Source organism: Bacteroides sp. ET489, from assembly GCF_030518095.1.
GTDB classification, from domain to species: domain Bacteria; phylum Bacteroidota; class Bacteroidia; order Bacteroidales; family Bacteroidaceae; genus Bacteroides; species Bacteroides ndongoniae.
Map to the genome: position 1 here is coordinate 1 of NZ_JAULLJ010000020.1, position 57671 is coordinate 57671.

Consider the following 57671-nt stretch of genomic DNA (forward strand, 5'->3'; position numbering starts at 1 on the left):
CTACCTACTTTAGCCGCGTAACATCGGTAATTAATCAGCGTAATAAGTATTGCCAATAAAGTCCACGAGTATTGCAAGTAACTCTCACGAGTATTGCAAGTGTGGCTCGCGAGCCGTACAAGTGTCGCTCATGAGCCGTGCAAGTGTGGTTCACGGACTTGTTTTGCAAGCCTTGCAAAACAAAAAAGCCGGACTGGGAAACTCTTCCCGTCCGACCCTTCTATTCATTTTCAATGTCCTCAGTCAGACATCATTTGGCATAAAACGTATTAAACGAATGGCCTTGTAGACTTACAGTCAGGTACTTGCCACCCAACTGAACTGTCAGCTGACGGGCATCATCGTTGAAATTGGCAGCTACAACCAGATATTTGTTATCCGGCGTAAGCAACAGCATGGCAGGCAGCCCATCCTCACCTTTTTCTCTATAAGCCAACACCTTAGTACCTGCAACAACTTTGTTGCTGAAGTGTTTCACGGCATAGTATTCGGGAGTATAAGTAGCGGCTCCTGTCTTCGAATCCACCCGAATCAAAGCATTCTGTTTCCATCCCCAGGCACTGGTACCTTCGTCGCACAGGATGGCATTCCAGATGGTATATTCTTCGCAACCATTCCCCAGATAGTGATTTATCAGATGGAAAGTATGCTCGGCAGCTTTCCAGTCGAACGTACCCGAACCACATTCACTTTCGGTCTGCATGTATTTATAGTCGGGATACTTCTTACGGATTTCGGGCAAAATCTGTCCGCCCCACCACTGGAAACCGATTCCCTCAACAGCATCTTTCATACGGGGATCGGACAAGACACGGTCGACCAGCTCGATACGATTCGTATTCAGCGTACCCAGGTAAAGTTGTACATCGGGCAACTGTTTCTTCAGCGTAGGTGCCAGATACTCTACATTGAAACGGATGATGCCTTCGGGTGTCCAGGCACAAGCAGGATAGATGGAATAAGCCCACGGCTCGTTCTGGAACATGACCCGATTGACAGGAACCCCCAGTTCACGATAGGCCGACACAAACTTGCAGAAGTAATTGGCATAGGTTTGCAAATAACGTGGATCCTGGATAAAGTAGTCGTTCTCGGTAACCTGCTTGGGATAGAAACGCTTGTCTACATTCTCCACTCCTTCGTAAAGGGCTATTTCGGCTTCGGCAGGCAGACGGTTGACCTTGGCATTGCTCTTGACGGAATAATAATGGTTCACCTTCATCCAGGAAGGAGGCGACCAGGGAGAAATCCAGAACGTCAGGTCGGGATTTACCTTCAAGGCACGCTTCACGTAAGGGATAAGCGTCTGACGGTCGCGGTCGATGTTGAAGTATTTCAACGTAAAGTCGCCCGGCACTTCGTCACAACTGTACCAGTCGCGTGCATAGTCGTTGGCATTCATGGGGATACGTCCCATCGTAAACTTCAACTCACCACCGGGAGCAAAAATCCGATTCAACACTTCTTCCTGGCCTTCCAACGGCAGCATGTTCAAAGCATCCCAGCCCAGTTCGTTAAAACAGGTCCCCCACTTCTGGAAGGTCTGTATGCAATCCGTGCCATCCGTTTTCAGCAAAGGAGCCTCCTCACACTTGGCCTGGAGTTTCACTTTCGCTTCCTTCCAGACGTTTCCTTCGGTACTGCTAATCCACACCATGGATTGAGCGTACATACCCGACAGGCTGAATAAAAGCCCACCGAGCAAAAAGATTTTTTTCAGATTCATGGTTCTCTATTTAAAGTTAGTATTCCTATTTTACCGCAAATGGATTTCCTGTCTTTTGCGACCGATGAAATCCTTGAAACGTTTTATCAGCTTCTGGTATTTCTTCTCTCCGGCTGCATTTCTGTTTTCCTGCGGATCGAGCCTGTAGTCAAACAGCGCCTCGTCCACTACACGGCTTTGTGATTTGTCGTACCACTCGGCATAACTGAATTCCGGCGTTACTACATTCACTCCTTTTCCCCACTGAATAAAAGCACAATCACGATGTTTTGCTTCAGGATTCTTCAGCACCGGCAGAAAGCTGCGCCCCTGCAGATGTTCGGGCAACGTGATGCCGCAAACCTCGCACAAAGAAGGATAGATATCTACAAACTCCACAATGCTACGGCTCTGTCCTGATGCTGCGTCCGGACAACGAACCATCAGCGGAGCATGAGTAGCTTGCTGAAGCAACGTATGCTTTCCCCAAAAGTCATGTTCGCCCAAGTGCCAGCCATGATCGCCCAGCAACACCACAACCGTATTATCGGCCAGTCCCAACCGCTCCAGTTCATCCAATACCAGTCCGATTTGTGCATCGACAAAACTGACACAAGCATAATAGGCATGACAGGCCTCGCGATGGAAGTCCTCGGCCGAAGTATCGGTCACCCGTGTATACTGGAATATCTCCCTGGAACCTTGCACCTGCTCGGACAAGCCCTCGGGACGGTAGCGGTTATCGGCAATCTTGATGTCCTCCCTCCGATACAGATCCCAGTATTTCTTTGGAGCGATGAACGGCAAATGAGGCTTACGGAATCCGACAGCCAGGAAAAACGGACGGTCCATCTCTTTCAGACGATTCAACTCGGCCACCGCTTTACGGGCTATCTGATTGTCTTCGTAGCAACTGTCGGGCACATCGGCCGCTTCGCAATAGGGGCCACGATGACTTTGCGGATGAAGTTCGGCTTCGGGAATTTCCGTCTTCCATACATTCCACTTGTTGTACAAAGCCCAGTCGCCACTGGCCGGACTCACAATCCAAGGCGATTCGCTCCAGCTGTCTGTCCGATCATCGAAATGATGGAACACCTTGCCAAGGGAAAGCGTATAATACCCGGCATTCTTAAACGCCAACGGCAAAGTGACCACGCCGGGCAGATCTTTCTCCGAACGGGTTTCAGCATCCACAAAACGACCCTCGACAATATCGGGATATACTCCCGTCAGCAAACTGGAGCGGGAAGCTCCGCTCACCGGTACGTTGCAATAAGCCTTCTGGAAGACTACCGACTGCTCTGCCAACTTGTCAAGATGAGGTGTAATGGCCACATCGCTACCATAGCATCCCAACTCCGGACGCAAATCATCTACCACGATGAACAGCACATTTTGTTTTTCCTGAGCCTGCAAGGCAGATACGGACAGACACGAAGCAGCCAGCAAGACTGCCCGGGAGGGTTTACGATAGAAGAAGGAAGGATAGAACATAATACCAAAGTTTTGATTTTTAAGAAAACGGCATGCAGCCAGCTTTAGTTGTCCAAACTACGCTTGCGCCACAATGCCTCTAAATAATAATAATCGGCATACGAAAGAGGTACATCCACTTCGCTCTCGTGAGGAGCAGAACCGGTGGAATGCAAAAGCAGGAAGCCATAGTTTGCCCCGTATTCCGACTGATAAGATCGGTTCAGACTATCAATTATCTTATCGGCTGCTGCCTTATACTTCTTGCCTTTCTCCATATCGGCATACTCCGAAAGTTCGTACAAGCCTGAAGCTATGATCGCAGCAGCCGAAGCATCACGAGGGACATCCGGAATGCCGGGAGCTTTCATATCCCAGTAAGGCACACCGTCTTCGGGCATATTGGACCAAGACAATATGAAATCGGCAATAGCCTCGGCCTGGCGTAAATAAGCAGCCTCTTTCGTAAAGCGGTAGCACAGAGTATATCCATACAGTCCCCAACCCTGTCCACGACTCCAGAACGAATCATCCGAATAGCCCTGATAGGTGCACTTCATACGGGCTGCACCTGTAGCCGGATCATAATCCACCACATGATAGGAAGAATAATCACTACGGAAATGGTTCTTCATCGTTGTATTGGCATGGTTCACGGCCACTCTCCAGTAAAGAGAATCACCTGTCAGCTGAGTAGCGCTGAACAGCATTTCCAGATTCATCATATTATCTATAATGACTGGATACTTCCAACGATCCCGGTTGAAGTCCCAGGAACGAATACACTTCACACGATCATCGTAACGCGAAACCAAAGTCTTGGCAGCCTGTATCACCACATCCTTATAAGAACGTTCTCCTGTCCACTGATAAGCCTTTCCAAAACTGTTATTCACCATAAAGCCCAGATCGTGCGTACCCTTATAACGCTTCACTTCTTCCAGTGGCCAGGTGAAACTGATGGCCTGCTGACGCCAATAATCGTTGTTCGTATAAGCATAAACATGCCACAAACTGCCCGGAAAGAACCCTGAGCACCAGTCGTAAGGCGATACCAATGCCAACGATCCATCCTTGGCAATACTACGCGGAATCACTTTCCTTTTACAGATATTATCTTTCTGTTTCTTTGCCTTGTTGGTCGCAGCAATAGCAAAATCCAACTGCCGGCAAGCAAAAGCAAAAGCATTATCCACGGACGAAGGAACCGCATACAACAAATTAAAACGGTCTTTCCAGTCAATTATCCGATGTGTGTCATATACCTTCAAGTACCCTCTACGGTTGGTGTCAAGATATACGGCTGCCCGATAAAGGTCCTGATACAACTTTTGTTGCGTACAATCCCATCCATCGTCTTGTCGATAAGGCCATTCACTTACATCTTTTCCGGCAAATTGTGCCAGATAATCCATCGCATCGTAAAGGCTACGTCCGTCCGACGACTCAAGGCCATCAATCTGCAATCCCCGATGCTTGGCCATCAGACAGATATCAATCAAATAATGCAGATTACGCTGTGAAGCATCAAAAGAGTGTTTACAGTCCAGTTCATAAGGTTGTTTCCCCGACGGCTCTATCTGCTTGAAAATACGTTTGACAGGAATTGATTCTATCACTTTATCAGCCACTTCCTTTTTACCTATATATAAGGCATAAGCTATGACTTGCGCATCGTAAGCCGTTCCCCGATGGCCGGCCCATGCCTTCGCATCCACTTCTTGTGAAGAGGCTTGCATACCGTCCAGTAAATCAGCGAACCAGGCTTTCAACCTCTTAGCATCTTTGGAAGTCAGCTGGCTGGAAGCTTCGAGCAACTGTACAGCATCCAGCATTTCAATGAACGGATAGGTTTCGAGTACATCAAAATTGTCCGGAGTCATCCGGGTATTCTTATCCAGGAAATTCGTCCGTATCAGCTCAACAGCCTTTTGAGCATAAATTTCTTCCTCACTAAAAAAGTATGCCAAAGCCAATGTTGTGATTCGATCGGAAATCATATCCACCCGCTTACATGAAGATTCACATTCAACTCCGGATAACGGTTGTTGTGTATCCACAGTGTCGGCTCCGATCTTTAAATATCCATCCGCTTGCGTTTTCAGTTCCTGCAGCGAAGCGGCATAATAAGCATCCTGCACCGACTGCTTGACATCCGTCAGATGATTTCTATCCCAAACAGACTGTGCATGCAATGAAAGTGAACAGCAGGAAATAACAAAAACACGTAATATCGATCTCAAATTCATAGCCCCATCCTATTAATAATTAATCCTATTAGCAAATTTTCTCTCCTTGGCCCATGTATCTTCCGATACTTTTAACCAATTGCCCAATTCTGTTTTTAAAAACTCAGCCTGTTTTTCAGGAATCTCTTCCAGTGTCAGCGAAGTCTGCTGATAAGGATCTTTTATATTATCGAACAACAGATAATTGCCATCCTTTTGTACCACATAAGAATAACGGTCGGTACGCACTCCTTTCTCTTTCAGCATAAAGTAGAAAGAAGACTGAGGCTTCTGGACGCTACCAAAATCACCGGTAAGAATGCCCTGAGAATAATTTTTCCCTTTCACCGTATCAGGAAGTCGGTCAGCCAGTCCCAGCATGCCCAACAAAGTTGGCATAATATCCTGTGCTCCTATCATCAAATCATTTATTTGCGGTTTCAGTTGCGCCGGGTAACGCATTATGAATGGAATCAGCAAAGCCTCATCATAGATCACACCTTTGGCCATTCTGCCATGGCTTCCCATCATTTCTCCATGATCGGCAGCAAATATCACCAATGTATTATCAGTCAGTCCCTCCTCATCCAAAGCATTCAGAACCCGGCCAATCTCATCATCGATGCATTTAACCAATGAAAAATAAACCTTGGCTTCCAGTGATAACCTCTCCAAATTTTTCGCTTGTTTGCCTTCGCCATACTCTACATTGGGACGAAGCAACAATTCCTTAGAACCTAAGTCCTTATAATATTTATTAAAGACCTCTTCCCGGCAATCGCTTACACTGGAATAGGGTGTATGAGGAGGATTCAAACTCCAAAACAGGCTGAAAGGTTTAGACGAATCCCGTTCCCCTTCACGGTTTTTTAAATACTTAATTACAACATCAGCCTCAACTTCCGAAGTAAAACGGTGATAAAAATAAGCCTCTCCATCCTTCTTCCCTCCGACCAATTTCGGACGGTTGGAATAGGCCACCGCATTGAAATGATTATCCCTCAACTGCTGGAACCAGAACTTATTACTTTTACGACCTCTTCCTTCCGGAATGTAAGTATCATAATTATAGGTATAATGTCCTCCTGGCTCTTCTGTAGTACCTACATAATTTCCTTTTTTATCGAATAAAGGTTCGGTACGGTGCCAATGCGTTTTGCCTACGTAAGCGGTCTCATATCCCGATGCTGCCAGCACGTCTGTAAAACAAACAATACTGTCTGGAATGCCTTGCTTTTTCCCTTTAAAACAATTTGTATCTACCCCATTTTTCTCAGGGAACATTCCTGTCATTAACATGGCACGATGAGGACTGCTTAAAGGGCAAGTACTACAGGCACGACTAAAGACAACGCCCTGTTTAGCCAATCGATCCAAATTGGGCGTATGAACAGGATCACCCACGGTACTCAAAACATTACGATATGCCGGATCGCTCCATAAACTCAATGCATTCAACCGATATTGGTCTGCAAATATGTACACCAGGTTTGGTCGTTGTTCCTGTCCGAATGCCTGCGTAAATACTCCAACAGCAAATGTAAAAGGAAGTCCCCATTTTATTTTATCAAAACAAAACTCCATATTCTTCTATTTATTAAAAAACATCCATAGTTTTATTTCATCACTTTTGTAAATTGGCAGCTAAGTTAAACTTTTTCCCGTCAATCATTACTGTAACCTCTACACCATCCTCCTGAAAATGTTTGTTCGAAAAAGATGCATATATTTTCGGGGCGTTATCAGCGTTCTTCACCGGATAAATAACAGAGATATAGCGCACTGCATCTTTCCCTTTCTTTTCAACATCCAGCGTAACAGCTTTACGAGGTACCCGCTTCCGATAGGCAGTAGAACGCCATCCTTCCACTTCGTTCATCACGGCTTTTTGCTCAGGAAAGCACTGTAACTTTACATTGCTGTCCCCTTCGTAAGACGTTGTAATCGCAAAATCTGCTTTATCTATAGAAACTTCTCCTTCAGCCAAATGATAGTTCAGATTCACTGTGCCAGTGGCTGTACCCACCGCTTCATCTACAATCACAAAAAACTTCTGATCGACAAAAAAGACCGTCCGCCGATGTTTCAGGTCGGCATAACTTGGATTCTCTGTCACCAGAATCTGCACATCGCCTTCCGGCTTCCAAAGTTTTGTAACCGACTGCGTTGTTTCCAGATTCTTGCCATCAAGTGTCAGTGTATTGTGCGAAGCTGTCCGTCGGAACCAGTTTCGAAGCTTCATCACTTCACCATGTCCGGCATAGATATACGAACCACTGTCCGGAAAAAGATTACGACCATTCACCCAAAGTTCGAAAGTGCCATTATCGGGCTGGCAATGCCATTCTCCCTTGGGTCCGGCTTTTACAACCATTACCGTAGCATCTTGTTTCCAACCTGTTCTAAACGTAAAGAAGCCTGATTCCTTTGCCGCATGAGACAAGTAAGGTAAAGGAGTTCCTTCACGCCCTTCGGTTGCATAAAAACGAATCCATTCGCAATCGGGAAATAGCTGAAGCCATTCTTTATAGTTTCGGATTTCTCCAGAACGTTCACCCAACTTGGCATCACTGAAACAAGGGTTTGTATAATCAGGGAAACAAATATTCGAATAGAACTCAATCATATTTTTTATTGTCTGTGCATATTCTTCCGGAAACTCCTGGCGGAATCCGTTTACATCGGCCATGCGAAGTGCTTTACAAAAGATATTAATGGCCGCCAGATGATAATGAGGATCCAGTTCAAACTGTCCTCCATCGGCATATACCTGTTTCTTTATTTCCCGGTTCAGCACCTCAATACCGCTCTTTCTCCACTTCTCCGCATCTTTCAGCTCCGGAAAAAAGGTACCTGCATATACCATACGCTGTGCTTCAAACAATAAGTGATTGCCTTGTTTGGTGTAATGCTTCAATATATGAGCGGCATGACGATGATAATTCACCAGAAATTCTGTCAGGAACTCCGGAGTAAAGAACTTCGACGAATTAAAAAACAAAAACTGAGGTATCTGATCCTGTATGCGGTGACTGACTTCCAGCGGTCGCCAGGCATAACGCATATTCTCTTTATCTCCTTTCAGATTACCTTCAATGACTTGCTGAAAATCATCATCGTTTATTTCAATTAAAGGATTCTTTTTAATCCAGTCCATATATTGAAACACCCATTCACGAGCATATTTCTCATCTCCAGATACCCGATATACCTTTCCCATAGGTGTAAACCACTTGTGACGATGCAATTGCCAGCGCAATTCATTATCTTTCACCGGCCAATACTGCCAATCTATATCTTTGCCATAATTGAAAGAAGGCTGATATCCTTCGTGTACAAAAAAGGTATGCTCCAATGCATCATCGGCCCATTGCCAGTCTCTTTTCGAGGCTTTGATATGTTCTAAGTCCAAATCAGGATAAACTATTCCGGAACGGTTTCTGTAATAATCCAGCAAAAGCTCAGCGGCCTCTTTCCATTGTTGTCTTCCACAGGCATCTTTCACTTTCTCCAATCCGGGATAATCCAAATTCAGCAAATCAAAAACTTCCGTCCGCAATGTTTGCGCCTGGATTAGGGCAGAAAACAGACTAAAGCAGACAACTAAAATAAATCTCAAAGTTTTCATGGTATCAATCCTCACTACAAATTTGCAAATCTGATAAAAAATAAGGTTACACAGACTTCCACACCATTTTTCAATTCATGTCCATCTGTGTAACCTACTTTAAACAATCTTATTACCTGTCCAGACAATTATTACCAACCCGGATTCTGTCCCAAATTGGGATTCTTGAACCGTTCTGTATTAGCAATCGGATAGAAATATAAATTGTCTGTTATGGTACGTGATTCCAATAAGAATTTGGTATATTCAAAGTCATCACCATTCTTCACTACCTTAACGCCATAAATATCAGCTGTCTCGTCCAGATCCTTCCAACGACGAACATCCCAAAAGCGATGACCTTCGAAAGCCAACTCTACACGACGTTCATTCTTCAGACGCTTTACGAAATCTGCTTCACTCATTCCGCTCGGCAGTTCGGGCATATTTACATCTGCACGGGCACGCACCTGATTGACAGCTTCACGCGCACTCAAAGGAAGTTCACCATCCTTATAATCCGGATTATGGAAAGCATTCACCATTGCTTCTGCATAGTTCAGCAATACTTCAGCATAACGGAACAGAATCCAGTTATGGTTTTTAGCAGTCACTTTGCTACCAGACTCAAAACTGATGGAATTATTGACGTACTTCTGCAAATAATAACCTGTTATTGTAGCATTTTCAATCGGAAGTCCGTTAGCTCCTCCTTCCCAGATTTCAACATTGTTAACCGGCCACTTCATATTATTGTAAACGATAGTCATTCCCATACGAGGGTCACGGTTCGCATAAGGATTGGCTTTCATGGCAGGATTGCTCCAATCAAAAGCTGAGCCGTCTGTCATTTCATAAGCATCCACCAAATTCTGAGTAGGACAAGTGGAAGTGCTACCGCCTTCTACTCCCATCGGGAAGTTAGCCTTCTCAAAATCTCCGTTCTCACCAGTGGCACGAGCTAAAATAACTTCGGCAACTTTGTTATTGGTATCATTGAACAAATCGGAATAATTCACCAGTTTATAGCCCAGCTCGGAAGAAGAGCCAATGATTTCATAAGCAGCCTTGGCTGCTTTTTTCCAGTTCTCCGCATTGTCACTGCTATACAACGGACTTGCCATATAGAGCAACATACGTGCTTTTAAAGCCAATGCCGTACCTTTGGTAACGCGACCAGTCTCTGCATCCGGAAAACTCTTGTAATCCACCGGCAAATAGTTAGCTAAATCAGAACATTCGTCCACAATGAACTGTGCAATCGTCTCAAAGGTAGCGGGAGTAACCTGATTAGCTTCTTCCTGTGTCAATACTTCTGTAACAAAAGGAACATTATGATAGCGTCTGATCAACTCAAAATAGAAATAAGCACGCAGGAACCGTACTTCGTACTTGTAATTGTTAAAGCACTTCATCATATTCTCATATTCATCGGAATATTTCCAGTCATCGAAAGTCAGATTAGCTGTCTCTGCCAGATACAAATTGGCAGCCCGAATGCCTGTGTAATAATTGCTCCACTGATCATCAACCGTATTGTTCGCAGACCAAGTACCGTTCACAAACCGTTGAATGTTGGAAGAATCGTATATATGAATAGCATCATCTGTCGCAGCATCGAGCATAGCTCCGTCTATCGAACAGAAATCGGCTTTCAAATATCCATAAATGTTCGTCACCAACTGTTTTACACGAGTATAACTATCCAGAACATCCTCTTTGGTATAGTTATCGGACTCATCACAATCCATAAAGTCGCATCCAGTAAGCGTAAACAACGACAGAAGCAATGCAAGTCCTTTTATTTTAATATTCTTCATCTTAATCACGTTTTATTAAAACTTCAAATTAAAACCAAACGCATATTGTCTCATTGTAGGATGAGCAACGCCAATAGACTCTGGATCGGCAATATCAATTCCATCCACACAGAACAGATCGTGTCCACGACCAAAGATCTTTATACCTTTTACAAAAGCAATGTTCTTCAGCCATTTTTCCGGCAACTGATAATATACTTCCAACGTTCTCAATTTCAAGAACGAAGCATCGGCTACCCACAAAGAATTGGTATTATAGTTATTATCAGATCCTTGCGTAGTCAGACGGGGCAATGTTCCATTCGGATTGCTCTCGCTCCAACGGTTGTCCCAATAATATTGAGATATGGTATTGTTCGATACCAACGGGCGATATACACTCTTCGTATCCAATATTTTACTATAATTGGCAGCTCCTTGGAAATAAGCAGTAAAACCTAATCCCTTATACTCCGCACCCACATTAAATCCGTAATAGATTTCCGGACAAGTTTCATTATATCCTAAAGCCACTTGGTCGTATTGGTCAATACGCTTGTCACCATTCTGATCTTTAAATTTCAAATCACCGGGACGAACATCTGACAAATATTGTTTAACATCACGCTGATCAATTTCTTCCTGGCTTTGATAAATACCTTCCACTTCATAACCGAAAATCTGTCCAACTGAATGACCGGTACGTTTTAAATAATCATACGGACGGTATTCTTCATTCATCTCAATAATTTCATTACGGGCAAATGAGAACTGTCCACCGATTTGATAAGTAAAATCTCCGATATGATCGGTCCAGTTAGCAGCTACATCCACTCCGTAACTGTTGATAATACCATCATTCCGTTTAGGAACAGTCATACCAAATACCGATGAAATCGCTCCACTACCGTCAACCAAAATATCGGTACGATGATCATAATATCCGTCAACGGTCAAAGACAATTTATTCCAAGCCATCAAATCAACACCCACGTTCAGCTTATGAGACTTTTCATAAGTCAACCCGTCCACCGCAATGCGATATTCTTTCATTCCAGACTGGCTGGCAGGAGTATCTTTGAAATAATAGCTGTTTCCACTGCCAAAATAATATTTATACAGATTAGCATCAAAATCTGCACGTCCTGCTATACCATAAGATGCTCTCAGCTTCAACAAATTCAGATTATCCGATTTCAACCAATCTTCTTCTGAAAGTATCCATCCTGCTCCGATCGAAGGAAATATTCCCCAACGGTTACCCGGTTCCAAAACACTTGATGCAGAACCAGACAAGGCAAAATCTAAAATATAACGATTTTTATAAGTATAGTGACCTTGAGCTACTACATCCATAAACGCATATTTATTATTTTGATCACGTCCCGTTTTCTTATCCATGGAATACAACAATACAGCATTCAATTTATGTTCTCCCCAATTACGGTCATAATTGACCTGAGTATTAAAGTTAAAATGCGTATCCATTGTCTGAAGATAAGTGCTAAACTCATAATCAGTTTCTTCACGCAACTTTGTATAAGTATCTGCTGCGCCATCCCATCCTTTTACTGCCGACTGATAGGCATACGTACGTACATTTCCTTCACGATAGAATCCATAACTGTCATAACCAACATTTACAGTGGCTGACAAACCTGGCAATAAGAAATTCAAATCCTGGTTAATACTCATATCTGCATATAAGGTACGCCCCTGTGTACGTAAATATCCGGAACCTGCAATGTTTGCGATCGGGTTATTGGAATACACAGTTGTTCCCCCCCATATATCCTGCGAAGTTTTAATAGGGAAAGCACCAGAAGGGACCTGATACAACGCTCCGAACACATCGGAGATATCACTTTGAGGACGATTGTTCTCAGAGAAAACTCCCAGCAAGTTCAACTTCACTTTCGTCGTATTGCTCACCTTGATATCCAGATTGGTACGAATATTCATTTTAGAGTATTTCAACTGTGTAGAGTATCCGTCGTTCTCCTCAGTAGGCTGATAAATACCCAAATTATTCAGGTAATTCAACTGTACATAATACTGCACCCTTTCACCACCTCCACTAATCGAGAAATTCACATTGTTGCCATAAGCATGATCGCGCAATGCTTCATCCCACCAATTCACATTGGGATAGAATTCCGGATACGTCTGTTCACGGAAGGCATCCAGTTCACGCTGGCTGTAACGAGGAGACAGTCCATCATTCTTCATGCCTTCGTTCAGCGCTTGCGCATACGTATATCCATCTACAAAATCAGGCAAACGATTAGGAGTAGAGAAATTAAACTCATATCCAAAATTAATTACCGGAGCATGAACTGCACCACGTTTGGTCTTAATATATACTACTCCATTGGCTCCACGAATACCGTAAAGTGCCAACGATGCAGCATCTTTCAGAACTGTAACCGATTCGATTTCTTGGACGGTCAAAGAAGATATTTCCCGCTCAAATCCATCTACCAGAATCAACGGCGTACTGCTGTTGCTGGTTCCTACTCCACGTATATATAAGGTAGCGCCATCGTCCCAGGCGTATCCTCCGTTTTGAAGGACTTGCAATCCTGGAATTAGTCCATACAATGAATTCGACGGGTCAATACTGGTCTTATGCGAAATCTGTTCGGATGTAGCCATTGCCCCTGCGACAGTCGATTCCTTCATATTGAAAGAAATACCTCGTCCATATTGTTGAATGCTGTCTGTTACTTGTGCCGTTGCTACGCATGGCAACAGTAAAAAAGCAGCGATAAATTTCATACTTCTTTTCATAAGTACATTCTTGTTACTTTGTTCATTGAATCATCTTTTGTTATTCCCATCCAGGGTTCTGCACAAGGCCATACCCCTTGTTCACCTCGTTGCTAGGGAAAGCACTCAAATACCATTTAGGAGAGAAACCACCGGGTTTCTGCCAAGCTCGTTCTGCCAATTGCGGGAAAGAGAAATCGTATTCTAAAGTATTCTTATTACGATAGACATTGATACCATGTAGATGCTTTGTAAAGTCTGCTTCACGTTTCCAGCGAATCAGATCGAAGAAACGTACTTCTTCCCAAGCAAACTCACAAGCGCGTTCACGAAGCACAGCCTCACGAAATTCTGTCTTTTCGTCTTGCTCACCTTTCAGGACCAGTCCCGGCAGTCCGACACGAGCTCGTACTGCATTGACATACTGATAAGCCTCACTTGTACGTCCACATTCGTTCAAAGCTTCGGCGTACGACAAGTAAACCTCTGCCAGACGCAAATATGGCCATTGAATAATACGTCCCTTATACTCATTCTTACGGTCAAGAGCAAATTTACGACCAGCTATACCAGTAGCCAAAGACTTGGTATCCAAAGAAGCAGCACTACTGTTCCAATGTTTGCCGGCAGGATAATTATTGGGATCATCGCCTTTCTTCTGGAAAACTTCAGCTTTTGTACCCTGGAAGTCATCACCATCCAGCAAAATAGTCTCACTCAAACGAGGATCACGATTTATGAAAGGATTCTTACGGTGTTCCGGGTTATCCCAATCAAAATCAGTACCATCGGCCATAGGGAACATATCAAAACTTTCCTTGGTCGGGCACCAGCCACCCCAACGCATGGACTGTAATAAAAAAGAAAGATTGCTAGTCTTATAATGTCTGCGGACCGAAACCAGAGATTCGGTAGTACCACGTGTATAGTAAGCATCCTGGAATGCCTGACGGTACGTACCCGATGTATTCTTATCGACTAAACGATAGAATCCTTCACTAGCCATTGCATCAAAAAACTCCTTACCGGCTGCAGCGGCTGCTTCCCAGCGTTTCTGGTCATATCCGCCAAACCAAGTCATCAGTTGCGTAGAAGCTTCTCCCTGATAATAAGGAGAATCGGAATTAAATAACGGACTGGCAACAAACAACAACGTGCGAAGTTTCAAACCCATAGCCGATGCACGCGTCAGACGGCCACTCCAGTTGCTCAAGTCATCACCGGTCAGTGCCCAAGGTAATTCCTTACAAGCAATAGACTCATCCAACAATTTTACAATAAAATCAACTGTTTCCTGTAGGGTGGCACGAGCCGGCAAATTGGTTTCTTCGACATCGATGGCATGATCGACAATAGGCAAAGCACCAAAATGACGCAACATTTCCGAATACTGCAAAGCTATAATAATCTTGGCTTCAGCCTTCAGACGCAGTTTCTCACTTTCCGACATGTCAGGAACCCGATCTACATTCTTTATCAGAATCCACGCATTGCGAATGCCCTGCCAGGAATAGCGGCCCTGAAACTTATATTTAGTCGCACCTTTCGCTGCACCAGTCTTATCCTCGGATGCCGCATTGTACACACCGCTATAATAAAGTTCTTCCGGACCACCATAACCAATACAAGACTGGCCAAGGTCTGTCAAATTTTCAAGTACACCAACCCACATGGCTGTCGTTGTATTCCACCCGGTCGGGAATCCGTAAGGCATCGTATAATAACTATACCATAATACCTGTTTTGCATATTCTGCAGTAGAGAAAATGGTATCAACCGTGATGTCTCCACCTGGCGCCTTCTGAAGGAACTTTTCGCCTAAAGCAAAATCTTCACATGAAGATAAGGACACCAATAAAGACAACACCAATAGATGAATATGTTTTTTTATCCTTTTCATGATTATTCGTTTTTAGTATTTAGAAACCAACTTTCAAACCCAGATTCACTACCATTACCAGCGGATACATGATGTTACCATTTGCATCCGATTCCGGATCTACGATCTTAAGTTTATCAAAAGTCAACAAGTTATAACCTGTAGCATAAACACGTAAGTTACCTACATGTAATTTCTTCAGAACTTTCTCTGAGAAGTTATATCCAATTTCCACGTTTTTCAGACGGATATAAGAAGCATCACGCAACCACAAGTCTGAATCCAAATAATTATTGGTCTTATTTACAAACGTGATAGCAGGTGCCTTAGCCGAGTTTCCTTTTTCCGGAGTCCAGGCATCCGTTACCTGATATTTCAACAAGGAGCGTGAATTGGTTGAACCAAACGGTTCACGAAACACATCTGTCAATAAACGTGAAGTCTTTGTTGCTCCAGCCCATGTCATACTAAAATCAAATCCTTTATAAGAGAAGCCCAGATTAAGACCTCCAGTCAATAACGGATAAATAGGATATCCGATGGCTGCTTTATCATTTTGGTCAATTTTGCCATCACCATTCAGATCTTTATATTTCACATCACCGGGCAACGGAGTGTAACCGGAACCATGATCTGGTATTCCACCTTCCTTGCCTTTCAAGTTCTCGTAATTGGCTACATCTTCTTCCGAGAAGAAACCGTCGTATTTATATCCAAAGTTCTGCCCTACCGGACGACCTGTCTGACGCATATATTCATAAGGATAATTCACTTCATCCTTAAAGACCACCTTATTCTTTGCATAAGAAATATTGAAACCTATATTATAGCCAAAATCATTAATTTGATCTCTCCAGCTCAAAGCAACTTCGAAACCTTTGTTATCTACCTTACCCAAATTGGCCGTAGGTAATGTTACTGCCAAATAAGTAGGTAATACCTGACGGGTAATCAGAATGTCTTTACGGTGTTCGATAAAGTAATCAAAATTCAGTTTCAACTTGCTGCCAACAAAGTAAGCATCCAAACCGTAGTTCTGCTTGGCAGCTGTTTCCCATGTTACATAAGGATTACCGAGCTTGGACTCTTTAGCTCCTTGCAACAAGATCTGGGAAGTATTACCAAAATAGAAACTTCCCTGCCCGGTTGTATATGAATCCGGCAAATAAAGGAAACGGGAATTATCGCTGGTACGGTCATTTCCTACGATACCGTAAGAAGCACGTATCTTAAGATAGTCAAGAACCGGTTTCAAAGGTTTCATGAAATTCTCTTCTGTCAGAATCCAACCCAGAGAGAAAGCGGGGAACAAGCCAAAACGGTTTCCTGGAGCAAAATTCTCCGAACCATTATAACCGATATTCACATCTGCCATATAACGGTTGTTCCAGTCATAGGCAACACGTCCTACAAAACCAATATAGCTTCGGGGAATAGAGGCAAACTGTGAAGGTCCGCTTACATAGTAAGTCATGCTTTGATTATACATAGCCAGTGCAGACACATGATGCTTATCGAAATCACGCTTATAATTCAGAGCGAACTCCAAGTACCAGTCTCTTGCCTTACCCGGACTTTCCGAATAGCTCAAATTAGATTTATCTCCCACTCGGCGGAAATTATTGGTTCCGTCTTCATTGGCAACCACTTCATAATGCGGATACGAACAACTAAATACCTTAGTTAAAGTCATTGTATTATTATAGGAAGCTTTTACATGTGCTTTCAGTCCTTTGGTCAGGAAATCCAATTTCTGTTCCAACTGGAAGTCAAAGTTCAGTGTATTGCCATTACGCGTGTTATATCCTTTACCATAATAAGGAAACAAAGCATCGCGTACAGTACCCGGCAAGTTATGAGTTTTAGAGTCAATCCATAACCATTTTCCGTCTACTACACCAGCACCCGACATAGGCGGTGCCCAATAAATATCACGGAACAGATAACCGATATCACTACCATCATAATTAGGTTGATTTTTATTGTTCACTCGGCCACCCAAGTTAATACGCATCAAAGTAGTTTTGGTCAAATCAAAATCCAAATTCATACGATAGTTATAACGGGTATATTTGAAATTGCCGTCATACTCGTCTTCGAACGATTTGAAAAGACCATCCTGAGTAAATACACCGATAGATGCAAAATAACGCACTCTCTCCGAACCACCGGAAATAGAGAAGTTGTGTTGACTCTGCAAGGCAGCCTTTTTAATCAGCAAGTCTGTCCAATCAGTATCGGGGTAAGCCAACGGATTGCTATGAGTGCGATAAGCCTCAATGGCTTCATCTGTAAATGCCAATTGATCTTCTGCTACTCCGTCACGGCGTTGTGCATTGACATACGTTGTCGCATACTCGTAACTGTTTGCAAATTCAGGCAAACGGGTAGGCATCTGAACTGCAAAGGAAGTAGAAAAATTCATTCTCGGCTTACCTTCTGTTCCGCGTTTTGTAGTCACCAATACTACACCATTCGCACCACGTACACCAAACACTGCAGTAGACGATGCATCTTTCAAGATAGTGATATCTTCTACTTCATTGGGGTCGATCTGGTTAAAAGAACGTTCCACACCATCCACCAATACCAACGGAGCAGACAAATCGGTAGAAAGAGAACCTACACCACGTATAAAGATAGTAGGATCATCAGCTCCCGGCTGACCAGTGCTCTGAATCGATGAAAGACCAGGCATTTTACCGGTCAAGGCATTGGAAAGACTGGAAACAGGAGTTTTCAACAGTTCTTTAGAATTAACAGATGCCATAGCACCAGTAACCGTAACTTTCTTTTGGGCACCATAAGCAATGATCTGCACTTCCTGGAGTTCCTGGATACCTTCATTCAGTTTGATGTTCAGTTTAGGCTCACCTTTGTAAACAATGGTTTTGTCTTCGTAGCCCACATAAGAAATCACAAGAGTAGCTCCAACAGGGACTTCTAACGTAAAGTGACCATCTACATCCGTAATAACACCATTCGTGGTGCCTTTCACCAACACACTGGCTCCAATTACCGGACCAAAATTATCCGTCACTGTACCTGTCACCGTTTTGCGATTCTGTTGCGTGATAGCAACTGCTGTTCCTTCCGGCACAAGATTCTCTGAAGAAAAAGCTGTCTGCCCGAACAGTAAGGAGGCAGTCAACAGCCATACCTGCTTTTGAGGTATCTTCATTGGAGTGAAGAAGTTTTTCATCTCAATTAAATTTAAGTTAATAAATAATTTTAAATTCAGTACTATCGTTAATGAAAGTTGCACAAATGTAGACCTTTGTTTTCAGTAATCCGCCCTACATATATTCTAAAAAACGGTAAAAAACATACAAATACCTAACAACGCAAAAGACGTACAAAAAGCACCCTTTTAAGTACAATTTTACCCCATAGACACGTTACCTGATTTTCGGATTTCGATTTGGCTTGCAATCTTTTCCTCGCCTTATTAAGGTCCGTTTCGGTTCTACAAGTATGAGAATAACATTCTCATAACTATGAGAATAGTTTTCTCATAAGCATGAGAATGGTCTTCTCATACCTATGAGAAACTAACGGAATAAAAGAATGCGTGCAGAAACTCAGTTAACCCGATTCTGAATCCTAATTTATAGAGTTATCAGAGATTAAATGCAGCTCACATTCCACGGGCTGACCATGTTGGCAGAAGACAGTAAGCAGGGTATTCCCTTCCTGATGTTTCACAGAGAGTTTTTCGTTCTTGCAACTCAAATTCCAAACACCCTTCAACAGAATCTGTTTAACTATAACCCGACTTGGTTCCTTCGTTGTATAAGTCTTAGTACTTATATTCAGGTTAGGATCGCACACACTGATTCGGATACCTTCATTTACGCGCCGATACATTATCATCGTCTCTGCCGGTAAACGTAAAAGCAACTCGTCATCCGACAAGCTGACGGAATCGAACGCTGCGTAGGCGGTAATTACAGTCTGTGCATCGCGCACAGCATGAACCGTATTATTGCACAAAAGTACGGTATAAGTATTCTGCGCAGATATATTCTTCAAATCTTGCTCATTCGGCTGTATCCAAATCATATACTCATAACTTTCACCCTGAGGAGATTTACCATGATCAATCCAGGCCGAAGCAAACTCTCCATAGGTTACCTCTTTCGTTTTTTCATGGCGCGACTCCTGTCTGGCTATCTGTGCTCTGACTTTTCCATGTTTCACATAGTAATAATTTCCGTAAGCATCCTTCAGACAAACTGGATTCAGGGTATCTCCCATCATTTCCAATGACATACCGATTTCTGCCATCTCATTATCTCCTAATCGGATGCTCATACCGTTTCGGAATACACTTTGAAACAGTGTCGTTTCTGTCGGATAATTCTTATTGCTGTTACGAATGCCTGTTCCGAGGCATATCAACCTGTCGTTAAAACAAAAGACTGACTTACGGGCTACGAAATCGGGTGTAAAGTTCCGATAGTTCCTTTCCATCAGTTTCATGGCAAACATGCCGTTCGTACCTTCCAATGAAGAACTTCCTGAAAAATTCTCTTTGGAATGTGCCATCATTGTTCCCGTCAAGGGGTTTTCCAACAAGTCGAATGGCAAATGAATCGTAGTGGTTCCCGGTAAACGGTTCCAATCCCAGCCATTCTCCTCATATCCGCTCAACCGCCGCGAAGGTTGGCCCATAATCTGAACCGATCCGTAACTCTGATAGCGTCCGTATCTGTTATCGTTCTTATATATTTCCGATCCCCATACATCCGTATTATATCCCTTCAAAGTTACCATCCAGTCCTTACGCCTGAAAATGCCGGCCGAACCGTAATTATACACCCAAAAACCTTCGGGAGCTTTAGCCGGCCTGATGCCCTGCTCTTTGAAATAGCGTGCTTCAGGTGTATCTTTTTCACAAAGCCGAAGATAATCGGCAGCCAAATGATGATCGAACTCACGGCCTTCGCCGGACAAATCACCTGAAAGAGCCAGATAAGCAAAAGCCGCAACATCTTCCTCACCCATTGAAAAACCAAAAGGATGACGCCCGCTGAGGCCTATCCCCCATTCATATTTGTTACTATAATTACGCATGGCAATAAAAGCCGATTTTAAAACCTGCCGGGCATCAACCGTCAGTTCGTAGTCCGTATGAGTGGTGAGCGAAACAAACTGTCCAACCGTCGCCAGTACTCCCGTTGTATAGGCCGGATAAAAACCACCATGATGAAAAGTCGTTCCATCCATCTTGATACCGCCTATGGTTCCCGGCGTATATTGCAACGATGTAGACAGCCAACGCGAGAGTCCTTTCAATGCCCGTACCCGCTCTCTTTCATCTACAAACATCAAAGCTGACACGATTTTAGGCATCAGCAAGGTATGCCAGCTGTCCAGCAGTTCATCCCGTCCGTACTGGCAAGGCTTACGCGTTTCCTGCAAAGCAGACCAAAACACTAAGGCTGAAAGAATCTGGTCCTTGTCCCGATTCTGCCAAATAACCTCCCGCATCAGCCATGCTGTTTTATAAATATCGCGAACCTGATATCCATAATGATGGTTAGTCCCCATGCCGCTTCCAAAAGCAAAGCCCTGATCAATAGCATATTTCCAAACCAGAAAATAATACTCAGCAGCCTGAGAAGAAGCATTATAATACGCATCATAAGCAAAGCCAGACAACATGGTTTCCAAGTCATTCCACGAAATCTCACCTTTTTCCCGATTCAACTCGTCGGGTGCAACAAGCGGAGCCCCCACAAACCCCGAACCCGAAGGGCGGATAGCGACCTGCTGAAATACAGAATATGCGTCAGAAACAGCTTTATCCATATCACCTTTTGAAGAACAAAGCATTTCCGTCAATCTGGATTCTATCGTCTTAAGCTCTGTTTGCTCCTGCAAAGTCAATGCAGAAGATAAAGGAATATCATATTCATATTGTTCCCATTGCCAGACACGACACCAATGCCATAAATCCCTAAAATCAAAAGAATTGTTGTAAGGCATCTGCATATCCGGAGTAGTCCGGTCATTGGTTTCAGTTTCAGGGAAGAGAAGGCGGTCTAAAAAGACACGCCCTTTCCGCTGAGGAGCAACTAACCTACAGCCTGCAATATCCTTTCCTTCTTTACTACCTGCCATATGCTGAAAACCAATCCAGCAAGCACGCCAACCGGAGGAAGCCAGCCGGAACCCGAACTGATAAACAATCTTATTATCCGAAGAAAGAAATTCGAAACGGATAGAATCCTGTTGAGGAACTTCATTGTACATCCACAACGTAATGCCATATCGTTGTTTTACTTTTGACGTCAGTTCCAAAGGAGACTCTAACGGTATATACAATGCCGAACCGGGTTTATAATTCCACTCCAGGCACTTTGTTCCTTCTTTATAATAAAGAGAAGTCAACGCCAAATTGCCATTCCCGTCACACCGGAAACCAGCAGGTATTCCATCCTCAAATCCCATCACTTGTGCCGACAGATAACGAGCGACTGAGAATAACAACAAAAAACATAAGCACAATCTACGTATTATCATAGTATCTTGATTTTAAATGATCCGAATTATTTTTCCATATCTCGTTTCCGCTTCAAGGCTTCCAGAAAATAATAATCTGCATAAACCAACGGAACATCCACTTCACTTCCATGCGGAATACTGCCGACCGAATGCATCAGTAAAAATCCTCCATTCATACCTAAAGGCGAGCGATATGCCGGAGATGATAAAGATTTCAGTATCAAATCGGCCGTTTTCCGATATTGCTCTTTACGAGTATAACCGCTCAGCTCATAAAGAACCGAAGCAGTGATAGCCGCAGCAGAAACATCACGTGGTTCATGAGGGATGTTTATTGCATCATAATCCCAATAAGGAACCAAATCGTTCGGCATATTGGAATGAGTAAAAATGAAATCACACACTTTCTCGGCTTGTTTCAGATAAGCAAGATTCTGTGTATAACGATAACACATTGTATAGCCGTATATGGCCCATGCCTGTCCACGAGCCCATGCCGACTCGTCAGAGTATCCTTGAGCTGTACATCGGCTGCGTACTTCTCCTGTCTCTCCATCGTAATCGACTACATGAAATGAGCTTCCATCACTGCGAAAATGATTTTGCAACGTTTTGTCTGCATGAGATACCGCTATACGGTAGTATGTCGAATCGCCAGACATGCGAGTAGCTTCGAACAACAATTCCAGATTCATCATATTGTCAATGATAACAGGACATTTCCACCCCCTTTTCGCTTGCCAACCCGAATGCACATTCCACGACTGGATAACTCCTGCTGCAGGGCGAAAACGAGTCGACAAGGACTGTGCAGCTGAGACAATAATCGATTTATATTGTTCTTCCCCTCCTAACCGGATACCATTCAAATAACTGCAACCAATGATAAACCCTACATCGTGAGTCGACTTGTTATATTGCACTTTTTCCAATAACGCAGTGTATCTCTCTGCCAGACTTTTCCAATGTTCGTCACCCGTCAATCCATAAAGATACCACAGACTGCCGGCATAAAACCCTGCTGTCCAATCCCATCCGGCAGTTGAAGCATACACCATCGTCCCGTCAGACTTTATCGTACGAGGAATGTGATTCTCTCCTCTATCCGTCAGTTCATTTAGTTGCATAGCATACTGTTCGGTTGCAAATATCACATTTTCTGCAACAAATCCAACAGGATGATTATCCGCGATACAACTTAGAATAATCCAGCACAGTATTCCAGTACACAATCCTATTTTTATTGGCTTTTTCATAGACACATAACTTTATATTTTTCAAACGGTCAACAAAGACATTACAAATGTAACCAAAAACACATTATATGATGTAGCCTAATATTCATGATAAGGGAAAAAGCATACGTTATCTGATAAAATCGGAGAATGTACAAAAATGACAGGCAAAACGTATAAAAGAAGACCATTTTTACCTAGAAAAAACATCTCCTCTTTAATTAAAAAAACTATCTTTGCTTCTTATAAAACCGAAATACAATGAAAAAAGAATTTCTGCTGACCTTTTATCTTTTATTTCTATACCTTTTTCAGTGCTTTTCACAAAGCATACCTTTTCACCACCTGACAACCGACAATGGGCTATCACACAATTCTGTAGTATCCATCTATCAGGACGAACGCGATTTTATGTGGTTCGCAACAGCTAATGGACTCAGCCTATATAATGGAAAAGACTTCAAAATCTATCAAAAAGAGAAGGACAATCCTAACAGTATCCAGTACAACGACATTTATCAGATATTGGGTGACCGGAAAGGACACTTGTATATCCTAACAAATAGAGGAGCCTCAGAATATGACATATCTGAAGATAAGTTCACCCATCTGACAACTCAAGACGTAGCTGCAGGATTCTTTACCGACTCCTTATACATAGCTACTTCTTACGAAATATTCAAATACAATGGTAGCAAACTTCGCCCCGTATATAAGTTAAACAATCAACGGAACATACGTCGGTTACTTGTATCCAACGATTCCATCTTCATCGGAACTAATCGCGGACTTTATCTGCTTACCCCCTCCAAAGAATTGCAAACACTCATACCCAACGGACACATTAGTGACATCTTCAAAGACAGTAAAGGCTGTTATTGGGTGGCAGCACGTTCAGGTGAGGGTGCATTCCGCATACAAGGGAAACAGATAACCCATTTCGTACACGACCCCAATAATCCCGCCAGCATTAGTTCCAACTTCGTTCACCGTTTTTGCGAAGACCCGCAAGGAAATATCTGGATAGGCACCTTTAACGGTTTGGACAAATATAACCCAGTAAACGAACAGTTCCGACATTATGAGAAACAACAGACTCCGAAAAGTCTGTCCTATTCATCTATCTGGAGTTTGTATTGCGACCGTCAAGGCAATATTTGGGTAGGAACCTATTTTGGAGGTGTGAACTACTTCAATCCCAAGCAACAAGTATTTCGCGAATATCAACCCTCTCCTATTGAAGAAGAAGGGTTAAGTTCTAGTATAGTTAGCCGTATTACCGAAGACAATCGAGGTAACCTTTGGATAGGAACAGAAGGAGGCGGAGTGAACTTCTACAACAAGCAGACACAAACATACAAATGGTATACACTTGAAAAGCCTGAAAACGGAACTATAAAAAACAACATAAAAGCCCTCTACTACGATCCGCAACAGGAAGTATTGTGGATGGGTATACACATGGGAGGACTTTACAAACTTGACATCAGAACAAATAAAGGTACACGTTATCTGAAACACACCCACAACCTGCCTTCCAATAATGTTGAATCTATACTCCCTTATCAAGGCAAACTTCTGGTTGCCACTGATAATGGAATCATTTTCTTCGATCCAACCACAGAAAAATGCGAACGTTTTTTCAAAAACGATGAAATGTACGAAAAAACGCGCTATAGCAAAGGACTTGTACTGGATAGTCGGGGCATTTTATGGATTATCAGAAACAATAGTGGAGTATGTTCCTACAATCCAGCGACCAATAAACTGTCTACTTACAAAGTAAGCCACGCCATTGAGCATAGCCTTAGTAGTAATAGTGTCAACTCAATCTATGAAGACAGCCAGCACCGGCTTTGGTTCTGTACCAACGAGAACGGATTAGACTTATATCATGCAGAAACAGATAATTTTGAGAATCTCGATGCTAGCCATAACGGACTCTCCAGTAACATTGTCTATAACATTTGTGAACTCGATAGCAACAGGCTGTTGGTTACTACCGACAAAGGTTTGTCCATCCTAAACTATAAGGAAAAAACATTCAAAAACTACAATCAGCTACCTTTAAGCTGCCTCAACGAAAATGCCCTCTACAAAACCCGGGAAGGAGAAATCATCATCGGTGGAACTCAAGGAGCCATCTCATTCCACAAACAGGATCTGAAACAAGAATCGCGTTCGTACAATATTCTGCCCTACCGGCTATTTGTTAATGGTAGAGAAGTAAAAGTAGGAGACAAAAGTAAAATACTAAAACAGGATATCAGCTTCACCAAAGAAATTACGCTCAGAGCCGGACAAAACATTTTCAGTATAGAATATACTACTACCGACTTTCTGCCTTTCAACAAAGCCAACATCATCTACCGTTTGGAAGGATTCTCGCGAAGCTGGAACGACCTGAAACAGAATACTATTACTTATTCCAATCTGTCACCCGGCAAGTATACTCTGATTGTAAAAGCCGAAAATACCGACGAGACATTGGTTCCCCCCAGTCGGCTGACTATCCGGGTACTTCCTCCGTTTTATCTAACGGTTTGGGCTTATGTGCTTTACTTTATCATTCTGGTTTTGGCTGTATGGTACCTGAACCGAGTCTACAAAAGCCGTATCAGAATGCAGGAAATGCTGAAATATGAAAAGAAACATGCTGACGATATCGAACAGATGAACCAGTTTAAACTGCGTTTCTTCACCAATATTTCGCATGAATTCCGCACTCCTCTATCGCTCATCATCGGGCAAATGGAAATGTTGCTCTCACGCCAGCTTTCGCCCGAAATTTATAACAAGCTGTTAGGTACCTACAAAAGCTGCCTGCAACTGAAAGGCTTGGTAACCGAGCTACTTGACTTCCGCAAGCAGGAACAAGGCTATATGAACATCAAAGTAAGCGAGTACAACATTGTAGACTTCGTATACGAGCATTATCTGCTCTTTGCCGACTATGCCAAACTGCGCAACATCACCTTCACGTTTGAAAAGAGCCATGATGACATACCGATGTGGTATGACGCAAAGCAGATGCAGAAGGTAATGAATAATCTGATATCCAATGCCTTCAAGTACACACCAGATGGAGGACGCATTTCTATCTCTGTCCGGAAAAGAGGCAATGAGGTCATTATCGAAGTAACTGACAACGGACAAGGAATCGCTCCCAAAGACATCGAAAGAATATTCGACCGTTTTTATCAGGCCGATCATATCAACTCTATGTCACAAGCAGGAAGCGGTATCGGGCTGTCACTGACCAAAGGTATTGTCGAACTTCATCATGGTACTATCGAAGTTTTCAGTAAAGAAGGAGAAGGCTCTACTTTCTGCATTCATCTGAAAACAGGAAACGAACACTTCACTCCCGAACAAATTTGTACTCAGCAAAACTGTCAGGATGCCTCGACAGGTATCGACCTGAAAGAATACAACCAGTACAAAGCCTACTTGGACAAACAGGAGATAGCTATGCAGGACAATGAAAACCCGAAAGAAAAATACAAAATCCTGATCGTAGAAGACAATGACTCGTTACGCGAAATGCTGGTAGGAATCTTCGAATCGTTCTATACGGTAGTCACTGCCACCAACGGAAAGGAAGGGCTGGAAAAAGTACGGACCGAGCAGCCCAATATCGTACTAAGCGACATAGTTATGCCCCAAATGTCTGGAACAGAACTATGCCATGCCATCAAAAAAGACTTTGACCTCTGCCACATTCCGGTAGTGCTGCTCACAGCTAAAACAGCTATCGAATATAATATGGAGGGGCTGAAAATGGGAGCCGACGACTACGTAACCAAACCATTCAACATCAACCTGCTGTTGTCGCGTTGCAACAATCTGGTAAACAGCCGTATCATGCTGCAAGAGAAGTTCAGCAAACAACCCCAGACCGACATGCAGATACTGGCAACCAATACCCTCGATAAAAAATTCCTGGACCAGGCAATGGCCATCATTGAAGAAGAGATAGACAATGCCGACTTCAACGTAGACCAACTGGCTACCCGAATGGGCATTGCACGTACCAAGCTGTTTACTAAATTGAAAGCCGTCACCGGGCAGACTCCTAACGACCTGATTATCACTATCCGTCTGAAACGAGCAGCCTACATGCTGAAAAACAATCCGGAACTGAACATCTCGGAGATTGCTGACCGTACGGGTTTCAACATTCCCAAATACTTCAGCAAATGTTTCAAGGAGAAATACCATATCAACCCGACCGCTTATCGGAAAGGGACAGACGCTTCTTCACCCGAAGACGCAAAAGAGGATGAAGAAAATGATAAAGAGTAATAAATGAAACATAAATCAAAAGAACAAATATCTATGAAAAAAATTCATTCGGCCATTATCGCATCCTTATCAGCGATATCACTTGTTCAAGCACAGGAAAAGCCCAATATAATAGTCTTTCTGGTTGACGACATGGGAGTTATGGATACTTCCGTTCCTTTTATAACAGATTCCAAAGGGAATGTTCTTCCACAACCTTTGAATGAATGGTACCGTACTCCAAATATGGAGCGTCTCGCCAATCAGGGAGTACGTTTTTCTACCTTCTATGCACAAAGTGTAAGTTCTCCCTCGCGTACCTCCATTATGACCGGACAAAATGCAGCCCGCCACAGAACCACAAACTGGATAAATGCAGAAAGTAACAACAGAGACCAGTTCGGCCCGTACGAATGGAACTGGAAAGGACTAAAATCTACTGACGTAACCTATCCTTCAGTACTTAAAGCCGCAGGATACAAAACGATTCACGTAGGCAAGGCACATTTCGGATGCAACGACAGTTTTGCTGCTGACCCGTGTCATATCGGTTTTGATGTAAACATAGCCGGTTCTGCAATAGGACACCCAGGCAGTTATCACGGAGAGAATGGCTATGGCTGGATTAAAGGACAAAGAGCCAGAGCGGTTCCCGACCTGAAACAGTATCACGGAACCAATACCTTCCTTTCCGATGCGCTTACCCTTGAAGCTTTGAAAGAAGTAAAAAAGGCTGTGGACGAAGGCAAACCATTCTACTTAAATCTTGCCCATTATGCGGTTCACTCCCCCTTTGAAACCGATGAGCGTTTCATTAACCATTATCCCCAAGGAGAGAAAAATGACAAAGCCCGTGCGTTCGCTACTCTTATCGAGGGAATGGACAAGTCTTTAGGGGACTTAATGAACAAACTGGAAGAGATGGGAATAGCCGAAAATACATTTATCATATTTCTTGGAGACAACGGAGGCGACGCACCTCTTGGCGATGCTGCTGATTATGGATCTTCCGCACCTCTAAAAGGGAAAAAAGGATCGGAATACGAAGGAGGTGTCCGAGTTCCCTTTATTGCAGCCTGGGCCAAACCCGATCCGTCCAACAAGTTTCAGAAACAGTTTCCAATAGCACAAAATTATGTGCAGACACAGTTTGGCACAGTAATGGACATATATCCTACCGTACTTTCAATAGCAGGAGTTGACACTCCACAAAATCTGACTTTGGACGGAAGCAATATGAAGAAGCTAATGGCAGGAAAAAAAGACAGAAGCAGGAGAGATGATGTACTGACCCACTTTCCACACCAGCACCGTGGCAGTTATTTCACAACCTATCGCAAAGGAGAGTGGAAGATTATCTATTATTACAACCCTGAAAAGGATGGTATTCCTTCTTATAAACTGTTCAATCTGAAAGAAGATCCATACGAAACGACCGACCTGGCGCCTGTCAATCCCCAGAAACTTAAAGAAATGAGTCGTTTGATGATAGAAAGATTGCAGCTTGAGGATGCATTATATCCTGTTAACAAAGACGGTAAGACACTATATCCGGTAGAATTCAAACCACAACCATCCGAACAGCAATAGTTCTAACCTCTCATTTAGACATATTCACTAACCTAATAATTGCATCAATCATGAAAAAAAACATGGTATTACGTACATGGAGCACACTGTTTCTGCTCTTACTTATTACAACAGCATCGCATGCGTACACCGAAAGGAACCTCCTTCAAAACGCAGTAAGTAAAGAACAGCTGAAAGAAATACTTGTCATGGACGCCGCATGGGTGCCCTACCCTGCCTATGCCGACCGTGAAGGATGGAACGCCATGCTTTCTGATAAAGACAAACAGGCATTGATCCGAGCCGGAGAAAAAATGCTGAACTACCGATGGCAGGTAGTACGAGCTACAGACTATCTGGAATATGAACGCAGTGGGGAAAGAAACATCATGCAAAACCCATACGAAGCTAACAGAAAAGCCATCAGCACACTGATGATGGCCGAACTGGCTGAAGGAAAAGGCCGCTTTGTAGACCAACTTATCAATGGAGTGTTCTTCAGTTGCGAAATGACTTCTTGGGTACTGTCAGCCCACCTGACACGTCAAAGTACGAAGCGCTCGTTGCCCGACTGGCGTGAACAGGTCATCGATCTGGGCTCAGGAAACTACGGTTCTCTGTTGGCATGGGTGCATTACTTCTTCCATGATACATTCGACAAAGTCGATCCGGCAATTTCTCTACGCATACGCCATAGCATTCAGGAAAGAATAATGGATCCTTTTATGCAGAACGACCGCGAATGGTGGATGGCTTTCCACTGGAAACCGGGAGAAATCATCAACAACTGGAACCCCTGGTGCAACTCCAACGTATTGCAATGTTTCCTCTTGCTCGAAAACGACCGTAACAAACTTACGGAAGCCGTATGGCGCACCATGCAGTCTGTTGACAAATTTATCAATTTCGTAAAATCGGACGGCGCCTGCGAGGAAGGACCTTCATACTGGGGACATGCAGCCGGAAAGATGTACGATTATCTGCAAATCCTTTCAAACGGAACCAATGGGAAACTATCACTATTCAATAATCCGATGATACGCCGCATGGGCGAGTATATCAGCCGCTCGTATGTAGGAAACGGATGGGTTGTCAACTTTGCCGATGCCTCTGCAAAAGGTGGTGGCGACGCACCGTTGATATACCGCTACGGAAAGGCTGTCGGCAGCGAAGAGATGATACATTTTGCAGCATATCTCCTGCAAGGGAAACGTCCTACCATCCAATTGGGTAGCGATATTTTCCGAACATTGGAATGTGCGTTATTCAATAAGGAGCTTGAGCAGACTGCCCCCGAGCACAATATTCCGGCTTGCACATGGTATCCTGAAACCGAATTCTGCTACTTTACCAACAACAACGGATGGTTTCTTGCCACGAAAGGAGGTTTCAACAACGAAAGCCATAACCACAACGATGTGGGAACCTTTTCGTTATACATAAATACATTGCCTATGCTGATAGACGCCGGCGTAGGAACATATACACGCCAGACTTTCAGCAGCGAACGCTATTCCATCTGGACCATGCAGAGCAACTATCATAACTTGCCTGTCATAAACGGAGTTCCGCAACGCTACGGACAGGAATATAAAGCCACCAACGTAGTATGCCGTGAAAAGCAACGCTACTTTTCGGCCGATATCTCAACAGCTTACCCTGAAGAAGCAGCCGTAAAGAACTGGATTCGCTCGTACAAACTTGGTAACAATGAACTTACCATTACAGATAAATTCTCACTGAAAGAGGCGAAAGCGGCCAATCAGGTCAACTTCCTGTCCTGGGGCAAGATTGATATAAGCAAGGCAGGAAAAGTGACCATCGAAGTAAAAGGGCAAAAGGTTACACTCGAATATCCATCAAACTTCAAGGCTACACTCGAAACCATTGAATTGCCCGACCCACGTCTTTCGAAAGTATGGGGAGAACAGATTTACCGCATTGTGCTGACCGACACACAACAGAAACTGAACGGTAGTTACAAATTCGTTATAAAATAACATTTCATACTACTTGCAGAAAGCCTTAAAAGTTAACTGCATAAAAAAGAAATGGGCAAATATCCCAATTATAAAAAAGGATATTTGCCCATATTCGTCAATGCTTCGTCTATTTCTTCCAAGGCGCCAGATAGAGTAACCCATCTATATTTCCGCCTCACTACATGACTCTTCCGTATCAGAATTCGCTCGTAAAATGGAACTTGATGTGCTTGAAGTCCATTTGAGCCATCTGCAATACGTAACCCGAATCGGCCAGGAACACGTCGCGGCCTTCGCGGTCCTTGGCCATGTACTGGTATTTGCGCTTCTTGAAGGCATCCAGTTCGGCCGGATCGTCGCTTTCAATCCAGCAGGCTTTGTACAGACTGACGGGCTCCCAACGGCACTTGGCATTGTATTCGTTCTCCAAACGGTATTGGATCACCTCGAACTGCAACTGTCCTACCGTACCGATAATCTTGCGGCCGTTGAACTGATTGACAAACAACTGTGCCACACCTTCGTCCATCAGTTGGTCGATACCCTTGGCCAGCTGTTTCTGCTTCATGGGGTCAGCATTCTCGATGTATTTGAACATTTCGGGCGAGAAGCTGGGCAAACCGCGGAAGTGGAGCAATTCGCCTTCGGTCAGCGTATCACCAATCTTAAAGGTTCCGTTATCGGGCAAACCGATGATATCACCTGCCCAAGCTTCGTCAATGGTCGTTTTACGCTGTGCCATAAACTGTGTAGGACTGGAAAAACGCATTGTCTTGCCATGACGCACGTGATAGTAAGGAGCGTTGCGGACAAACTTGCCCGAACAGATCTTACAGAAAGCCACACACGAACGATGGTTCGGGTCGATATTGGCCGTAATCTTAAAGATGAAACCGGTGAACTTGGGTTCTTCGGGCATCACGATGCGTTCTTCGGCCTTCACAGGACGGGGACTGGGAGCTATCTCCACAAACGTATCGAGCAACTCTTCCACACCGAAGTTGTTCAGAGCCGAACCAAAGAATACAGGAGCCAGTTCGCCCTTCAGATAGTCTTCTACCTGAAACTCGGGATAAACGCCGTCTATCAGCTCCAGTTCGCTGCGCAACTTGTCGGCAAGGTTCTGTCCGATCCGGTTGTCCAATTCTTCGGTATGGATGTCAACTTCCACCTTTTCGGTTACGACCTGCTTACTGGGTTGGAAGAGGTTGAGCTTCTGTTCGTAAATGTTGTAAACGCCCTTGAAGCGGGGACCACTCTCAATGGGCCACGTCAGCGGACGCACGTGAATATGGAGTTCTTCCTCCAGTTCGTCAAGAAGGTCGAAAGGATCTTTGGCTTCGCGGTCCATCTTGTTGACGAAGATGATGACCGGCGTGTTCCTCATACGGCACACTTCCATCAGCTTGCGTGTCTGCGTTTCCACACCTTTGGCACCGTCCACCACGATGATAACGCTGTCTACCGCCGTCAGCGTGCGGTAAGTGTCTTCGGCAAAGTCCTGGTGGCCCGGTGTATCAAGGATGTTGATTTTATAGTCGTGATAGTCGAACTCCATCACCGAAGTAGTCACAGAGATACCACGCTGTTTCTCGATATCCATCCAGTCGGAAGTAGCCGTTTTCTTGATTTTGTTACTCTTCACGGCTCCTGCCACTTGTATCTGTCCGCCGAAAAGCAGCAACTTCTCGGTCAACGATGTCTTACCGGCATCGGGGTGTGCAATGATTGCAAATGTACGTCGTCTTTCTATTTCCTGATTACTTGCCATATATCTGAATTACTTTTCTGATTCTTCTAACAATTTTCCGATGCACTCGGCAAGCGACGCTTCCCAATGGGGAATCTCAATGCCGAATGTTTTCTTGATCTTCGTCTTGTCGAGCACCGAATAGGCCGGACGGGGTGCCTTGGCCGGATATTCATCGGTATGCAAAGGACCGACCTTGCAAGTGGTGATGCCTGCCAGGCGATGAATGGCTACGGTAAAATCGTACCACGAGCAAACGCCTTCGTTGCTGAAATGATAGATGCCGGGAACGATTCCCTGACGGATAGCGGCGAAAATGGCACGAGCCAAATCGCGGGCATAGGTCGGAGTACCAATCTGGTCGAACACAACTCCGAGCGACTCACGTTCACGACCCAGGCGGATCATAGTCTTTACGAAATTGTTGCCATAGATGGAGTACAGCCATGCCGTACGGATAATCATGGTACGGCTGCATTTCCGCATAGCTTCCTCCTCGCCTGCCAACTTCGTTATACCATATACCGAATTGGGGCAAGGCTGCATTTCTTCCGTATAGGGGATGTGCCCCGTACCGTCGAACACATAGTCGGTCGACACCTGTATCAATGCTGCTCCACGAGCTTCGGCAGCTTCGGCCAAGTAGCCGGAAGCCAGATGATTGAGTTTATCGCACAGTTCGCGATTGTCTTCAGCCTTATCCACGGCCGTATAAGCGGCACAATTCACAATCACGTCGATTGCATGATCGCTTACAAAGGCACGCACAGCCTGCTCGTCGCAGATGTCCAGTTCCTGCACGTCGGTAAAGAAATAGGTATATTGTTGGTTTTCGGCGGACAAAACCCGCATCTCATTGCCAAGCTGACCGTTGGCACCGGTTATTAAAATATTCATTTAAAAAATTGATACTTAAAAATATAATGTTACGATGAACAATTTTCGTCTTTGAGCAGAAGCCTTCTCCGGAAATCCTGTCACAGGTCTTCCAGTTCACCTTTCCGCTCCTTGGCATAATAGGCCGCCAGCATGGAAAGAAAACTGCTGATGGCTTCGATGGCACGTGCTGTTCCCTGAGTGATTTCCCGTTTCTGAAGTTTAAGCAGCAATACGCCGTACAGGGCTTCGAAACAGGTTTCCAGTTCGGGTTCGTCGGTCTTTCCGTTTTTTTGACGCAACTCCACGATGAAAGGCAACGCCTTGAAGTAAGCTGCGTTGTAGAACGGATATTTGGTAGACGACAACAGGGCGGCATGCAGGTCGGTCAGGTTCAGTATCACATTGCGGTTGATCTGCAGATGCCCCTTCTTCGTCACTCCTTCGGCACGCATCATCTCAATAAGGTTGCCATACCATTCCTTCAGCGCGGCACGTTCTTCTTCGGGATAACGCGAAACGATGTTGCTGCACATACGGTCGATGTCGCACCCGTTGGCACGTATCAGATCTTCCACTTGCCACATATAAATAAGGTATTCGGCAATGTTTTCTTCTTTCAGTTTCTGTGCTACCTTCATACCACTCTTCCTGATTAATCTTCCAAATCTGCTTCTTTCGTCAATACAAAGATTCTCCCATCAACGTAAATACCAGTCCCACGACCGATACTATCACCACTATGCTTCCAATGATACGGTTCAGCATCCAGATGCCTCGCAAGTTGAAGCGAGTCCGCACTTTATTGACAAAATAGGTGATACCGAACCACCACGAAAGGGCACCCAATGCAATGGCCAGATAGCCCGTAACAGCCTCGAACAGCAGCACGCCGGGGCTAATGAAAGCAAAACGGGCGAAAAGTCCGACAAACAGCAATATGATGAGCGGATTGGAGAGTGTAACGAAAAAAGCCGTAATAAAGTTGTGAAAATAAGTGCCTTTGCTGCCCGAAACCGGACGGATGGACTGCACCGGATTGCTCCGGAAAGTATAGACACCGAATGCCAGCAGCAGAATGCTGCCAAAAAGTTGCAGATAAAAGATGTTTTTATTCACATAGTCGAATACGAAACTCATTCCGTATCCCGTCAGCAACGCATAGAATATATCGCTAAGCGACGCGCCTATACCTGTCACGAAACCATACCAGCGTCCCTTGTTCAGCGTACGCTGTATGCAAAGCACCCCTACAGGACCCAACGGTGCCGACACGATGACACCTATAATAAAGCCCTTCCACAATATGTCCAATATGGTTTCAATCTGAATCATGGGTGCAAAGATAGTGCAAACCAAGGGAAGTACAAAGCGAAAAACGAGTTTTTGACTCTTGTGCATCCACATGCATGCCCTATAACAAAAGCGGACGATGCAAGCAAATGGTATATGAAACAAAAACAACACTTGCACGGCTCGTGAGCCACACTTGTACGGCTCGCGAGAGACACAAGCACGGCTCGCGAGAAACACAAGCAATACTCGTGGGCGTTGCAAGCAATACTCGGCGGGATTACAAATAAAACCCGTGGGGTTTGTCAGCAAAACCAGTCGGCATTGCTTGTGAAACCTGCCTGCATTGCTTGTGAAACCCGACGGCATTGCTTCCGATACCAGACAGCATTGCTTGTTACGCCAGCTAACTACCGATGTTACACGGATAAAGAGGGACGTTGAGAATGAAAAATGAATAATTAAAAATGAATAGTGAAAGGGATACATTTCAAACTTCAAACCCTCATCCCTCAACTTTAAACCTTAAACCCTCCAATTTGCCTTCACGCTTTCACCCGGCTTTCAGCATACTGGTTTTCAGCACAATACGGTGAAACATATGGTTTCACGGAAGATTCACCTTTTAGTTTCACCACTTCCGAATCTGCCCATTTTCCTTGGCTCCACCCCGCGAAAAACAAATTCATTAATCATCTGATAAACAGAAAGATGCGGTGAAGGATGTAACGTACGTGCAAGTATCGATGTAACGTACATGCAAGTGAAGCAGCTTTTACGCTACCCTAAAAACCAAAATGAAACATACCACACCTCCGAAGTAAAAGCTAAAAACAAGGTTTTTGCTTTGTACTTCACTCGGTTTGCACTATCTTTGCATACGAAAAAGGACAAAGGGAGCCATAATCCCCGAAACAACTTGATAATAAAGAATTTTATCATCAATATAGCGCTATAATAATTATGATTTCTTTCTACAGAACTCCTCAAAAAAGCGTGATTGCCGTAGAATGCGAACACGCCATTTCGCAGGCAGAAAGCGAAAAGCTCTGCTGGCTTTTTGGAGAAGCCACCCCCGAAAGTGAAGAAAACCTGAAAGGATATTTCGTAGGCCCGCGCCGCGAAATGATTACTCCCTGGAGTACAAATGCCGTAGAGATCACTCAGAACATGGGCCTCAACGGCATTCTGCGCATAGAAGAGTACTTCCCCGTAGCCGACGAAAACGCCGACCACGACCCTATGCTGCAACGCATGTACAAAGGACTCGACCAACAAGTATTCACCACTAACCGCAAACCCGAACCTATCGTCCACATCGAAGATCTCGAAGCCTACAACGAGCAGGAAGGTCTGGCCCTCTCGAAAGAAGAGATGGACTATCTGAAAAAAGTGGAGAAAGACCTCGGACGTCCGCTGACCGACTCCGAAGTATTCGGCTTCGCCCAAATCAACTCCGAACACTGCCGTCACAAAATCTTCGGCGGTACGTTCATCATCGACGGCGTAGAGCAGGAATCCTCTCTCTTCCAGATGATTAAGAAGACAACACAGGAAAATCCCAACAAAATCATATCGGCTTACAAAGACAACGTAGCCTTTGCCGAAGGTCCCGTTATCGAGCAGTTCGCACCCGCCGATCACTCGAAACCCGACTACTTCCAGGTGAAGGACATCAAGAGTGTCATCTCGCTGAAAGCCGAAACACACAACTTCCCCACCACTGTAGAGCCCTTCAATGGTGCATCAACCGGTACGGGTGGTGAAATCCGCGACCGTATGGGTGGCGGTAAAGGCTCCTGGCCCATCGCAGGTACAGCAGTCTACATGACCTCCTACCCCCGTTCGGAAGAAGGACGCGAGTGGGAAGAAATCCTGCCCGTGCGCAAATGGTTGTATCAGACACCCGAGCAGATTCTGATCAAGGCATCCAACGGTGCCAGCGACTTCGGTAACAAGTTCGGTCAGCCGCTTATCTGCGGTTCGGTGCTGACCTTCGAACATAAAGAAAAAGAAGAAGTCTACGGCTACGACAAAGTGATCATGTTGGCCGGTGGCGTAGGCTACGGCACGCAGCGCGACTGCCTGAAAGGCAAACCCGAAGCAGGCAACAAGGTCGTAGTGATGGGTGGCGACAACTACCGCATCGGTTTAGGCGGCGGCTCCGTATCGTCTGTAGACACAGGCCGATACAGCAGCGGCATCGAGTTGAACGCCGTACAGCGCGCCAACGCCGAAATGCAGAAACGTGCCTACAACGTAGTACGCGCCCTTTGCGAAGAAGATGTCAACCCTGTTGTCTCCATCCACGACCACGGTTCAGCCGGACACGTGAACTGTCTCTCCGAATTGGTAGAAGAATGTGGTGGACACATCGACATGAGCAAACTTCCCATCGGCGACAAGACCCTCTCGGCCAAAGAAATCATTGCCAACGAGAGTCAGGAGCGTATGGGATTGCTTATCAAGGAAGAAGCCATCGAACACGTACGTAAGATTGCCGAACGCGAACGCGCCCCGATGTACGTCGTAGGCGAAACAACCGGCGACCACCGCTTCTGCTTCGAGCAAGCTGACGGCGTGCGCCCCTTCGACCTGGCCGTTGACCAAATGTTCGGTTCTTCACCCAAAACATACATGGTAGACAAAACCGTAGAGCGTCATTACGAAATGCCGACTTACGAACTACCCAAACTGCATGAATACCTGGCCAACGTACTCCAACTGGAGGCTGTAGCCTGCAAAGACTGGTTGACCAACAAGGTAGACCGTTCCGTAACAGGTAAGATTGCCCGCCAGCAATGCGTAGGCGAACTTCAGCTGCCGCTGAGCGACTGTGGTGTGGTAGCCCTCGACTATCGTGGTCAGGCAGGTATCGCCACTTCGCTGGGTCATGCTCCGCAAGCCGCATTGGCCAACCCGGCTGCCGGCTCTGTACTCTCTGTCAGCGAGGCATTGACCAACCTCGTATGGGCACCGCTGGCCGAAGGTCTGGATAGCGTATCGCTCTCCGCCAACTGGATGTGGCCTTGCCGCTCACAAGAAGGTGAAGACGCACGCCTCTACACGGCAGTCAAAGCATTGAGCGACTTCTGCTGCGCTCTGCAGATCAATGTGCCTACCGGTAAGGACTCGTTGTCCATGACACAGAAATACCCCGACGGAAGCAAAGTCATTGCTCCGGGTACGGTCATCGTATCGGCTGGCGGTGAAGTGAGCGACGTGAAGAAAGTGGTTTCGCCCGTATTGGTGAACGACCATAAGACCACACTCTACCACATCGACTTCAGCTTCGACACCCTGAAACTGGGTGGTTCGGCTTTCGCACAGTCACTGGGCAAAGTCGGCGACGACGTACCTACCGTACAGAATCCCGAATACTTCCGCGACGCCTTCCTCGCCGTTCAGGAATTGGTGAACAAAGGCCTCATCCTGGCCGGACACGACATCTCGGCAGGCGGTCTCATCACCACGCTGCTCGAAATGTGCTTCTCCAACGTAGAAGGCGGTATGGAAATCAGCCTCGACAAGATTAAGGAAAACGACCTCATCAAGATATTGTTTGCCGAAAACCCGGGTATCGTTATTCAGGTAGCCGACAAGCACAAGGACGAAGTGAAGAAGATACTCGAAGACGCAGGTGTAGGCTTCGTGAAGATTGGTAAGCCGACCGATGAGCGTCACATCCTCGTCGAAAAAGACGGTGCCACTTATCAGTTCGGCATCGACTACATGCGCGACGTATGGTACTCTACTTCTTACCTGCTCGACCGTCGTCAATCAATGAACGGTTGCGCCAAGAAGCGTTTCGAGAACTACAAGATGCAGCCTATGGATCTGGCCTTCATGCCCGAATTCACTGGCAAGCTCTCGCAATACGGCATCAGCCCCGACCGTCGTACACCGAGCGGCATCCGTGCAGCCATCATCCGCGAAAAGGGTACGAACGGCGAACGCGAAATGGCCTACTCACTCTATCTGGCCGGCTTCGACGTGAAGGACGTAACCATGACCGACCTTGTAAGCGGACGCGAAACGCTGGAAGATGTCAATATGATTGTCTTCTGCGGCGGATTCTCCAACTCCGACGTACTTGGTTCAGCCAAAGGTTGGGCGGGCGCCTTCCTCTTCAACCCCAAGGCAAAAGAAGCGCTTGACAAGTTCTATGCCCGCGAAGATACTCTCTCACTGGGTGTATGTAACGGTTGCCAGCTGATGATGGAACTGAACCTCATCAACCCCACCGACGAGAAACGTGGACGCATGCTTCACAACGACTCGCATAAGTTCGAAAGCCGCTTCCTGGGTGTGACTATCCCGACCAACCGCAGCGTAATGTTCGGTTCGTTGAGTGGCAGCAAGCTGGGCATCTGGGTGGCTCACGGCGAAGGCAAGTTCTCCCTGCCTTACGACGAAGACCACTACAATATCGTGGCCAAATACACCTACGACGAATATCCCGGCAATCCTAACGGTTCCGACTACTCAGTAGCAGGTATTGCCAGCCCCGACGGCCGCCATTTGGCTATCATGCCTCACCTGGAGCGTGCCATCTTCCCATGGCAGAACGCTTACTACCCAGCCGACCGTTTGGGCAGCGACCAGGTAACACCGTGGATAGAAGCCTTCGTCAACGCACGCAAGTGGGTAGAAGAAAAGATGAATAATAAATAAAATCATTTTACCTCCCTCTTTCTAGAGGACACCATACGGATTGTACGCAGTGTCACGAGGATATTCCTCAATTATTCAGTGACTTCACGTACAATCCGTATTTATTTTATCCGTAAGATATGCCACCTCCTTTTTGCTTATCTCAAATAAAAATCCTATTTTTGTAATCTTAATACAAGGGCACATTCTCTGTTAGTGCCAATAAAAACCGACAATCATGTTGAAAAAGGTTCTTTCTTTCATATTCCTCCTGTTTCCACTGCTTTGCATAGCTCAGACTTACAAATACATTGGAGTAGAAAACGGACTAAGCAACAGACAAGTATATGCTATCCAAAAGGATAAAAAGGGATACATGTGGTTTCTTACACACGACGGAATAGACCGTTTCAACGGAAAAGACTTCAAGCCCTACAAACTGATGGACGGAGAAGAAGAGGTAAGCTCTATCCTGAACTTGAACTGGCTTTGTATCGACAAGAAAGGAACATTGTGGGAAATAGGCAAACAAGGGCGTGTCTTCCGTTACGATGACGTACACGACACATTTCAACTGGTCTACAAACTTCCTAAAAGTGCTTTTGTCAAAGAAATCCATTCCCCTGTCAGTTATGGCTTTGTAGATGACAACTGTGTTGTCTGGCTTTGCACTTCCGACCTCATCTACCTGTTCCATTCGGATACAAGCAAGGTTACCACCATTCAAAACGAAATAAACGGAAACATCACAGGAATCGAACAAATAGATTCGACACATTACTTTATAGGAACTGACATCGGCATTCATTATGCCCAACTTCAGAACAATACTCTAAAGGTGTCGCCTTGCGAACAGCTGGACAACCTCACACTCCAAATCAACGAGTTATACTACCACCGTCCTTCACACAAGGTCTTCATCGGTACCTTTCAGCGCGGAGTCTATGTCTACGAACTGGACAACCACCGGATACGCCCTCTTCAGGCCGGCCTGATGGACATCACCATCAACTGCATCCAAGCTCTGAACGATAACGAAATACTGATAGCTACCGACGGAGCCGGAATTTACAAAAGCAACGTCCATACCTACGAATCGGAACCATATATCGTAGCCGACTACAACAGTAACAATGGTATGAATGGCAACAACATCAGCGATATCTACATCGACAACGAACAACGTATCTGGATGGCCAATTATCCCATAGGAATCACCGTACGTAACAACCGCTATGCTTCCTATCAATGGATCAAACACTCCATCGGCAACCGTCAGTCGCTCGTCAACGATCAGGTAAATGCCATCATCGAAGATCATGATGGCGACTTGTGGTTTGCTACCAACAACGGTATCAGCCTTTATGAAGTGAAGAACGGAAAATGGACTTCATATCTCAGTATGTTCGACCAGGAACTCCATAGCAAGAACCATGCTTTCCTCTCTCTGTGCGAGGTAGCTCCCGGCATCATCTGGGCAGGCGGATACAGTTCCGGTATCTACGAAATCAACAAGCACAACAACAGCGTAAACTTCTTTACTCCTTCTTTGTTCGGCAACCTGAATATCCGTCCCGACAAATACATCCGTTCCATTACACTGGATTCGGAAGGTAAAGTGTGGTCGGGTGGTTATTACAACCTGAAAGAGATAGATTATAAGAAGAAGGAGATACGCTATTTCGACGATCTGACAGGAGTCACTACCATTCTTGAAAAAGACAAGAAACACATGTGGATAGGAACGACAAACGGACTTTACTTGCTTGACAAAGAAAGTGGAAAGCCGCAATCCATCTCCATGCCTATTGAGTCTTATTACATTTATTCTCTTTATCAGGCCGGCGACAGCCTGCTGTATATCGGAACAAACAATGCCGGTCTGTTGATCTACGACATCCGGACAAGCAAGTTCGAACGCTACTATACAGAAAACAGCGCACTGATATCCAACAACATTTACGATATTCTGTCCGACGGACAGGATAACATATTTCTTAGTACGGAAAGCGGATTAAGTAACTTCAGCACCGTCGATAAAACTTTCCACAACTGGACCAAGGAACAAGGTCTGAAGTCTGACCACTTCAACGCATCCTCGGGAACGTTGCGCAAAAACGGAAATTTCATTTTCGGAAGCACGGACGGTGCCATCGAATTCAGCAAAGACATTGTGCTTCCCAGTGATTACAAGTTTAAAATGGTACTTAGCGACCTGCGTGTGCTATACCAGACGGTTTATCCCAACGACGAGGACTCTCCTCTGAAGACCGACATCAACGAAACAGAAACCCTCAGGCTGAAGTACGATCAGAATACATTCTCCATGCAGGTATCGTCCATCAATTATGATTACCCTTCGCTGATTCTTTATTCCTGGAAACTGGAAGGCTTTTACGATGCCTGGAGCCGCCCCAGCCGGGAAAGTAGCATCCGCTTCACCAATCTGAATCCGGGAGAATACACCTTGCGCATACGAGCCATCTCGAATGAAAACCGCAATGTAATTCTGGAAGAACGCAGCATGCAGATCATCATAGAAAAACCAATATGGCTGAGCGGATGGGCTATCGCCTTTTACATCATCCTGTTGCTAAGCATTGTCGCTACCGGCATGCGTATTTTAATGATGAAAAAGCAAAGGAAAGTTTCGGACGAGAAAATTCGTTTCTTCATCAATACGGCACACGACATCCGTACCCCGTTAACCCTGATAAAAGCCCCATTGGAAGAAGTGGAAGAACGCGAACAACTGAGCGAAAAAGGAAAAAGCAACCTGAACACCGCTTTGCGGAATGTGAATGCCTTATTGCGTCTGACTACCAACCTGCTCAATTTTGAACGGGCAGATACATACTCCAGCAACCTGCACGTAGCCGAATATGAGCTGAATACTTATATTGAAGAAACTATTCATGTGTTCAAGGCATATGCCGATGTCAAACGGATTGCCCTGACTTATGAAAAGAATTTCCAGTACCTCAACGTCTGGTTGGATAAGGATAAAATGGATTCCATCCTGAAAAATATCATATCGAATGCCCTTAAATACACACCAGAAGGAGGTAGCGTACAAATCTGCGCTACCGACAACAACGACTCGTGGAGCATCGAAGTAAAAGATACCGGAATCGGTATACCGGCATCCGAACAGAAGAAACTGTTTAAAATGCACTTCCGTGGAAGCAATGCCGTCAACTCAAAAATAACAGGAAGCGGCATCGGATTGCTACTGGTATGGAAACTGGTCAACATACACAAGGGAAAACTCAGCTTCAGCAGTACCGAAAACAAAGGCTCGTCCATCAAAGTCACGTTCCCGAAAGACAAAAGGAAGTACCGAAAGGCACTTGCTCATCCGGAACAGAACGATGGAAATGCCGGACATAATATAACTGTCCAGACTGCACAGGTCCGTATGCCAGCAGAAAAACAATCAAACCCCAACCAACAGTCGGAAGACCTGCCTAAACTGCTGATAGTAGAAGACAACGACGAACTGAGAACTTATCTGCAAAACAGCTTGTCCGACGAATATCGTATTCAGGTGTGCAACAATGGCAAGGAAGCCCTTGGCATGGCAAAAGAAATAATGCCAAGTCTGGTCATCTCGGACATTATGATGCCCGAAATGCGTGGCGACGAATTGTGCCAGATATTGAAGAAAGATATCGAGACTTCGCATATCCCCATCATTCTGCTGACAGCACTCAGCACAGACAAAAACATCATAGAAGGCCTGCAAAGCGGTGCCGACGAATACATAGTGAAGCCGTTCAACATCGGTATTCTACGAGCTACGATAGCCAATCTGCTGGCCAACCGTGCACTGTTGCGCCGCAAATATGCCAACCTGGAGCTGAATGACAAAGGCGCAGACATACCTTGCAGCAATTGCAGCAACGACCTTGACCGAGAGTTCATCGCAGCCGTGAAGAAAGGTGTCGATGAAAACATGGACAACCCCAACTTCAATGTCGATACCCTCTGCAGCCTGATGAATATGAGCCGTACCAGCTTCTACAACAAGATAAAAGCACTGACCGACCAGGCGCCGGCCGACTATATCCGCCTAATAAAACTGAAATATGCTGCCCGACTGCTGGAAGAACAAAGATACAGCATCACGGAAATTGCCGAAAAGACAGGTTTCAACGATGCCAAGTATTTCCGTGAAGTGTTCAAAAAGCACTTCAATGTCAGTCCGAGCCAATACGCCAAAGACAAGCTACAGGAAAAAGAGAAGCGCCTGTCGCCCGAAAACCCATCGTAAGAGAAAGGGCAACATACACATTTCATCTTAAGAATTGACTAATAAACTCTTATCATTTTATGAATATTTATCTCGAAGCCTTCTCCATCTTCTTCAAAATCGGTGCCTTCACCATCGGTGGAGGTTATGCCATGGTGCCGCTGATAGAAGACGAGATTGTAACGAAACGCAACTGGATAGCCAAAGAAGACTTTATAGACTTGCTTGCCATTGCACAATCGTCACCGGGCATTCTGGCCGTCAACATATCCATCTTCATCGGCTACCGTCTGCGAGGCATCCGCGGCAGTATCGTCACCGCATTGGGTACCATTCTGCCTTCTTTCCTTATTATATTGGCCATTGCCCTGTTTTTCCACAACTTCAAGGAAAACACAGTTGTCGAACGTATATTTAAAGGCATACGTCCCGCTGTTGTAGCCCTGATTGCAGCCCCTACCTTCAGCATGGCAAAATCGGCTAAGATAAACAAGTACAACGTCTGGATTCCGGTCGTGTCTGCCCTGCTGATCTGGCTTCTTGGCTTTTCGCCCATCTGGATTATCATTGCCGCAGGAGTCGGCGGATACGTATGGGGAAGATACAGAAAAATGAAGAATGAAGAATGAAGAATTAAAAAGGAGGAAACAAAGATATGATATTTCTGCAACTATTTTATACCTTTTTCAAGATAGGCCTTTTTGGATTTGGTGGAGGTTATGCCATGCTTTCGATGATACAAGGCGAAGTGGTCACACGCTACGAATGGCTCACACCTCAGGAGTTTACCGACATTGTCGCCATCAGTCAGATGACTCCCGGTCCAATCGGTATCAATTCGGCTACCTACGTCGGCTTTACGGCTACGGGCAGTGTATGGGGATCGGTGATTGCGACGTTTGCCGTGGTACTTCCGTCCTTTATCCTGATGCTCACCATCAGCCGTTTTTTCCTGAAGTACCAGAAGCATCCGGCAGTAGAAGCCGTATTCAGCGGTTTGCGCCCTGCTGTGGTAGGACTGCTTGCTTCCGCAGCGCTGGTTCTGATGAACACCGAGAATTTCAGCTCGCCTACCGAAGATACTTACTCGTTCGTCATCAGCTGCATCATTTTCCTGGTGGCTTTTGTCGGAACAAAGAAGTACAAGCTGAACCCTATCGGGATGATTATTGCCTGTGGTCTGGCTGGGCTGCTGCTTTACTAAGCGGTCTACACTTTTCTATATAAAAGGCGCGGATTTCACAGAGTGTACGGATCAAAAAACAACAAGCGATCCGTCGTATCTGCGAAATCCGCGCCTTTTTTCTGTCCGAAGATACCGACAATCAATCGGCCATCGGGACATCTATCTATTCCGTTACAGTTTTATTTTCTTCGATACCTGCTTGGATTCGTTCTGCAAACGATCGAGGGCAGTTACTACATAACGGTATTTCTTCTTTCCATCTACGTAAGGCAGCTTGTAGAAGCAGTCGCGAGTAATGGCTACAATATGCGAGGGGTCGTCCAAATCGACATCTTCCTTGCTATCGAAACGATATACTACAAACTGCACGGCACGGTCCATCTCGTCCTTATACTTGGGAGCCGTCCAGAAAAGGATATATCCGTCTTCCGTCCATACTGGTTTCAGCTTACGTACCTTATCGGGAGCCTGATTGTCCATGAAGTCGAACACTGGCGGCAAAGCCGGATACTTGTGATATTCGGCAACCAATGCGTCGCGATAACGTCCCTGATTCTCGACTACGGCAGCTGCATACCACTGGCAACTTCCGCCGATGGTCTGGTAAGCACGCTGCAAAGCCATCTTACGCGGCAACTGGTTTATTCCGGGATCCTGCGGATCGGCATTCTGGATGGTGTTCTGCACCGACTGTCCGATAAACAGCGGACGGTTTTCGGTATGTTTGGCCCACCATCTTACCAACGTTTCGTAGTCGGCAGCCGGATGTCCGATGTGCCAATATATCTGCGGGATGTTATAGTCGATCCAGCCCTCGCGTGCCCACAGCAATACGTCGGCATACAGGTCGTCGTAGTTCTGCAGTCCTTTCGTCTTGCTGCCCAGCGGGTCGCTGCTTTCGTTGCGGTAGATGCCAAAGGGCGAGATACCGAATTTCACCCAGGGTTTCACCTCACGGATAGTCTCGTGCAACTGCTTGATAAGCGTATTTACATTACTGCGGCGCCAGTCGGCCTTGTTATCAAAACCGCCTCCGTAACGGGCAAAGCTGGCATCGTCAGGAAAATCGACTCCCTTAATCGGGTAAGGATAGAAATAGTCGTCCATGTGGATGGCATCGACATCGTAGCGCGAAACGATATCGCCCACTACCAGACAGATATGACGGCGACTTTCGGGCAAGGCCGGGTCGAAGTAAATCTGGTCACCATAAGTCACAAACCACTCAGGATGCAGATTGTACACATGATTGGGCACAAGCTCGTTCCTCAAAGATGTCTTTACCCGATACGGATTGATCCACGCATGAAACTCCATGCCACGCTTGTGGCACTCTTCAATCATAAACTGCATGGGGTCCCAATACGGTTCGGGGGCCTGTCCCTGTACTCCCGTCAGATAGCGGCTCCAGGGCTCCAGACGCGATGCGTACAAGGCATCCGCCTCGGGACGTACCTGAAAGATGATGGCGTTGAAACCCGCCCCACGCAGCGAATTCAGCTGTTCTATCAGCGTCTGCTTCATTTTCTCTGTCGACATGCCTTTGAATTGGCCATTCACGGCCTGAATCCACGCTCCACGGAACTCACGTTTGGGATAGCGTCCCGACGCGATATTTTGTGCTGATACCGTCAGCATCGACACACACAGCAACAGGTGCAATAATAGTATTCTAATCTTCATAATCCGGTATTTTCAATTAACTAAATTCCACGTAAGGTCGCAAAGTTAAACATTTCCGCGAAAATAACGAATAGAAATCTTTTGTTTCATGCGCTTTCCTGTTAAGCATAGGGGGTATAAAAACAAACTTTCACCACAGAAAGGCGCGACACAGCCACAGACCATCAGACCTGATCATCTGAAGCTAATAAAACGCTAAGCCTATCTGTAGTGAAAGATGATATCCCTCGTTTATTGGTTATTTATACGCTTCCTTCAATTCTTCGTACCACTTCTTCAACACAAAGAATGCTTTCTTCTTTTGTCCCTGATCCGAAACCACACCTTTGCGGTTGAAGTCATCCTGTATACCCGGCACCTGACGACGGGGCGAACGGAAATCTTTCAGAATCCAGGGGGTCGTACCTGCCAATCCGGGAACACGCTTCAGCATATTCACGTGGCGAATGTACAAATCCTCCTGATATTCTTCCGTAAAGCGTTCGTTCTTAGGTCCATGATGTCCATACAGAGCACCACCTCCCCATTCGCTGATAAAGACCGGTTTCTGCACGTCGAATGTCCAGTTCACCCGGTCGCATTTTTCGGCATTACCGTCGTACCATCCCACGTATTCATTAAAACTGATAATATCCAGCAACTTGCCTAACGGATCGTTCACCGTCAGTACGCCCGGTTCTACTTCCGACTTCTCCATTGCTGCACCAATCAGACGCACGTTGTCCAGACTACGCGCTTTCTCGGCCAATGAAGCAAGAAAAGCCTGACGCGGTTCACTGACCGGAGTTTCGTTGGCAATCGACCAAATAATGATATTGCAACGGTTCTTGTCTCGTCCGATCATGTCGCACAATTGCTGTTCCGCATTCCGGTACGTATCCTTATTCTCCCAATGAATAGTCCAATACACTGGAATCTCCGACCAAACCAGGAATCCCATACGCTCAGCTTCACGCACCATTGCTTCGTTATGCGGATAATGTGCTAAACGGACAAAATTACAGCCCAACTCTTTGGCCCATCCCAACAACGTACGGGCATGGTCTTTCGAATAAGCCCGACCGCTCGAATAAGCAGTTTCTTCATGAATACTGATTCCCCGGCAAAAGATTTCCTTACCATTGAGCAGAATCTTGGTACCTTCCGTACGGATAGTTCGGAAACCTATCTCATCGGTCACTTTATCAGACTGGGCAACCAAAGAAACAGTGTAGAGTTTCGGCTCCTCGGGTGTCCAAAGCACAGGCTTGGCTTTCACCTCAAACGAAGCATATCCGTTGGCATCAGTCTTTACTTCCTTCTTCAGTTTCAGTTCAGGTATGTCCAATAACACTTTCTGCGACTTGCTATCACCATCAAGCTGCACCCATCCTTCAATTGTATTGGTATCGTTCTTCTTCAACTGCACATAATAATCGCGAATGTAAGTCGATGGAACCTCAACCAGCGTAACCGGACGTGTAATGCCACCAAAGTTCCACCAATCCGCATTTACGGTAGGCACTCCTTCAGGACGACGTTTGTTGTCTACCTTAACCACAAGACTGTTAACTCCTTCTTTCAATAAATTGGTTATCTCGAAATTGAAAGCTGTAAAACCACCGACGTGACTGCCCAAGCGTTTACCGTTCAGCCAAACAATAGCTTCATAGTTGACGGCTCCAAAATTCAGGAACAGACGCTTGCCTGGCTGTAAATCGTAAGTGAAATGTTTCCGATACCACACCGTTCCTTCGTAATAATAAAGCTGTGGACGTTGCGTGTTCCAGTCGCCCGGCACAAAAAGAGTCTTGTTCGTTTCAAAATCATATTCCTGAAGCTTTGTCCGGTCCGAATAAGTTCTGTCCTGAGCATAACCATCATCGTATGGATTCAAACGATAGTCGTAATACCCATTCTCGAAAGGATCGACAATGGTTTTCCACTGCCCGTCAAGCGAGGTTACCTGTCGTGCATCAATATTCATGATTTGTGGAGCTAATTGCGCCCACGACAACAACGGGAGAAGTGCCCCCAAAATCAACAAACTGTTTCTTAGTTTCTGTTTCATGTTTTTAAATTTAAGATAATCCATTTATGTTTGTCATTACAATAGCCAAAGATAAGCACTTCCTGCGAACAAGGCAAATACTCAACAAAGACAATGTAAAACCATTATGTGAATATTATTCGTACATCACAACTTACGGTATCACATTATTTTCCACAGACAATTTTGAAACTTTTCTCTGCATCTACCGGACGGATAGTTCCGTCTTCATTATAATAAAGAGGTGCTACACATACAGAACGACGCCATTGGATAAAGTCACGTTCTGGGGATCCTTCCGGGATAAGTGATAATGCTCGCTCTGATGTATGATAAAACAAATACCACTGCCCTTTATATTCTACAATAGACGAATGATTGGTACCACTGCTTACCTCCTCTAATATCACTCCTTTATATTGGTAAGGTCCGTATACGGAATCGGCCACGGCATAAGCAATTTGCGGTCCCCTGCCCGGAATATTAGGACCTGTTGAGTACGACAGATAATACTTGCCTTTGTATTTATGCATCCAGATGCCTTCAAAGAAATAAGGCAACTGATTCACATTGTCCAATACCACAGGCTTGCCTTCATACGACATCATGTCCTCATTCAGACGTATGATGTTCAATGCATTCTGCCCAACCAACAGATAGGCTGTACCATCATCATCTATAAATACAGCCGGATCTATGAAATCACGTGGAGCCTTTATGCCCGGCGAATGACGTGTTACCAGCGGTTTGCCAATCACATCCTTGAACGGTCCGACAGGAGAATCACCTACCGCTACACCGATATAATCCTGATCTGTAGGAAAATAAAAATAATACTTTCCGTTTTTCTCTACACAATCGGGAGCCCAAGCATATTTCTTCGCCCAACTCGTTTGCTTCAGTGGTTCGAATACCAGACCTTCGTCCTTATAATGGCACATGTCTGTCGTAGAGTATACATAATAATCCTCCATATCCCACCAACGGGCTTCGTCACGGTCGTGACTGGGATAAATATAAAGTGTATCGTTGAACACACGTGCCGACGGATCGGCACTGTAGCGTATGTCAATAACTGGATTTATCACTTCACAAGACTCTTTCTCATAGTAACGTACATAGTCTATTTCCATTGTTTTCGGAAAAATAGATTCATCCACGCCCCAGTCATCTCCCCAAGTACCTCCAACCGCGATATTCATTATCAAATAGAACGGCTGGTCGAAAGGCCACGTTTTATATGAATCTTCCTTCTTGTGATATGAGAAGATGACCTGATCGTCAAACAAAATATCCAGTCGCTCCTCTTCCCACACCAATGAATACAGATGAAAATCAGTATCCAAAGTAGAAGAATGCCCATACCCGGACCCTATTTTATTTCCGTTCCTGTCAGAGTCAAACGTATGCACGGTCGAATAAGTCGTACTATGTTTTTCGTCGTCTCCCCATACATATTCCATTATATCTATCTCGCCTCCATTGGGCCATCCCCCATAAGGACTTTTGTCTGGAAGCAGCCATATAGCAGGCCATACGCCACGACCCGTCGGAATTTTGGCAGAAACATCAATACGTCCATATTTAAAAGTCTTTTTGCCACAAGAATGTACCTCTCCAGATGAGAACTTAAAATGATAATCCTCTTTACTTCCCCAGCCCCGAACACCTTTGTGCGGATCTTTATAAGCAGTAAGTATTAGCTTACCATCCTCCAATCGGGTACAATTCAGGTTCTCTTTCCGATAGTCTTGCCATTCGTTATTGATGACACCACCCGTATCACCTGTATTCCAATAGTTTGAATCAGGCAATCCCGCACCTTCAAATTCTTCTGCCCATGCCAGACGATAACCAGGGTAAGATACAGCTTCCTGCGCGAAAGCCCCCACTTGGAGTGACGAAGCTACAAGACATCCCATTATTAATGTTTTCAACTTTATGTTCATATACCTTCTCATTACATTGATGTTTTATTCAGTTCTGATTCATTTCTTTATTTCTCAATAACGATAGCCTATCAAATCTTTCAGCACTTTCTCTTTGAACCAGAAGCTATCTACTTTCCTTCAGCCGTCAAGCGTACAGTCAGCCCTTCCATACAATTAGGAGCCACACGCAACTCAAACTCTCCTGCTTCAACTTCCGGTTTAAGGTATTCGTTCAGAAAGGAAAGTGAAGAATAAGGCAGAGTAAAAGAGACTGTACAAGTTTCTCCAGCAGGGATATGCACACGACGGAAAGCTTTCAAGCGTTTTTCCGATTGGGTAATCCGGCAATACAGGTCTGTCAGATACACCTGTACAATCTCATCGCCATCCATCTGACCGGTATTGGTAACGTCTACCGTAAAGCGGATATCTTCTCCTTCTTTTATTGCCGTTTTTTCCAGTTTCAGATTCGTATAAGTATAGGTAGTATACGAAAGACCATAACCAAAAGGATAAAGGGGAACATAACGATCCTTCGGCAGAAAATCCTTCCCGTTATTATCGTACTCTACAATGCGCCCTTCACGACCGTAAGGACGATGGAGCAGACACATCGGTAAATCGCCCGTATTCCGTGGCCAGGTAAGAGAGAGTTTACCAGACGGATTGACCTCTCCTGCCAGTACTTCGGCCAACGCATTACCTCCTTCCTCACCGGCATAGAACATCATGACAATGGCATTGGCCTTGTCCATCCAGCGAGTCATTGTCACAGGACGGCCTTCGACCAGCACCACTACTATCGGCTTACCGGTTTTGGCAATTTCCTCGATAAATTCTTCCTGTACTCCCATCAAGTCAAGGTTATTACGGTCGCGAGTCTCGCCGCCAGTATGCCAGTTAGCCCCTCCCATCACCAAAATGCAAGCATCAGCCTCACGGGCGTTCTTGATTGCCTGTTCAAATCCATCTTTGCTGTTATCCGTCATTCCACAACCTTTCGCGAAAGTTATCTCCGCACGATTGCCCCAAATATTACGGATTCCCTGTAACGGACTAACACCGGAAACGCCTTTGGCCGAATAACCTCCCAACTGGACAACATCAGCATTAGGCCCCATCACAGCAATTTTGCGGGCACCCTTCAAAGGAAGAAGATTTTTCTCATTTTTCAGCAATACGATGCTTTGCCTGGCTGCTTCGCGTGCCAAGCTACGAAAATGAGGAGCATCACACAACTTTTCGGCCAAAGCCTCATCGACATACGGATGTTCGAACAAACCCATTTCGAACTTTACCCGAAGTATATGACGGACATTCTCATTAATATCTTCTTCGGATATTTTGCCTTGCCTGATCATCTCGTCCAATTTGACATAAGTATTCAATCGTGGCAACTCCACATCCATTCCAGCCTTTGCGCACAAAGCCGCAGCTTCGGCTTTGGTCGGAGCGATGTGAAGAGCACCGTGTGCATGATTGACAGCACTCCAATCCGACACTACATAACCGTCAAATCCCCACTCTTTCCGCAATACGTCGGTCAGCAACCAACGGTTGGCCGAACAGGGTATGCCGTCCAAAGAGTTATAAGCTGCCATCAACGACTTTACATGGGCCTCACGGACTGCTGCCTCGAAAGGTGGCATATGAATTTCGCGCAATTCACGTTCGCTCATTCCGGCATTACCGGAATCGCGCCCTCCATCGCCCACGAAATTGGCCAGAAAATGCTTGGGACTACATATCACACGGTTCTTCTGCACGCCTTTAATAAATTCCACTCCCATTCGTGAAGCCAGATAAGGATCTTCGCCATAACATTCATCCAGACGTCCGTGACGCGGATCGCGTGCCAAATCCAAAGTAGGCGACAGCACTTGGTGAATGCCTCGACTGTAAGTTTCTTGCCCGATAGCATCGGCTATGCGCCCCATCAGTTCCGTGTTCCAAGTGCACGACAAGGCAATAGACTGAGGATAAGAAGTGGCCCCAGTCGCCCGCAGCCCGTGAATAGCTTCGGCATCGATAATCACCGGAATGCCGAGGCGGGTTTCTTCCACTGCTATTCGCTGTATTTTGTTACCGGTTCTGACCGCCTGCCGGGCAGACATGTCTGTTGTAGGGCAGCTCAAGTGTCCTACTCCGTGCGTACCGAACTGTTTACGGACTTCGTCCATGGAATACTCACCGGTCGCATCAAAAATTTCGGCATTCTTTCCAAAATAAATGGCGGACATCTGATACAGTTTCTCTTCCAGCGTCATACGTCCGATTAAATCCTCTACCCGCTCTTCTACCGAAAGTTTCGGATTCTGATAAGGTAACTGTTTCTCCCAATCCTTTGCATAACTGGCCAAGGACATACTACCCAACAAACACAAAGCAAAAATCTTTTTCATTTTAATCATGGTATTCTATTTTTTCTAATTCTTATCTATCGTACAAACCTGTAAACAGACAAACACTTGTGTCCCATGCGTTGCACACTTGTTGCAGAGTTACTGCAAGCTTGTTGCAGAGCCGCTGCAAACCTGTATGCAGTGACACTGCAAGCCAGTTGCAGAACTGCTGCACACTTGTATGCAGTAAATTCATGACCAGTGTCCGACAACAATACAATGAAGTCAGCACCCAAACAAGTTCTGTCCTGCACACGTGGCATTCATCACCAATTCATCAAAGTTTCAGGCATTTTTCTGCTCCGGAGGTTTACAGTTTTACAACCGTAGGCTTTCCGCATAGCTCGCCCTGCGACATCGGACAAATATAAGTCTTACCATTCCAATTTACTCTGATTTCTTTCAGATTTTTATCCATACAAGCATCGGTCACACTAAGCAATGTACCTTCGGAAGTCTCTTCTATCAATACTACGCAAGGAGCAGAGACAGACAGCTGAAGATGTTTAGCTTTCAAACCCTCATCGGCACGATAGAAGACAGCTCCTGTCACTCTTCCGTCCGTTGAACGAACCGCTTGCAGCGTAGTATCGTTGCGCAATACCCGAAAAGGATAACGGTCGGCAGGCAAACCATCGCCACAGTACACTGCATAACCGTAAGTGTCGTCCGTAGGAGTAGTTCCGTGATCTATCCATAGACGCAACATATCAACCTCAGCAGGCAGATTCTTTCGTCCCCGGTTGGCAGGATTCATTTTCACCCAATCCGTCCGTTTGGTTTCACAGACATAGTGCATCCGTTTCTGATACTCCGGGAAAGCAGAATAGGCAAAACCACCCCGTTGTACAATCCAGTCAATACCTTTGCCATGATGAACAAAAACGTTGCCCGTACGCTCCGTCTGATCAAGTGTGGTACGAATATTCCCGTTTACCTCGGGTATAAGATTAGTAATGCCTGCTCCCAAAGCTACTACATAATCACCTAAAATGAAAGCCGCTTTATGCGCCTTCACTCCATAAATCACACGGTCGGCTCCGCCACGGCCTTTGTCATTCACTCCTTTCTTGTCAGAAGCATTCATCTTCTCGAATACAAAACCTGCCGCAGCGTTTTCGCCTCCCGAAGTAGCAGCACCGGCAAAATTGTATTTGCTGCAATAGCCACGCCAATTTTCAACAGGTTTCAGCTGTTCCATACCTTCACGGGCTGTTACTCCCGGAAATGCAGTCACATCGTACGCACCATACACGTTACGATATTCATTTCCTCGACGCTGAAACATCAGTGCACCATCGTTCGTGTAATAATTGAACGCATCGGCAAAGGTGTAAGCACTTTCCAAACCATCGCAGCGCACCGACGCCATATTGGCTATCACGTGGTAACGGTCGTTCTTTTTCACCAGATCATCGTTATTGAAAAACCAGCGCGTACCATTGTAGCGGCCATCACCATTCATATTTATATTCATCGAGGGTATTTCACTCCGTAAACGTTTCAGTTCCTCCTGTTCGTCAGGAGTGAACGATTCAATCCAGTTAGCCAGTACATTATCCAACAGACTGCTGTAAGGGATAGCAGCCGGAGCATCCATATACAACATCGAACTGCGATCTACGCAAGCCAGCTTATACCCTTTATAATAATAGAAATTAGCCCCTCGGAAATAGTTCATCAATGCTTCCACATTTCTTCTATCCAGCTGTTGTGCCCAAGGAGTGCCTTTCAGTAAAGTAAGTATCCCCAACGCTCCGCGAGTACCGTCGATGGGATATCCCCACACCAAGCATTGACGTCCGTGCCCCCAACCGGCACCATCGGCCGTAAAGCCTTCGTTCCAAAAAGAATCGTCGTAAGTAGTCTGTGAAGTAGGCGTAATCCCCTTACGGCACACTTCCGCCAGCACATCGATCATAGGAATAGAACGGTACATAAAAGCCGTTTGCAACAGTGCCCGATATCCCACACCGTTACCTCCTACCCACCACACATGTTTGCGAAATCGTTCTTCCGACACCACATTCAGGTCGGTCTCATCCTTGCGATAGGGCTGCGTCCAAGCCTGTAAAGCTATCATCTTCAGCATATCACATGCCTTTTTCAGCAAGAAGTCATCCGTTTTGCCCTTCTCCACGGCATCCATTTGAGGCAAATGGCAAAAATAAATATTGACGGCAGCCTCGGGCAAGGCAAAACACGAAGCATGAAAACGATACCACTCGTTACCGCGCGAAATCTCCAGTTCGCCATAATGCACAATGGCCTTCTGGCAACGCCTCCAAAGCTCACCATCTTTCTGCCAATCCAGTTCGCCTCGCCGGAAAGCTTCGGAGATAGCCCACAACCGATAGTACCCTTCCGTAATCGAACCTCCACTGTTGGCCGAATTTCCACCAACCACTTTCCCCGCATCCTTGTCATGCAAATCGGCAAACGTACCATCTGCCTGCAAAGTCTCCAGATAAGGGCGATAGTCCTTGGAATAATTATTCAGATTCAAATAAGTATGTTTGGCATAAAATTGCCTGAAATTCTCAATGGCCTGTCCTTTGGCGGCATCCTGCACCTGACGGGCTTCCTGATAATAACGCAAATAACAACGTTCAGCCATCTGTGCTTCACGGTTCTGTGCAGCAACTTCCCCTAAACAAAAACAGTTTAAAGCAAAAAACAAACCTATTCCGATATTCAATACATTATTTTTCATATATCACAAACGTTTTATCACAGAAAAAGGAAGAGGTCATCCCTTCACCCCAAGAGCTGAATGCCGAAATGTCCTCTCCGGTTTGGTTATCCTTTCAACAAAGCAGTATTACCTTTTCTTCAGCTAACCAGTCATTTCCTAATCAAAGGATACATATTTTGTCAATGATGCAAATGTAGTTCACATTCCTACAAACCAGAATACTGAATTGTGCAAAAGAAGAGAATGTAAGTTCATACCCTGCTTAAAAACATACTCTGTACGATTCAACCTCTTTTGTGTACGATTCAGCCTCACGCTTCAAATAGCCTAACTGCTCTTCCAAACAGATAACCGCTAAAGAATACAGTCATAAATAGCCATCTGCAAATTGGACAACTCGTCCAAAAAATGAGCAAGAATCGTACAACAAGGCTAAAAAATACACTATTCTATTGCTCAATAATACTTCTCAATCTATTTTTGCATCAGACAAACAGTAAGAAAAAAACAGGAAAAGTACCATGAAAATAAACTTATTATTGCTCTATCTGCTGCTGGCCACTCTTCAAACATACAGTACTCCTATATTTTTTCGCCACCTCACCGTAGCCGATGGACTATCCCACAACTCAGGCATGACATTTTACCAGGACGAACGTGGTTTTATCTGGATTGGTACGCGTAACGGACTAAACCTTTATAACGGACAAAATATACAGATATTCAGATATAATAAAAAACAACCTGAAAGTTTACACAGCAATCTGATTCATCAAATAACTGGTGACGGCAAAGGAAACGTCTACATCCGTTGCAACAAAGGACTCGTACGTTATAATATTCCTTCCAATCGCTTTAGCCGCTTGACCAATCATCCTGTAGAATCAATCTATTTTAACCAAGACCTTTATTATTGCCAGGGAGATCAAATTTACCGATGGAAAGAAAAAGGGGAAAAAGAGGAGGTTTTCCATTTAACAGGACGTGCAGCCGGACAAAACATCTTATGTCTGTTACAAAAAGCAGACTCTCTATTGGCAGGCACAAGCAATGGACTCTATTTGCTGAAAGGAGGAAAAACGATTTGTCTGATAGAGAACATACGCCCCAGTGATTTATTCTGCGACTCCCACGGATGGATATGGATAACCAGCTATGACGGGAAAGGATTATATTGCCTGAAAAATGGGAAAATAGAACATTTTTTCCATTCTAATTCCGATCCGGAAAGCCTCAGTCATAACCAGACACACCGTTGTTGTGAAGACCATAACGGTAATATCTGGATTTCAACATTCCACGGACTAGACAAATACAACCGAGAAACAGGTAAATTCACAGCTTACTACGCAGCAGAAGCCAATGGACTAACAGAATCGTCTGTCTGGGGATTAATGTGCGACCGTCAAGGAATCATCTGGGCCGGCACCTATTACGGAGGTGTTAACTACTTCACTCCAACTTCGCAATATTATCAGAAGTATTATGCAGTGCCTAACGACAAGAACGGATTAAGCTCACCCATTATAGGAGAAATGACCACCGATATCAGAGGAGACTTATGGCTTTGCACAGAAGGTGGTGGAATATGCCGTTACATACAGAAAGAAAACAGATTTCAACAATACCAACATAATGAGTCGTCCAACAGCCTGTCGCATAACCATGCAAAATGCTTATACTACGATGCCGACAGTGACTTATTGTGGATCGGTACCCATTTAGGAGGATTAAACCGAATGGACATTTCAACCGGACAGTTTAAACATTACCACCACAACCCGCAAGATACAACCACCATCCCATCGGACATCATTATGAGCATAACTCCCTATCAGAACAGACTTCTTTTGGGAGGCCAAGGCCAACTGGCTCTGT

28 protein-coding genes (1 of these 28 running past the window's edge) are annotated in these 57671 nt (G+C 45.1%); 8 read left to right on the plus strand and 20 right to left on the minus strand.

Going from position 1 to position 57671, the window contains the following annotated elements:
* Positions 1-250 precede the first annotated feature (250 nt).
* From Q3C19_RS11570 to Q3C19_RS11620, 11 genes are all read right to left on the minus strand, one after another.
* Positions 251-1726: a glycoside hydrolase family 30 beta sandwich domain-containing protein gene (locus Q3C19_RS11570; protein WP_071149031.1), complete on the minus strand. Its 1476-nt coding sequence runs from the start codon at positions 1724-1726 to the stop codon at positions 251-253.
* Positions 1727-1756: 30 nt separating this feature from the next.
* Positions 1757-3202: a sulfatase gene (locus Q3C19_RS11575; RefSeq protein WP_302729454.1), complete on the minus strand. Its 1446-nt coding sequence runs from the start codon at positions 3200-3202 to the stop codon at positions 1757-1759.
* A 44-nt stretch (positions 3203-3246) separates the two neighbouring features.
* Positions 3247-5430 carry an alginate lyase family protein gene (locus Q3C19_RS11580; protein ID WP_302729456.1) on the minus strand — a complete coding sequence of 728 codons (2184 nt, stop codon included), beginning with the start codon at positions 5428-5430 and terminating at the stop codon, positions 3247-3249.
* Positions 5431-5442: 12 nt separating this feature from the next.
* On the minus strand, positions 5443-6993 hold the full coding sequence (locus Q3C19_RS11585; protein WP_302729458.1) for a sulfatase: 1551 nt from the start codon (positions 6991-6993) through the stop codon (positions 5443-5445).
* Positions 6994-7033: 40 nt separating this feature from the next.
* On the minus strand, positions 7034-9037 hold the full coding sequence (hepC, locus tag Q3C19_RS11590) for a heparin-sulfate lyase HepC (RefSeq protein ID WP_302729460.1): 2004 nt from the start codon (positions 9035-9037) through the stop codon (positions 7034-7036).
* 131 nt (positions 9038-9168) lie between these two features.
* Positions 9169-10836, minus strand: coding sequence for a RagB/SusD family nutrient uptake outer membrane protein (locus Q3C19_RS11595; protein WP_302729462.1), 1668 nt, complete (start codon positions 10834-10836; stop codon positions 9169-9171).
* Positions 10837-10851: 15 nt separating this feature from the next.
* Positions 10852-13605 (minus strand): SusC/RagA family TonB-linked outer membrane protein, encoded by a 2754-nt coding sequence (locus Q3C19_RS11600; protein ID WP_302729464.1) that lies wholly within the window; start codon positions 13603-13605, stop codon positions 10852-10854.
* Positions 13606-13645: 40 nt separating this feature from the next.
* Positions 13646-15484, minus strand: coding sequence for a RagB/SusD family nutrient uptake outer membrane protein (locus tag Q3C19_RS11605; protein ID WP_302729466.1), 1839 nt, complete (start codon positions 15482-15484; stop codon positions 13646-13648).
* A gap of 19 nt (positions 15485-15503) precedes the next feature.
* Positions 15504-18644, minus strand: a complete 3141-nt coding sequence (locus tag Q3C19_RS11610; RefSeq protein WP_302729468.1) for a TonB-dependent receptor — start codon at positions 18642-18644, stop codon at positions 15504-15506.
* A gap of 422 nt (positions 18645-19066) precedes the next feature.
* Positions 19067-21991 (minus strand): chondroitinase family polysaccharide lyase, encoded by a 2925-nt coding sequence (locus tag Q3C19_RS11615; protein WP_302729470.1) that lies wholly within the window; start codon positions 21989-21991, stop codon positions 19067-19069.
* Between the two features lie 26 nt (positions 21992-22017).
* Complete coding sequence (locus Q3C19_RS11620) at positions 22018-23229, minus strand: glycoside hydrolase family 88 protein (protein ID WP_302729472.1); 1212 nt, start codon at positions 23227-23229, stop codon at positions 22018-22020.
* A gap of 240 nt (positions 23230-23469) precedes the next feature.
* Between Q3C19_RS11620 and Q3C19_RS11625 the strand changes: the two genes are divergently transcribed.
* The 3 genes from Q3C19_RS11625 to Q3C19_RS11635 all read left to right on the plus strand — a co-directional run bounded on the left by Q3C19_RS11625 (position 23470) and on the right by Q3C19_RS11635 (position 31061).
* Complete coding sequence (locus tag Q3C19_RS11625) at positions 23470-27513, plus strand: two-component regulator propeller domain-containing protein (protein WP_302729474.1); 4044 nt, start codon at positions 23470-23472, stop codon at positions 27511-27513.
* Between the two features lie 33 nt (positions 27514-27546).
* Positions 27547-29082: a sulfatase gene (locus Q3C19_RS11630; RefSeq protein WP_277120566.1), complete on the plus strand. Its 1536-nt coding sequence runs from the start codon at positions 27547-27549 to the stop codon at positions 29080-29082.
* 62 nt (positions 29083-29144) lie between these two features.
* Positions 29145-31061: a heparinase II/III family protein gene (locus Q3C19_RS11635; RefSeq protein WP_277120568.1), complete on the plus strand. Its 1917-nt coding sequence runs from the start codon at positions 29145-29147 to the stop codon at positions 31059-31061.
* A gap of 178 nt (positions 31062-31239) precedes the next feature.
* Here Q3C19_RS11635 and Q3C19_RS11640 read toward each other — a convergent pair whose 3' ends face one another.
* The 4 genes from Q3C19_RS11640 to Q3C19_RS11655 all read right to left on the minus strand — a co-directional run bounded on the left by Q3C19_RS11640 (position 31240) and on the right by Q3C19_RS11655 (position 35004).
* Positions 31240-32814 (minus strand): peptide chain release factor 3, encoded by a 1575-nt coding sequence (locus Q3C19_RS11640; RefSeq protein WP_277120569.1) that lies wholly within the window; start codon positions 32812-32814, stop codon positions 31240-31242.
* 9 nt (positions 32815-32823) lie between these two features.
* Positions 32824-33690 carry a dTDP-4-dehydrorhamnose reductase gene (gene rfbD / locus Q3C19_RS11645; protein ID WP_287641557.1) on the minus strand — a complete coding sequence of 289 codons (867 nt, stop codon included), beginning with the start codon at positions 33688-33690 and terminating at the stop codon, positions 32824-32826.
* 80 nt (positions 33691-33770) lie between these two features.
* Positions 33771-34310, minus strand: a complete 540-nt coding sequence (locus tag Q3C19_RS11650) for a DUF4924 family protein (protein WP_302729478.1) — start codon at positions 34308-34310, stop codon at positions 33771-33773.
* 40 nt (positions 34311-34350) lie between these two features.
* The gene (locus Q3C19_RS11655; RefSeq protein ID WP_022161771.1) at positions 34351-35004 is read right to left on the minus strand and encodes a LysE family translocator; all 654 of its coding nucleotides are present in this window, start codon (positions 35002-35004) and stop codon (positions 34351-34353) included.
* A gap of 921 nt (positions 35005-35925) precedes the next feature.
* Here Q3C19_RS11655 and purL point away from each other — a divergent pair.
* From purL to Q3C19_RS11675, 4 genes are all read left to right on the plus strand, one after another.
* On the plus strand, positions 35926-39636 hold the full coding sequence (gene purL, locus Q3C19_RS11660) for a phosphoribosylformylglycinamidine synthase (RefSeq protein WP_071149016.1): 3711 nt from the start codon (positions 35926-35928) through the stop codon (positions 39634-39636).
* A gap of 217 nt (positions 39637-39853) precedes the next feature.
* A complete protein-coding gene (locus Q3C19_RS11665; protein WP_302729482.1) occupies positions 39854-43888 on the plus strand; it encodes a two-component regulator propeller domain-containing protein in 4035 nt (1344 codons plus the stop codon).
* Between the two features lie 59 nt (positions 43889-43947).
* Entirely contained in the window at positions 43948-44496 is a 549-nt protein-coding gene (locus tag Q3C19_RS11670) for a chromate transporter (RefSeq protein ID WP_022161774.1), read from the plus strand.
* Between the two features lie 26 nt (positions 44497-44522).
* Positions 44523-45071 (plus strand): chromate transporter, encoded by a 549-nt coding sequence (locus tag Q3C19_RS11675; RefSeq protein WP_022161775.1) that lies wholly within the window; start codon positions 44523-44525, stop codon positions 45069-45071.
* A gap of 153 nt (positions 45072-45224) precedes the next feature.
* Here Q3C19_RS11675 and Q3C19_RS11680 read toward each other — a convergent pair whose 3' ends face one another.
* The 5 genes from Q3C19_RS11680 to Q3C19_RS11700 all read right to left on the minus strand — a co-directional run bounded on the left by Q3C19_RS11680 (position 45225) and on the right by Q3C19_RS11700 (position 55811).
* Positions 45225-46736 (minus strand): glycoside hydrolase family 10 protein, encoded by a 1512-nt coding sequence (locus Q3C19_RS11680; protein ID WP_022161776.1) that lies wholly within the window; start codon positions 46734-46736, stop codon positions 45225-45227.
* Positions 46737-46974: 238 nt separating this feature from the next.
* Positions 46975-48786: a glycoside hydrolase family 2 protein gene (locus tag Q3C19_RS11685; RefSeq protein WP_302729484.1), complete on the minus strand. Its 1812-nt coding sequence runs from the start codon at positions 48784-48786 to the stop codon at positions 46975-46977.
* Between the two features lie 146 nt (positions 48787-48932).
* Positions 48933-50714, minus strand: coding sequence for a family 43 glycosylhydrolase (locus Q3C19_RS11690; RefSeq protein WP_302729485.1), 1782 nt, complete (start codon positions 50712-50714; stop codon positions 48933-48935).
* 110 nt (positions 50715-50824) lie between these two features.
* A complete protein-coding gene (locus Q3C19_RS11695; protein ID WP_302729486.1) occupies positions 50825-53098 on the minus strand; it encodes a glycoside hydrolase family 3 N-terminal domain-containing protein in 2274 nt (757 codons plus the stop codon).
* A gap of 310 nt (positions 53099-53408) precedes the next feature.
* On the minus strand, positions 53409-55811 hold the full coding sequence (locus Q3C19_RS11700; RefSeq protein ID WP_302729487.1) for a polysaccharide lyase family 8 super-sandwich domain-containing protein: 2403 nt from the start codon (positions 55809-55811) through the stop codon (positions 53409-53411).
* A gap of 503 nt (positions 55812-56314) precedes the next feature.
* On the opposite strand from Q3C19_RS11700, the gene Q3C19_RS11705 reads away from it, so the two are divergent.
* A protein-coding gene (locus tag Q3C19_RS11705; protein ID WP_302729488.1) for an ATP-binding protein crosses the window boundary here: on the plus strand, positions 56315-57671 show its beginning. Its footprint extends 2690 nt past the window's final position; only the first 1357 of its 4047 coding nucleotides appear in the window; its start codon is at positions 56315-56317; the stop codon falls past the right edge of the window.

Excerpts from the sequence above, each read along its gene's own strand:
- Q3C19_RS11570 (WP_071149031.1), bottom strand. The coding sequence starts at position 1,726 with ATGAATCTGAAAAAAATCTTTTTGCTCGGTGGGCTTTTATTCAGCCTG.
- Q3C19_RS11575 (WP_302729454.1), bottom strand. The coding sequence starts at position 3,202 with ATGTTCTATCCTTCCTTCTTCTATCGTAAACCCTCCCGGGCAGTCTTG.
- Q3C19_RS11580 (WP_302729456.1), bottom strand. The coding sequence starts at position 5,430 with ATGAATTTGAGATCGATATTACGTGTTTTTGTTATTTCCTGCTGTTCA.
- Q3C19_RS11585 (WP_302729458.1), bottom strand. The coding sequence starts at position 6,993 with ATGGAGTTTTGTTTTGATAAAATAAAATGGGGACTTCCTTTTACATTT.
- hepC (WP_302729460.1), bottom strand. The coding sequence starts at position 9,037 with ATGAAAACTTTGAGATTTATTTTAGTTGTCTGCTTTAGTCTGTTTTCT.
- Q3C19_RS11595 (WP_302729462.1), bottom strand. The coding sequence starts at position 10,836 with ATGAAGAATATTAAAATAAAAGGACTTGCATTGCTTCTGTCGTTGTTT.
- Q3C19_RS11600 (WP_302729464.1), bottom strand. The coding sequence starts at position 13,605 with ATGAAAAGAAGTATGAAATTTATCGCTGCTTTTTTACTGTTGCCATGC.
- Q3C19_RS11605 (WP_302729466.1), bottom strand. The coding sequence starts at position 15,484 with ATGAAAAGGATAAAAAAACATATTCATCTATTGGTGTTGTCTTTATTG.
- Q3C19_RS11610 (WP_302729468.1), bottom strand. The coding sequence starts at position 18,644 with ATGAAGATACCTCAAAAGCAGGTATGGCTGTTGACTGCCTCCTTACTG.
- Q3C19_RS11615 (WP_302729470.1), bottom strand. The coding sequence starts at position 21,991 with ATGATAATACGTAGATTGTGCTTATGTTTTTTGTTGTTATTCTCAGTC.
- Q3C19_RS11620 (WP_302729472.1), bottom strand. The coding sequence starts at position 23,229 with ATGAAAAAGCCAATAAAAATAGGATTGTGTACTGGAATACTGTGCTGG.
- Q3C19_RS11625 (WP_302729474.1), top strand. The coding sequence starts at position 23,470 with ATGAAAAAAGAATTTCTGCTGACCTTTTATCTTTTATTTCTATACCTT.
- Q3C19_RS11630 (WP_277120566.1), top strand. The coding sequence starts at position 27,547 with ATGAAAAAAATTCATTCGGCCATTATCGCATCCTTATCAGCGATATCA.
- Q3C19_RS11635 (WP_277120568.1), top strand. The coding sequence starts at position 29,145 with ATGGTATTACGTACATGGAGCACACTGTTTCTGCTCTTACTTATTACA.
- Q3C19_RS11640 (WP_277120569.1), bottom strand. The coding sequence starts at position 32,814 with ATGGCAAGTAATCAGGAAATAGAAAGACGACGTACATTTGCAATCATT.
- rfbD (WP_287641557.1), bottom strand. The coding sequence starts at position 33,690 with ATGAATATTTTAATAACCGGTGCCAACGGTCAGCTTGGCAATGAGATG.
- Q3C19_RS11650 (WP_302729478.1), bottom strand. The coding sequence starts at position 34,310 with ATGAAGGTAGCACAGAAACTGAAAGAAGAAAACATTGCCGAATACCTT.
- Q3C19_RS11655 (WP_022161771.1), bottom strand. The coding sequence starts at position 35,004 with ATGATTCAGATTGAAACCATATTGGACATATTGTGGAAGGGCTTTATT.
- purL (WP_071149016.1), top strand. The coding sequence starts at position 35,926 with ATGATTTCTTTCTACAGAACTCCTCAAAAAAGCGTGATTGCCGTAGAA.
- Q3C19_RS11665 (WP_302729482.1), top strand. The coding sequence starts at position 39,854 with ATGTTGAAAAAGGTTCTTTCTTTCATATTCCTCCTGTTTCCACTGCTT.
- Q3C19_RS11670 (WP_022161774.1), top strand. The coding sequence starts at position 43,948 with ATGAATATTTATCTCGAAGCCTTCTCCATCTTCTTCAAAATCGGTGCC.
- Q3C19_RS11675 (WP_022161775.1), top strand. The coding sequence starts at position 44,523 with ATGATATTTCTGCAACTATTTTATACCTTTTTCAAGATAGGCCTTTTT.
- Q3C19_RS11680 (WP_022161776.1), bottom strand. The coding sequence starts at position 46,736 with ATGAAGATTAGAATACTATTATTGCACCTGTTGCTGTGTGTGTCGATG.
- Q3C19_RS11685 (WP_302729484.1), bottom strand. The coding sequence starts at position 48,786 with ATGAAACAGAAACTAAGAAACAGTTTGTTGATTTTGGGGGCACTTCTC.
- Q3C19_RS11690 (WP_302729485.1), bottom strand. The coding sequence starts at position 50,714 with ATGAACATAAAGTTGAAAACATTAATAATGGGATGTCTTGTAGCTTCG.
- Q3C19_RS11695 (WP_302729486.1), bottom strand. The coding sequence starts at position 53,098 with ATGAAAAAGATTTTTGCTTTGTGTTTGTTGGGTAGTATGTCCTTGGCC.
- Q3C19_RS11700 (WP_302729487.1), bottom strand. The coding sequence starts at position 55,811 with ATGAAAAATAATGTATTGAATATCGGAATAGGTTTGTTTTTTGCTTTA.